Source organism: Buchnera aphidicola (Macrosiphum euphorbiae), from assembly GCF_005237295.1.
Lineage (GTDB): Bacteria > Pseudomonadota > Gammaproteobacteria > Enterobacterales > Enterobacteriaceae > Buchnera > Buchnera aphidicola_AP.
In genome coordinates, this window is record NZ_CP033006.1 from 57672 (window position 1) to 115342 (window position 57671).

Here is a 57671-nt window from a genome sequence, read left to right on the forward strand (position 1 = left end):
CCTAATATTAAATTTAATTTAAATACTAGTGCTAAAAAAATAGAAAAAGATATTTTTGAAATTATTTTGAAAGTAAGAGTTACAGTAAAAATTAAAGAAGATTTAGTTTTTTTATGTGATATAGATCAAGCTGGTATTTTTTTTATTGCAAATTTAAATAAAAAAAGATTGAATCATTGTCTATATTCTTATTGTCCAAATATTTTGTTTCCTTATGCTCGTGCATGTATATCTAATTTGATATCTTATGGTAGTTTCCCTCAGATGAATCTTGCACCTATTAATTTTGATGCTCTGTATCATGAGCATATAAAATTAGAAGAAAAAAAATATAAATAAAAAAATAAATCATGAATATACTTGTTCTTTTTTTGGGATATTAAAAAAAATCTAATTATAAAAATAGTATGAATATTCTATAGGAGAAAATTATGTGTGTTACAGAAACATCAAAAATATGGAGAAAAATACTCGATGAAGTTTCTTTTTTATTAAAAAAAGAACCAATTTTATCAGATTTTTATCAATATAGTATTTTGCAGCATAAAAGTTTAATTAGTTCTTTAAGTTGTATCTTAGCAAATAAATTATCCACATCTACTATTTCTGAAAAACAAATTAAAAGTGTCTTTGATGAGATATATTTAAATAATCCGTCTATATTAGATGTTGTAGTACGAGACATAAAAGCTATATTATACAGAGATCCAGCAGTAAAGGATTATTTAACACCTTTACTTTATTTAAAAGGTTTTCATGCATTAGAAGCATATAGAATAAGTCATTATCTTTGGAATATGAAAAAAAAATCATTGTCTACATATCTACAAAGTAGAATATCTTCTGAATTTTCAGTTGATATTCATCCAGCTGCGCATATTGGATCTGGTGTAATGCTTGATCATGCAACTGGTATTGTTATCGGAGAAAATGTTACTATAGAAGATGATGTTTCAATTTTTCATTCAGTTACTTTAGGTGGTACTGGAAAAAACTTTAGTAAAAATAGACATCCTACTATTCGAAAAGGAGTTATTATAGGGGCTGGAGCAAAAATTTTAGGAAATATTGAAATAGGTTTAGAAGCAAAAATAGGAGCAGGTTCGATAGTTTTAAAAAGTGTTCCTGCATATGTAACAGTTGTTGGGGTACCAGCAAAAATCATAAATCAATTAGATGGTAAAAAATATTTTTCCAGGAAAGAAAAAAATAGTTTGCAATCTACAAATATGTTTCAATACGGAGATGGTATTTAGTGTATTTTTTATATATAAAATAAAAACTTCTGTTTTATTAAAAATAAATTATAGTAGATATACTAATATTAGTACAGAAGCTTTATTTTATATTTAACTCTTCTATTTTAATCGTCTAAAAAACTACGCAATACTTCTGATCTGCTTGGATGACGTAGTTTTCGAAGCGCTTTTGCTTCTATTTGACGTATTCTTTCACGAGTAACATCAAATTGTTTACCAACTTCTTCTAGAGTATGATCAGTATTCATATCTATTCCAAATCGCATACGTAATACTTTTGCTTCACGAGCTGTGAGACCTGATAAGACATCATGAGTAGCTGAACGTAAACTTTCAGATGTAGCAGAATCTAATGGTAATTCTAAAGTAGTATCTTCAATAAAATCACCTAGATGTGAATCATCATCATCTCCAATAGGTGTTTCCATAGAGATAGGTTCTTTAGCTATTTTTAAGACCTTTCTAATTTTATCTTCAGGAATAAGCATTTTTTCAGACAATTCTTCTGGAGTTGGTTCCCGACCTATTTCTTGTAACATTTGTCTAGAAATACGATTAAGTTTATTAATGGTTTCAATCATGTGTACTGGAATACGAATAGTACGGGCTTGATCAGCAATAGATCGTGTAATTGCTTGTCGAATCCACCAAGTTGCATAAGTTGAAAACTTATAACCGCGACGATATTCAAACTTATCTACAGCTTTCATTAGACCAATATTTCCTTCTTGAATTAAATCTAGAAATTGTAGTCCTCTATTTGTATATTTTTTTGCAATAGAAATAACTAATCTTAAATTAGCTTCTACCATTTCTTTTTTTGCTCGTCTAGCTTTTGATTCTCCAATAGACATTCTTTTGTTAATATCTTTTACCTGTTCAATAGTCAAACCAGTTTCTTCTTCTATTTTAATTAATTTTTCTACACTAATAAAAACAGCTTCTTTAACTTTTTTTAAGTTTTCAGACCATGGTTGATTTGTATTTTGTTCTTTTATAAACCAAAGATTGTTAATTTTTTTTACTGGAAAAATTTTAATAAAATTTTTTTTTGGCATTTTACATGTTTCAACACATAATTTTATAATAATTCTTTCTTGTGTTCGTACTCTTTCCATCATATGTCTCATATTATTGACCAAATGATCAAATTGTTTGGGAACTAATCGAAATTGTTTAAAAACTTCTGAAAGATTATAAATTTCTAATAATGCGTCTTTATGTGTTCTATTTTTATTTTTAATTGTGTTATTTGTATTATTATATTGTATACGTAATTCAGAAAATTTTTCATTAGCTAATTCTGGATCAATACTATGATCGTCTTCATGATCGTTTTGATTGTCTTCTTCGTCTTCTTCATTGTTTTGATCTTCATCTAGAAGTTCGGAACCTATATGAATTGCTGCAGGAGAAAAAATTTCGTCTGCATTTGGATCAACAAAACCTGTTATTATATCTGATAATCGTATCTGACCAGTTTTAACTCGATCGTATTGTTCAAGAAGATACGTGATTGCTTCTGGATATTCTGATACTGAGCATTGCACTTGATTAATGCCTTCTTCAATACGTTTAGCTATATCAATTTCTCCTTCTCGTGTAAGTAATTCTACAGTACCCATTTCTCTCATGTACATTCGAACGGGATCAGTAGTTCGTCCTAATTCAGACTCTACACTAGATAGCACTTGTGTTGCTGCTTCAACTGTATCTTCGTCTGTATCTGTATTAATTTCATTTAATATTAAATCATCAGCATCAGGTGCTTCTTCAACTACTGGAATGCCCATATCATTAATCATCTGAATGATATCATCGATTTGTTCAGAATCAATAATATCTTCTGGTAAATGATCATTAACTTCAGAATAGGTTAAATACCCTTGCTCCTTACCATGTGTAACAAGTAGCTTAAGTTGCGACTGTGGGTTTTGATCCATAATACGGTATCCAGATTCTATTAATTTAATGAATATTAATTGACTAATTTGTCAATAATGAATAATAAAATTATCTTAAATTTTTCAATAGGTTAAAAAAGTATTTTCAATTTTTAAAATATTAATATGTTTAATTGCTATTAAATCTTTTAAAGAAATTAATGCTATTTTTTTGATAAGGCTTTATTAATAGACCAGATTTCTTTTTTTTCGTCCATTTTTAATCCATTTGTTCTTTCTTTTGCAATAAGATATTCTTGTCTTTTTTCAAGAATTTTATCATATATGTTCATTAGTAAATCTAAAAACATGTTTTGAATTTCTTCTTGAATTATCATATGATCCCATCTTGCTAAAATTTTTAAAATATTAATTATTTTAGTGTTTCTATATAATTCCAATAGTTGACCTGTATTAATATTAGGATTATCAAGACATGTCTGTAATATTTCCAAAAAAATAGGTAATCCTTTTATTTTTAAATTTTTAAATTTTGTTGTCGAAGGAGCTATTTTTGCTAAACTAGGATTTTGTATAAGTAGTCCTATCAGAGTACGCATTGGAGTACGCTTGATTTGAAATTGTAGTTTTTTAGTGTTTTTTATTTCTTTTTCATATAAAAATTTTTCGAATTGATTATCATCTAAAATTCCTATCATTCTAGCTAATATTTGACGTAAATAAATTCTTATCGTATCACTGGAAATGGTATTTATTAAAGGTAAAGCACGTGTGCTTAGATAAAATTTATCATCATTAGATGATAAATTAATATTTTTCAATATGTTTTTAAAAAAAAATTTTGACATAGTAATTGCATTTTTTATTCGCATTTGAAATTTTTCTCTACCTTCTTTTCGAATAATTGAATCAGGATCTTCATTATCAGGTAATAAGAGAAATTTCAAGGTTTTTTTATCTGATATGTATGGCAACGATTTTTTTAAAGTTTGCCAAGCGGCATTTTTTCCTGCATCATCACCATCATAGCAGTATATGATCATATCTGTATTTTGAAAAAGAAGCTGAATATGTTCACTTGTTGTTGAAGTTCCTAAGGTAGAAACAACATAATTAATATTATATTGTGTTAATGTTATAACATCAATATATCCTTCAACAACCAATAAATATATGGGTTTTAAACATTTTTTTTTAACTTGATACAATCCATAAATTTGTTTTTTTTTATGAAAAATATCTGTTTCAGGTGAATTAAGATATTTTGGTAAAATATTATTTAATGAGCGACCTCCGAAACCAATAATTCTGCCATGATAATCTTGTATAGGAAATATTATACGTCCTTGAAATCGATCGTATGTATATCCCTTTTTACTAACAGAAATTATATTGTGAATTAATAATTCTTGTTCAAGTTCTTTATTTATTTTTAGTTTTTTATAAAAGCTGTTCCAGCTTAAACTAGAAAAGCCAATCAAAAAACAATCAATCATATTTTTATTAATACCTCTTTTAGCTAAATATTGATTAGCTAAATCAGTAAAATTTATATTTTTTTTATATAATTTACATATTTTTTCCATTAATAAATATAGCTTTTGTTTTTTAAAATAAAGATTATTTGACGTTATATTTTCAAATGGTATTGTAATACCATGCATTGTAGCTAGTTCTTCAATCGTTTCTATAAAACTTAAATTTTCATACTGTATTAAAAAGTCAATGGCATTACCATGTGCATTACATCCAAAACAATAGTAAAATTGTTTTTCATAACTAACAGTAAAAGATGGAGTTTTATCGTTATGAAAAGGACAGTTAGTTTGATAATTTTTACCATTTTTTTTTAATGTTAGACGTGTATTAATTAATTCTATAATATTAGTTCGAAATAGTAGTTCAGTGATAAAATATTTAGGTATTTTCCCAGACATGTAATTTTACAATTATATAATTTATTTCCGTTCTTAAAAAAAGAACGGCTTTTTTTATTTATTTTTTTACTAAAATATATTTAGTACATACGAATACGTCTTGCGTTTTCTCGTGTAAGTTTTTTTGCAAGACGTTTAACAGCTGAAGCTTTTGCTCGCTTACGTTCAGTAGTTGGTTTTTCATAAAATTCTCTTCGACGAATTTCAGCTAAAATACCAGCTTTTTCACAAGATCGTTTAAAACGACGGAGTGCTACATCAAATGGTTCATTTTCACGTACTTTTATTATTGGCATTCAAAATTTACCTCAATTATCTACTTTTATAAAATAAAATATTATCAAAATATATTTAAAACAATAGATCCTATATCAATGAGTATCATATTGTAAAGTGTCATTTTTTATGTTTAATATAGTTTCAATAAAATTTTTCGAAATTATGTCATTTAGAATAACATTAATTGAAAATTGATGTGAAATGTATTTCTTCTTATAAAACTTTAACATATAGGCGTAAATTTATGAGAGTATTAGGTATTGAAACTTCTTGCGATGATACAGGTATAGCGATTTATGATAGTAAAAAAGGATTGTTAATCAATGAAGTGTATAATCAAAGAAATTTACATAATATGTATGGAGGTGTTGTTCCAGAATTAGCATCTCGAGAACATATGACGGCAATGATTTTTTTATTAAAAAAAATATTTAAAAATAAAAGTATTGCTGAATGTATTGATATAATTGCTTATACTGCTGGTCCTGGTTTAGTCGGTTCATTATTAGTGGGTGCCACATTTGCATGTTCATTAGGATTATCTTTGAATAAACCAGTCCTTCCGGTTCATCATATGGAAGCACATTTATTATCACCAATGTTAAATTTTAAATCAATTAAGTTTCCATTTATTGCATTACTGGTATCTGGGAAACACACACAAATTATTGGTGCTTATAAATTTGGTAAATATGAAATACTTGGAAATTGTTTAGATGATGCAGCTGGTGAAGCATTTGATAAGACAGCAAAATTATTAGGATTAAAATATCCAGGTGGTGCTGAGTTATCTAAATTAGCATGTAACGGAATTGAAGATTATTGCTATTTTCCTAGACCTATGATACATCATCCTAGTTTAAATTTTAGTTTTTCAGGTTTAAAGACTTTTGCAGCTCAAAAAATTAATAAATGCAATCAAAGTATACAAGAAAAAGCTAATATTGCAAGAGCTTTTGAAAATGCAGTAATTGACGTATTATTAATCAAAACTAAAAAAGCATTAAAAAAACAAAAATGGAAACGTTTAGTTATAGCAGGTGGTGTTAGTGCGAACCATAATTTACGTGAAAAATCTAAAAAAATGGTTAAAAAATATTTTAATGGAACAGTTTTTTATTCTAGTCCAGAATTTTGTACAGATAATGGTGCTATGATTGCATATCTTGGTTTTTTACGTCACAAAGAAGCAAAAAAGCCTCAATTAGAAATATTAGTAAAACCAAAATGGTCTATAAACGATTTGTTTTTTTAATGTAAAAGATTAAATCTTTTATAGTTAATACTTGCATTTTTTTATTTTTAGAAAATTCTATTACTTCAGGTGTACGAGCCATAGTTCCATCTTTGTTTGTTAATTCACAAATGACTCCAGCTGGTTTAAATCCTGCTAGAGAAACGATTTCGATAGCAGCTTCTGTATGTCCTGCTCTTGATAAAATCCCACCTTTATGGGCTCTTAAAGGGAACACGTGTCCTGGTCTGTTTAAATCACTGGGTTTAGCATTATCAGCAATAGCAGTTTTTATAGTAGTCAGTCTATCTCTGGCTGATACACCAGTAGAAATTCCTTTAGAAGCTTCTATTGTCACTGTAAACCCAGTACGATATGCACTAGTATTTTTTTTAACCATCATAGGCAAATTAAGCTGTTTTCGTTTTGATTCAGTTATACAAAGACATACTATTCCGCTACCATATCGAATGGTTAAAGCCATTTGTTCTATTGTCATATTTTCGGATGCGAAAACGAGATCTCCTTCGTTCTCACGTTTTTCATCATCTAATATAATAATTCCTTGACCAGATTGTAATGCAAGTATTGCTTTTTGAATTCGTTCTATAGGTGTTCCAAATTTAGACAAGAGTGTTTGGTTCATTATAAAAATCTTAGTAGAGTTGAATGATTCTTAAAAAAAGTTTTACGCATATTAAATTTAATTAATTTTTTATCTTCATATTTTAAATTTTTTATAATAGAAGTATTAATAATTAATCTATCATATATTGAATTAAATTTAAGAGCAACGTAGATTTATTTTTAAGTGATATTTAAAATTTTTTTATATATTATTACTCAATAGAGTATTTTATTTATATGTGACTAAATATTTCATAAGTTTTCTAAAATAAGTTTTATAAAGAATTATAAAAATAAATAATCAGTATTTTTTATTGGTTATTTAAAACATAATTTAATTCATTAATAGTTAATGTTTCAGTACCAATTTTTTGTATTACTATGCTAGCTGCAATATTAGCATAAAAACATGCTTCCTCTAAAGAATATCCTGTTGCTAAAGATGCTGCAATTGTAGCAATTACAGTATCTCCTGCTCCGGTTACATCAGAAGCTATTTTAGATATAGCAGGAAAATGTATTGGTTTTTTTTGTGTTTGAAATAAAGTCATCCCTTGCTTAGAACGAGTAACTAACAGTGCTGATAAATTTAGTTCAGATAATAATTTTATCCCTTTTTGAAAAATTTCATTTTCTCTATGACATTTTCCAACTATTTTTTCAAATTCAGAAAGATTTGGTGTTAATAAACTAGCACCAGAGTATTTTTTAAAATCGACTCCTTTAGGATCTATTAATATAGGGATAGACATTTTTTTTGCAAAACTAATAATTTTTTTTATATTTACTAGAGTGCCTTTTGCATAATCTGATAGTACTAAAATTTTAAATTGTGATATTGAATCAATAATTTTTTGATCTAGCATGCTATTTTTTTTAGAAATATATTTTTCTTGAAAATCTACTCGAATTAATTGTTTTTTTTCTGATACAACTCTAATTTTAGTAATAGTTTTATTTTTTTTTATAGAAATTAAATCACAATTAATTCGTACATGGTCCATAAGTTTTCTCAATATTAATCCTTCATTATCCATACCAATAAAACCAATTATTTTAGAATAACCTCCAATCTCTGCAATATTTTTAGCTACATTTGCAGCACCTCCAGGTTGTTCTTTGACTTTATGGATTGGTACGATTGGTGTTGATTGTTCGGATAGCATATGATGGTTTTTACTGTACCAATAACAATCTAGTATGAGATCTCCCACGACTAGAACAAATGAATTATTGAAATTAATTAATTTTTTTTTCATAATATCATCGCTATAAGTTTAAATAATCTAATAAATATTAAACATTTAACATTTTTTAAAATAAATATAAAAAACTATAAAGTTGATAAGATATTTTTTATATATTATATAAAACATTATTACAAGATTTAATTTTTTAAAATAATAAATAATTATATAAAGAATTCTATTTTTCTATTATAGAATAGAATTTTGTTTTTTAATATGAGAAAATTATTATGAAAATATATTTAGTAGGAGGAGCTGTGCGCGACTCTTTGCTCAATTTACCTGTCAAAGATAAGGACTGGGTGGTAGTAGGTGGAACAGAAAAAATATTATTAGAAAGAAATTTTCAACAAGTTGGTAAAGACTTTCCAGTTTTTTTGCATCCAGAAACACATGAAGAATATGCTTTAGCAAGAAAAGAAAGAAAATCTGGAAAAGGATATACTGGTTTTGATACTGATTGCAATTCTAATGTAACTTTAGAAGAAGATTTAGTAAGACGAGATTTAACAATTAACGCTATTGCTCAAGATCAATATGGTAATTATATTGATCCTTTTCATGGTAAAAGAGATATTAAATATCGTTTAATAAGACATGTTTCAGAATCTTTTACAGAAGATCCATTACGTGTTTTACGTGTAGCAAGATTTGCTGCTGCTTTAATGCATTTAGGATTCAAAATTGCAAAAGAAACTATGTTGTTAATGTGTATTATAGTAAAAAAAAAGGAGTTGTCATATTTAACTTCAAATAGAATATGGAATGAAACCGAAAAAGCTTTTAAAACTTCTAATCCTCATGTATATTTCCAAGTTTTATATGCTTGTAATGCACTTAATTTTTTTTTTCCAGAAATGTACTTTTTATATGAAAAGAAATTTTTTTTGAACTGTGCTCTTTTCAATAAATTATACAATAAAAATATAATATTAATGGGGTTAGCTAAAATATCACTTTATAATAAAGATGTCGATATTCGTTTTTCTTATTTGTGTCAATTTTTATCAGTCAACCAAACAGATAAAAATTATTCAAAGATATTTTTTGATTCGTATTCGGCTTCTATTGTTAATAATTTATGTAAGCGATTTAATATTCCATCTCATATTAGGGATATAGCAGTTTTGAATACTGGTTTTTATTTTTTTTTGAGTACTATTCATCATCAATCATCTAAAAATATTGTAAATCTATTTTCAAAAGTTGATGCTTGGAGAAAACCAGAACGTGTTAAAAAAATAGCATTTTTGAGTAATTTTAATTTTTTAAGTCCATATAAATCTGAACTTTTTTATATAAAATCTGGTTGTTTTTTAAAAGAGTGTTTTAATGTTGTTAGAAGTGTTTCTATTAAATTAATTTTAAAAAAAGGTTTTAAGGGTTATGCAATAAAGGATGAATTAACGCGTTTAAGAATTAAAAAATTAGAATTATGGCGTTTAAAGAAATTGAATATTGTCCCTATCTATAAAAATATGTTCTTTTAATCAAAAAATTCAAATTAATTAATGAAATAAATTAATCCAGCTATTATAAAACGATATATTCCAAAAAATATCAGCGATGTTTTATTGATTATTTTTAATAATTTTTTAATACATATTAGAGAAACGATAAAAGATATTATAAATCCAGTAAAAAATACTGGAATATCTGAAATTTTAATATTACTAATATTATTAATAACATCCAAAAAAGATGCTCCCATTATTAATGGGATTGATATTATAAAAGAGAATTCTATCGAAACTGATCTTTTAATGCCTAACAGTATTCCGGTTGCTATAGTTGCTCCAGATCTTGAAAAACCAGGATATAAACAAAAAATTTGAAAAAGACCGATTATTGTAGATTGAAATAAAGTAATTTCATTAATACTATATGTTGTATATTTTTTTGGTTTAAATATTTCAGAGATTAATAAAAAGAAACCACCTAATATTAATGAATACATGATATTATGTGTATTAAATAATGATTTAATTTCTTTATAAAATATAAGTCCAAAAAATATTGTAGGTAAAATAGAAATAAGGACATGTATAGTTTTTGTCTTTTTATTTTTAACACTTATATTAAATCTTATTATCTTTAAGATCTTTTTATGAAAAAAAAATAATATTGATAATGCAGAACCAAATGCAATAAACGTTTCTAATATTTTTGTATTATTATTTTCTATATTTAACCAATGAGAAGCTATAATCATATGTCCTGTAGAAGAAATAGGAAGAAATTCTGTTATCCCTTCTATTACTCCAATAATAATAGAAGCGATAATTTGATGTAAATCAAGCATTATTTTTCCGTTAAAGTTATTTGATATTAATAGTATATAATTAAAACGGTACTAAATAACAGCACCGTTTTTATATTATGAATCAATGATATAAAGTGATAATAACTGTCTTTCCAGCAATAATAGTCCCAGATGATTTTTTTATTTTTTTGAAATTTTCCATATTAGATATTACGACAGGTGTTAAAATAGACTGCGCTTTTTCTGTGAGAAAATCTAAATCAAATGTGATAATTTCGTCTCCTATTTTTACTTTTTGATTGTCTTTTGCTTTTTTTTTAAAACCTTCTCCTTTTAACTTTACTGTATCAATTCCAAAATGTACGAATAATTCAACATTATCTTCCGAAATAATTGAAAAAGCATGCATAGTTTCAAATATTTTTCCAATTTTTCCGTTTACTGGTGCAAGAATTTGATTTCCTGATGGTTTAATGGCTATTCCATCTCCTACAATTTTTTTAGAAAAAACATCATCTGGTACATCTTCAATTTTTATTATATCACCTGATAAAGGTGCAATAATTTCTATTTTTTTGGAAAAATTAGTTTTTTTACTGTTGAAAAAATCAGAAAAGAAACTCATTTTTTTCTCCTAAGTACTTTTATTTTATCTTTTAATATATTCTTGCATCTTAATTATTTATAAAATTTTCTACTAAATGAAGTACTTCTTTAGTAGTAGGCAATTTCAATGCTTTTTGCGCTAATTTTTGAGCATCAGAAAAAGACGTTTTACGAATAATTTCTTTAACTTTAGGAATGCTTGTTGAACTCATGCTGAACTCATCTAATCCCATGCCTAATAAAAGAACAGTGGCACGTTCATCTCCTGCCAGCTCTCCGCACATGCCAGTCCATTTTCCGTTTGAATGTGAAACATCGATAACTTGTTTAATTAATTTTAAAACAGATGGGTTCATAGGATTATAAAGGTGTGAAATTAAATCATTTCCTCTATCAACAGCTAAAGTGTATTGTGTTAAATCATTAGTTCCAATACTAAAAAAATCTACTTCTTTTATTAAATGTTCAGCTATTATCGCTGATGCTGGGGTTTCGATCATGATACCAATTTTAATATTTTCGTCAAACGCTATGCTATTATTGTTTAATTGAATTTGAAGTTTTTTAATTTCGGATTTTAAAAATCTAATTTCTTCTACAGATATTATCATAGGAAATAAAATGCATATTTTACCAAATGCAGAAGCTCTAAGAATAGCGTTTAATTGTGTGTGCAATATTTCTTTGCGATCCATCGAAATACGTATAGCACGCCATCCGAGAAATGGATTCTCTTCTTTTGGTAAATTCATATAAGGAAGATCTTTATCTCCACCGATATCCATTGTTCTAATGATGACAGATTTATTTTGCATTAATTCTGCAATTTGTTTATATGCTTGAAATTGTTCATTTTCAGTAGGCAAAGAATTTCTACTCATAAATAAAAATTCAGTTCTATATAGACCAATACATTCAGCACCATTTTTTTTTGCAGAATCAATATCTTTAAGACTTCCAATATTAGAACCAATTTTAATATTATGTCCATCAATAGTTGTAGCATGTAAACTTTTTAAAACTATTAATTTATTTTTTTGTGAAATATACTTCTTTTTTATTTCTTTTTTTTGATGGATTAATTGATTAGATGGATTTATAAAAATTTGATTATTAATAGAATCTAAAACAATATAATCATTATTTTTTGCTACTGTTGTAATGTTTCCAGTTCCTACGATTGCAGGAATTTCTAATGACCTTGCCATAATTGAGGTGTGTGATGTTTTGCCTCCTAAATCAGTAATAAATCCTAAAATATATTTTAGATTTATTTGTGCTGTTTCCGAAGGAGTTAAGTCTTTTGCAATTAAAATCACTTCGCTATTTATATTATTCAAATCAACAATATTAAGGTTTAGTATATTTTTTAATAAGCGGTTTCCAATATCTCTTACATCTATCGCTCTATTTTTTAAATATTCATCTTTCAGTTCTTCTAGAGCTTTTGCTTGTCCTTCAATGATTAATTCAGTAGCTGCTGCAGCAGATATATTTTTTTCTTTTATCAAAGTAGTTACTTCTTTTTCTAATTCTTCATCTTCAAGGAGCATGATATGACCTTCAAAGATACTTTCTTTTTTTTCTCCAAATTTTTCTCTTGTTTTTATTTTTATTTCTGTTAGTTGTTGTATTGATTTTTTTCTGCCTTCAAAAAATCTTTTTATTTCTTTTTTAATATTTTTAATAGTAATTATTTTCCGGTTAATAACAATTTCTTCTTCTTTTAATAAAAGAGCTGTTCCAAAAGCTATACCCGGTGATGCTAAAATGCCTGAAATCATAACATTACCTTTAATAATAAAGTTTATCTATTTAGAGATGGAAATATGACGTGTCAGGCGAATATATTTTTTATAAAATAATCAGAAGTTATTTTATTTATGTCACTTCCAGTATTCAGTATTTTTAGGAAAATTAAAAATTGCTTCGTTAATAGTAATTTATTCTAATTCTGTCATTATTACAGATAAATGCTCAATTGCTTGTTGTTCATCTTCTCCTTCAGCGGATAGTGTAATCACACTTCCTCGTATTAAACCTAGTGTTTGAATTTTAAATAAACTTTTTGCATTGACTGATTTGCCATTATAAATAATAGAAATTTCAGAAGTAAATTTTTTTGCCTCTTTTACAAATTGAGCTGCAGGACGAGTGTGTAAACCATGCGGAGCAGTTATTTCGACTTGATTTTGAAACATTTTTTTTTCCTTAATGAAAGTGTATTAATATAATATTTTAATAAATTTTTGAAAGATTATTTTATTATTTGTTTTGAATTATTAGAATACAAGCTCTGTAATAAAAACAAGATTTTTTAGAGTTTTTTTATTGCGGAAATTGTATTTTAATGGGTTTCTCTATAGATTAGAAAATAATTCTGTACTTAAATAACGTTCCCCCGAAGAAGGTAAAATAACAACTATTGTCTTATCTAAAAATTTTTTTTGTTTTTGTATTTTGATTGCTGCATATAGTGCGGCACCAGAAGAAATTCCTGCTAGTATCCCTTCCCTTTTCATTAGTTTTTGAGCCATAAGTATTGCTTTTTCGCTAGAAACAGTAATTACTTGATCAATTAACGTTAAGTCTAAATTTTTAGGAATAAATCCAGGCCCAATGCCTTGAATTTTATGTGGTCCAGGTTTTATTTCTTTTCCTGCTAAAAATTGTGTAATTACAGCTGATTCAGAAGGTTCAACAGCTATACTAATAAAATTTTTTTTTCTTTTTGTGTTTTTTATGTATTTCGTAATGCCAGTAATAGTTCCTCCTGTTCCTACAGCAGAAATTAATACATCTAAATTACCATTAGTATCATTCCAAATTTCTGGACCAGTAGTTGTTTCATGAATTTCGGGATTAGCTGGATTTTCAAACTGTTTCAATAAAAAATATTTACTTGAATTGCATGATACAATATCATTAGCTTTAGAAATAGCTCCCTTCATTCCATATTTTCCATCTGTTAATATTAATTTTGCGCCTAAAGCTTGCAATAGTTTTCTTCTTTCAATAGACATTGTATCAGGCATAGTTAAAGTTAATCGATAATTTCTGGAAGCAGCAACATAAGCTAATGCTATTCCTGTATTACCACTAGTTGCTTCTATTAATTCTATATTTTTATTTATTTTTTTATTTTTTTCTGCACTCCATATCATATTAGCACCAATCCTGCATTTAACACTAAAACTTGGATTTCTAGATTCTATTTTTACCAAAATATTTCCATATCCAATTTTTTTTAAACGAACTAGGGGTGTATTACCAATAGTTAAAGAATTATCTTCATATGTTTTACTCATTTTTCCTCTTTTTTTAAAAGTTTTTCCTGTATTATAAAATTTGAATAATATTCAATAGAATATTATTTAAGTATTTTTATATTATACTTATTTTTAACAATTATTAAAAAATTCTATTGTTAATATTATAAATAAAAATTATATAATAAAAAATGTTTTAAAATATTAATATTATTCATTTATAAAATTTGATTAAGTTTAAAATTTATCTTTTTTATAATAATTATATATGTAATAAATTTATGACATCAATTAAAAATAAAATCGACAAATTACGAAAAAACATCTTAAAATATCAATACTTTTATCATACATTAGATCAATCAATTGTTTCTGATGCAGAATATGATTATTTGTTACATCAATTGTATAATTTAGAATCAAAAAATAAAGAACTTATTACTTTAGATTCACCGACGCAAAAAGTAGGAGCAAATTTATCAAATAAATTTAAAAAAATAAAACATTTTTCTCCTATGTTATCGTTAGAAAATACATTTGATATTAATGGATATTTAACTTTTGAAAAAAGAATTAAAAAATTAATTAATATTGAGAGAACAATGTCTCTTTGTTGCGAATTGAAAATAGATGGAATAGCTATTAGCATAATTTATGAAGAAGGGATTCTTGTTCGGGCAGCAACTCGAGGTGATGGTTTTAAAGGAGAGAATGTTACTGCTAATGTTCGAATGATAGAATCAATTCCATTAAAATTAGAAGGAACTGATATACCTAAGAGGTTAGAAATTCGAGGTGAAGTATTTATGTTAAAATCTGATTTTATAAAATTAAATCAAAAATATAACATGAATCAAAATAAAAGTTTTTCTAATCCTCGAAATGCAGCAGCAGGTTCATTGCGTCATATTAATCCTAAAATAACAGCTAAAAGAAAATTAAGATTTTCATGTTATGGATGTTATTTTTTTGCAGAAGATAATCAAGAGTTGACGACTCATTATAAACGATTGATGAAATGTTTGTCTTGGGGACTACCTGTCAATAAAGAGATTGTACTTTCTTCAAGTTACATAGAAGTCATAGAATTTTATAAAAAATTTGAAAAAAAGAGAAAATCTCTTGAATTTGATATAGATGGAATTGTGATTAAAGTAAATTCAATAGAATTACAAAATAAATTAGGTTTTAATACAAAATCACCAAGATGGGCTATAGCATTTAAATTTTTTTCTGCGGAAAGAATTACGACATTAAATGATGTTAAATTTCAAGTTGGTAGAACAGGATCGATTACACCTGTAGCTTATTTTGATCCTGTTTATATATCTGGAGTTATGATCAGCAAGGCTTCATTACATAATAAGAGTGAAATAGAAAGACTAAATTTACATGTTAATGATTCTGTAATAATTTGTCGTTCTGGCGATGTTATCCCAAAATTATTAAGTGTTATACAAATTACACGTTGTAATAATGCAAAAAAAATTATTTTCCCTAAATTTTGTCCAGTATGTAATACAAAATTACTAGAAAATGCTGAAGAAAAAATAATTCGCTGTCATGCTGGACTAACATGTGATGCTCAGAAAAAAAAATCATTGTATCATTTTTTTTCAAAAAAATCTTTATATGTAATTGGTTTAGGTCCAAAAATTATTAACGAATTGATACAAAAAGGATTGGTTAAAAATCCAATAGATTTTTTTTATCTTAAAAATTTTGATTTAACTAAATTGCAGAATGTAGGAAATAAGAAAAGTATAAATATTATTAATTCTATTCATGAATGTAAAAAAACTACTTTTAAACGTTTTATTTATGCTTTAGGAATACCTGGTGTAGGAGAGACTGTTTCTGAAAAAATAGCGAATTATTTTACAAAATTAGATGAATTAATGAATGCTGATATTTTAAAATTAAATTATATAGAGGGAGTGGGAAAAATTATTTCGAATAATATATTTAACTATTTTTCTATAATTTCAAATCGTGATATGGTTAATGAATTAATCATAAAAGTAGGAATTTTTTGGAAAGATCAAGATCAATATGAATTTGATATGAAAAAAACATATTTTTTTCATAAAAAAATTGTTTTAACAGGAGTTTTTAATTCTTTTTCAAGAATGGAACTAAAAAGAATTTTAATAAATTTAGGTGCAAAAATTCTAAATAATATTTCTCAAAAAACAGATTGTTTAATTTATGGTAAAAATTTCGGGTCTAAATTTTTTAAAGCTAAAAATTTAAATATTAAAATGATTAATGAAGAAGAGTTAAAATCTTTGATTCTATTAAATAGTACTAAATAGTACTAATTTTTTGGGTCGTGCAGGATTTGAACCTGCGACCAATTGATTAAAAGTCAACTGCTCTACCAACTGAGCTAACGACCCTTTAAAAATTCTTTAATAATTTTTGGTGGGTGATGACGGACTTGAACCGCCGACTTCCTCCGTGTAAAGGAGGAGCTCTACCAACTGAGCTAATCACCCTTTTATAAATCTATATATATATTGTAAAGCCAGAAGAAATAGAGTCAATCTTTTTTTAAAAAATAACATTTGTTTGTTGAAAATTTAATCATATTGATTAAATTATAATCTTTTTTTAAAAAAACTCAGTAATACTAATATTAAAATAATATTTATATAATTTATTAATAATTTCTAAATTAATATTTTCTTAAGGAATGCATGAAAGTAAAAACTCGTTTTGCACCCAGTCCTACTGGAAATTTACATATTGGTAGTATTCGTACTGCTTTATATTCTTGGTTATTTGCAAGACATCATGGTGGAAAATTTGTACTTCGTATAGAAGATACTGATCTTTCACGTTCTAAAGCAATTTCTATTAACTCTATTATCAATGGATTAAAATGGTTGGGATTAAATTGGGACGAAGGTCCTTATTTTCAAACTAAACGATTAAATAGATATAAAGAAGTTATTAACGTTCTTCTAGAAAAAAGAGATGCATATATTTGTATTTGTTCGTCTCAAGAATTAGAAGAAATACGAATAAATCAAATTAAAAAAGGTGATAAACCACGTTATCCTGGCACTTGTAGAAATTTACAAATTGAAAATAGATTAAATCAAAATTATGTAATACGTTTTAAAAACCCTCTTTTTGGTAGGGTAGCATTTCAAGATAAAATTAGAGGGGAAATTATTTTCGATAATGCAGAATTAGATGATCTAATTATTCAACGTAGTAATGGAATGCCTACTTATAATTTTTGTGTTGTTATAGATGATTTAGATATGAAAATCACTCATGTTATTCGTGGAGAAGATCATATTAATAATACACCTCGTCAAATTAATATCTTAAATTCTTTAGGAGGTAAAATACCTATTTATGCACATTTATCAATGATTTTAGATGAAGAAGGCCATAAAATTTCTAAAAGAAAAAATGCTATAAATATCATCGACTATCATAAAAATGGTTTTTTACCAGAAGCACTATTAAATTACATAATACGATTAGGTTGGTCTTGTGGTGATAAAGAAATATTTAATATATCAGAAATGAAAGAATTATTTAATTTAAAATTTATCAGTAAGTCGCCTAGTACGATTAACATGAAGAAACTTTTATGGTTAAATAAACATTATATTAACAATTTATCATTAAATCATATCTCTAATCTTCTTAAAGATTACATGAAAAACCAAAATATTAATATAAAAAATGGTCCTGATTTAGAATCTGTAGTAAAAATATTAAGAAGTCGTTTTAATACTTTAAAAGAAATAACAGAATCTTGTCGATATTTTTATGAAGAATTTGATGTTTTTAATAAAATAGCAGTAGAGAAACATTTCACAATAAAAAGTGTTCATATTTTAGAAGAATTTTATGAAAGAATGAAAAAATTATCTGTTTGGGATAATTATAATATATTAACAATGATTAACGATATATCTAAAGATGTTAAAGTAACAAAAAAAGACGTTAATATGGTATTACGTATTTCTATGACAGGAAATATGTATTCACCTAGCATAAGCTCTATAATTGATTTAATCGGCCGAGAAAGAGTTTTATCAAGGATTAAAAAAGCAATTAATTATATTAAGAATTTATAGATAATAGTGTTTTTTAGAACTATTTTTATTTTAGTAAATATAAGAATTATTTATAAAAAATTTGACACATATAATTTTTAGTCAGATCATGTTTAGGTTTTATAAAAAATATGTTTTTGAATATTTATTTTAATATAATTTATAAAAAATAAATTGACAGGATTCATGTGTTTTTATATTGTAATATTTTGGGGCTATAGCTCATTTGGTAGAGCGCTTGCATGGCATGCAAGATGTGAGCGGTTCGATTCCGCTTAGCTCCATTAAAATTAATGTTATAAATCTAAATTTTTATAAAAATATAAAATTTTTATAAAAATTATAGAAGAATTCTTTTATTTTTTAAAAATTACTTCAAGATTTTTTTGATACTGTGCTAAATTTTTTTCAGCACAGCAAACTTTATAAGTTTTATAAGTTAGATTTGTTGACTCATTATTTCTTGATAAGCTGAAACAATTTTATTTCTTATTTGGATTGCCATTTGTATAGAAATAGAAGATTTTTCTAGATTTATCATTACGTCGTTTAGAGATATTCCTGGTTGATTTAATATAAATTTTTCAGAATCAATTTTTGCGCGATTTTGAGTTTGGCTTATTTCTTCTAATGCTACTTTTATATAGTCTATAAACTTGTCATTTCCTTTTTTTTGCGTTTTTGTATTTGTATCTAACAAATTGATTTTTGTATTAATATTCTGATGATTGATATTATCAATAAACATAATCTTCCTCATTATAAATGGTTTTTATATTTTTTTTTAGATTTTTAAAATACTATCATATCTTTATAAAGATAAAAATAATATCATGTTATAAAAGATAAAAATATTAATAAAAATATTAATATTATATTTTAATTAAACAATAAATTTAATAGGAAATTTTTTTATTTCATACTAATTAGTGAGATTTTTAAATTCTCACTGAATTATAGCTAGGACTAATTTAGATAGGAAGATTTCATGAATTTCAGCACTATAGAAGATTCAGTTTTAAAAGAGAAAAAAAAATTTAATAATTTTTTACCTCATTTTTTAAAAAATTCTCGTGTTTTAATTATTTTACTAACAGCTGCAGTTATTACTGCCGTTTCTGTTTCAATATGGATTAAATCTCCTGAGTATCAAGTTTTATATAATCATTTGTCTAATGAAGATGGTGGAGCTATTATTAATGAATTAAATCAAATGAAAATTCCCTATCAATTTTCTGATTCATCAAGTCAAATATCAGTTCCAAAAGATAAAGTCTATGAAATTCGTTTACGTTTGGCAGAAAATAATCTTCCTAGAGGTGGTGGTGTTGGGTTTGAACTATTAGATAAAGAAAAATTTGGAGTAAGTCAATTTAATGAGCAAATAAATTATCAGCGTGCTTTAGAAGGAGAATTAGCTCGAACTATACAAAGGATTCATTCTGTAAAAAGTGCTCGAATACATATAGCATTTCCTAAATCATCATTATTTCTACAACAAGATAAAAATAAATCATCAGCTTCTGTAGTGTTAGAACTTCAGCCAGGACGAACATTAGATACAGGACAAATTAATGCAATATTACATTTAGTATCAAGTAGTATATCTAATCTTTTAGTAGAAAATATTACTATTGTAGATCAATTTGGAAAATTATTAAATCAGAACTCTTTAGAATATGATCAAGTTAATGATTTACAATTTAAGTATTCTGAAGATATTGAAACTCGTTATAAAAATAGAATAAAAGATATTTTAGAACCATTAGTAGGAATTGGTAATATTTATGCGGAAGTGACTGCACAGATAGATTTTAATGCACAAGAAAAAACACAGGAAAAATATTCACCGAATACTAACCGTAAAAACCAATCAATAAGATCTCATCAAATAAGTATTCATGATGAAATAGAGAAGAAATCTATCAAATCAGATATACCGAATGCTTTATCTAATAATGATATTTATTTTAATAAGAAAAATCGTAATGAAGATATCAAACAATCAAATTCTATAAAAAATACTCAAAATTTAAAAAATAATGATACGCCTATTAACAGTAACATTAATCGTGATAATACTATAAATTATGAATTAAATCATAGTGTATCACACACTAAAATGAATATAGGAGAAGTTAAAAGATTATCAGCAGCAGTGATAGTTAATTTTACTAAAGACAAGAATGGAAAATTAGTTCCTTTAACTGTAGAAAAAACAAGAAATATTGAAAAATTAATACGAGAAGCTATAGGATACTCTAAATCTCGAGGAGATACTATTCATCTTGTAAACGCATCATTTGCTAAATATAATGAAAAAAAGCCAGTTCAAATACATCATTTAAACACATTTGAATTATCTGATTTTTTGTTTGCCATTGCACCATGGTTTTTTTGTTCTTTATTTCTTTTCTTTTTATTAAAAAAATATATTTGTCCTTTTTCAAAAAACAATACTTTTGAAAATACATTAGTTATGCAAGATAAAAAACATGTAGAAACACATAATATTTTAGAGAAAAATGTTACGCAAGTAGATATTAAAAAAAACGTAAATATAGATAAATTAATCCATCAAATTTCTAATATATCTAATCAGAATCCACGTACTATAGCGTTGATTATTCGTCAATGGATGAGTGATAAAATATGATCTTAAATGGTACTGAAAAAAGTGCATTGTTATTAATAGCAATAGGGTCTGATCAAGCAGGAGAAATATTAAAACATTTAACTCCTTTTGAAGTGCAAGAACTAATTAATGCTATGGTGAATATTAAAAGAGTGTCTACTAAAAAATTAAATGAAATACTCTTAGAGTGTTATGATCTCGCAATAAAAAACAATGCTTTTAATTGTAATAACAGTGATGAATATCTTATTGACATGTTAACTAAAGCATTAGGAGAAAAACAAGGAAATTCTTTAGTAAAAGAAGCATTAGAAATTCGTAATGCTAAAATATGTATTAAAGCACTGAATTATATGAAAGCTGAACAAGTAGCCTTTTTATTAGATAATGAACATCCGCAAATTGTTACGACAATACTTGTATATTTAAATAAAAATCAATCAGCCCAAGTTCTTTCCTTTCTTAGTAATAAAAAACGAGCTGAAATTATATTAAGAATTATAGATTTTCGTGGTATCGAAGAATCTTGTTTAGTTGAATTAACTAAAGTTATTAATAATTTATTGCTAAATAAAAAATTAATTTTATCAGAGAAAGGAGGCATGAAAACTGCTGCTCAAATTTTAAATTCGATGAAAATGAAAGATGAAAAAGAAACAATAAAAAAAATTAGTATAGTTAATGAAAAATTAGCAAGTAGAATTGTTGAAGAAATGTTTTTGTTTGAAAATTTAGTGGATATAGATGATGAATATATTAAGTTATTAATTAAAAATATAGAAGAAGAAAAGTTGTATATTGCACTTCAAAAAACCAATTCTACTATTAGGGAAAAGTTTTTTAAAAATATGTCTGATATAGAATCTAATAAACTGTCTTTAAGTCTAGAAAAAAAATCTTATATTTCTGATGTTTCTATAAAAAATGAACAAAAATTAATTTTAATAATGATTAAAAGTATTATTGAAAATGGAAAAGTTTCATTGAAAAATTTAAGAGAGTATTATGCCTAATTCGATCTTAGAAAAAAAATGGACACGATGGTATCCAAAAAAAATATTTTTAAAAAATATAAAAAAAAATAAAAAAATTTTATTACACTCTGATGAATTTAAAAAAGAAGATTTTTTGATAGAGTCAAACAATCAAAAAAATTTTATTGCAGATAAGAAAGAAGTTGAAATAAATTTAAAAAAAACTAAAGCATATGAAATAGGTTTTAAAAAAGGATTTCTACAAGCTCAAGAAGAAAATATTTTATTAAAAAATAAATTAAATAGTTTATTTTTAGATTTTGAAAATGCTCTTTCCATTTTTGAAAATGCATTATGTTCTCAATTACTAAAAACAGTTTTAAAAATTGCATCTTATGTAATTGGTAAAAATATCGACATTGATAAATCAGTTTTAATAAATAGCATAAAAAAAATTATCAATAAAGACGGTATTTTTTTAAAAAAACCACAACTTATAATTCATCCTAACAACAAAAAATTAATAGAAAACACTTTTAAAGATTTTTTAAATACTTATAAATGGATATTAATTTGCGATGATAGTCTGGACTTAAATGGTTGTAAAATTAAATCAGAAAGTGTTGATATAGATGCTACAATAGATGCCAGATGGCAGGAATTATGTCGTCTTATTTATTCAGAGGAATATTAATGAATTTAAGATTTGCTCAATTTTTAAAAACGTTTTCTTCTTTTGAAGATAGAATTGAGAAGCTTTCTGATGCTATTAATTATGGTCGTCTTGTTAGTATTAATGGATTAGTTTTAGAAGTTGTAGGATTAAAAATGCCTATTGGTTCAGAATGTTTTATTGAAAGAAAAATAGACGGTAAAAATACAAATATTAGTGCTGAAGTAATAGGTTTTTCAGGAGAAAAAACTCTTCTATTATCTTGCGAAGAAGTTAATGGAGCCTTTCCTGGTGCTCGTGTTTTTGCACAATTAGGAAATGATGCAGACTGTATTATAAAAAAAATGCCATTAAGTGCAGAATTATTAGGAAGGGTATTAGATGGTCGAGGTCAACCATTAGATCGACTACCTAAAATCGATCGTAAATATTATACTACGATTAAAAATTATACTATTAATCCATTAAATAGAACTCCAATTACTCAAGTGTTAGATACCGGAATACGTGCTATCAATGGACTATTAACTATTGGAAGAGGTCAAAAAATAGGTATTTTTTCTAGTTCTGGTTTAGGTAAAAGTATTTTACTTGGTATGATGGCACGATATACACAAGCTGATGTTATTATTATTGCTTTAATTGGAGAACGAGGTCGAGAAGTAAAAGATTTTATAGAAAACATATTAGGAGTTGAAGGATTATCGCGATCCGTAGTTATTGCTGCGCCTGCAGACGTATCTCCTTTATTAAAAATACAAGCAGCATCTTATGCTACTAATATTGCAGAATATTTTTATAGAAGCAATAAACACGTATTGTTAATCATGGATTCTTTAACTCGTTATGCTATGGCACAACGAGAAATTGCATTATCTTTAGGAGAATTACCTATTTCTAAAGGTTATCCATCTTCTATATTTTCAATAATTCCAAATTTATTAGAGCGTACAGGAAGAGTCAATAAAAATAAAGCTTCAATTACTTCATTTTATACCGTTTTAACTGAAGGTGAAGATGAACAAGATCCAGTCTCACATCTTGCTCGTTCTATCTTAGATGGACATATTATATTATCTCGTTATTATGCTGATTTAGGTCATTATCCTGCAATTGATATTGAATCTTCTATCAGTCGTGTTATGCCTAGTATTGTTAATTCCAAACAGCATTATCAAGCTTTTTATTTCAAAAAATTAGTTTCTTCTTATCAAAGAAATAGAGATTTAATAAATATAGGTGCTTATATTTCTGGCACTGATTTAATCTTAGATCATGCTATTAAAATTTGGCCACAATTAGAAAAATTTTTACAACAAAAAATATCAGAAAAAAGTGATTATGTTTTTTCTTGTCAAGAATTAAATAAAATATTTCTTTGATCTCTAAATATACTGGATGTCTTGTACTAATGAAATATAAAAAGTTTTTATTTTCTTTGTTAGAAGAAATAGAAAAAAAGAAAATTGAAAAAGAAACAATTAATATTAAAAATCTTAATTTAAAAAACAAACAGAATAACGAACAATTAAAACTTTTGATTAATTATCAAAAAGAATATTTAAATAAAATGCATAAAAAAATGATATCGGGAATTGGTATATATGAGTGGCAGAACTACAATGATTTCATTTCTATATTACAAAAAATTATCAAAGAAAATATGAATAGCATTAAAAAAAATGAAAAAATAGTTGAAGAAAGTTTAAAATCATGGTCCAAAAATCAAATTAAACTGAAAGTTTGGAAGCATTTAAATACAATAAATAAAAAAAAAATATTAAAGATAAAAAAACTACGAGAAGAAATGATTAATGAAACTTTTTTTCAATTAAATTTTTTTAAAAAAGGATGTTTATTATAATGTTAGAAATTATTTGCAATATAGCATCACAGAAAAATACTCCTTTTAAAAAAAGTGATAATTTTTTTGATATTATTTATGAATCAGATTTATCAAAATCGATTTTCAATCAATTAAATAAATTTTTGCTAACTAAAGAAATGGAATTTGACAATGTTTTGACAGAAGAAAAAAAAGATGATGATAATAAAAGTATTATATGTGCTAATTTTATAATTAATAATTTATTAAATATTTTAATTAAAAAAGATATAGTTATTGATTCTAAAAATTTTAATAATATTAAAGATGATGAAATACAAAAAAAAAAAATAGACAAAGATGAAAATAGTTTATTGAATACTATTCATTTTTTAAAAAATATAAAAAACTTTAAAACAAAAAAAAACAAAGAAATATTTAAAATATTAAAAAAAGAAACATTATTAAATAAACTTATAAAGAATGAAAATGAATTTAAGCAAACTAATGAATTAAATAATATAAGCATAACAAATAATTTTTATTTAAAGAAAATAAACAATCAAATTTCTAATATTGATAAAACTAAAGTAAAACTCAGAAAAGATGAAAAAAAAATAATTTTTCCATTGAATATAAAAAAAAATAAAGATATCTCATCTTTATACAAAAACTTTAATACAATTGATAATATGATTGATAAAAGAAATTTATTCAAAATTTTTCACAAACAAGAACCTATGAAATTACATATTGAACCATTGATTTTGAATGATACAAAAAATTCTATTGAATGGAAAAAATTAATTAGTCAAAAAATACTTTTATCAATTTTTAATAAATATAATCAAGCAGAAATACATTTAAAGCCAGAATATTTAGGATCTATACATATTATAATTAGCATGAAAAATAATGCTGTCATATTAAAATTTATCTCTAAATATAATGAAGTAAGAAAATTTTTAGATAGTTATATGCCTTTTTTACGTAATTCATTAACGAAAAATGGAATTAAATTAGAAGAATTTAATATTTATAGTTCTTTAAAAAATAAAAAACTAAAAATTTATAAAAATATAGATTATATCAATAATTTTAAAAAAATATTTAATATACATGAAAAAAATTTAAATTCAACAAAATATACACCAATTGATGTATTAGTTTGACAAAAAATATGGAATATTTATTTTAAAAAAAATAATCATGCTGTTCGATATAAAAAATCGAATGTTTCACTTATATTTTAATAACTTTTACCTGTGAGGTATGCAAATGGGGAAAAGTAATAATTCACATAATAAACTTAAAAAAATTTATGAAAGAGAAAATCATTTACATAATCCTTTAAAAGGATATGAAATTAAAATATTAGAAGACATTAATAATTGTTTTACGGAAAAATTCATAAAATTTTTTTCTAGCTTTACTCAAAATAGTATGAAATTAACTTTCTGTAATATGAAGATAGGATCTTATGATCCTAATAAAAAAATTATAAAAAATTTGCGATGTCTTAACTTGGTAGAAATATTGCCTTATAAATATCAATCTTTTATAATTTTTTCTGATGATTTTTTGTCTATTATCATAGATATTTTATTCGGAGGTGGAGGTAGCTTTACAGATAAAATTAAAAAAATAACAGATATTACATCTACTGAAACTTTTATTAATAAAAAAATTATTGAATTTATAACAACTTCTTTTTCTAAAATTTATAAAAAATATTTTTTAACAGAAATGAATTTTATTAATAAAAAAACATTTTTTGATTTTAAACAATCTAATTTTAATCCTAATACAGTATTTTTAATTAATTATTTTAATTTTAATGTTAATAATTTAGAAGTTTTTTTCAACATTTTAATTCCAATATCAATACTTAAACATATAAACAAGAAAATAGTTATTTCAAAAAATAATAGTCATAAAAATATATGCATAGAAAAAAATATTGAGAATAAACTTTCTTTGAATGATATATATAATGTTGAATTAAATATTATATCTAAAATAATTGGTATTTCTGTTTCATATAATAAAATTTATAATTTATTGGTAGGAGATGTGTTATTAATCGAAAAACCTGATAAAATTACAGGATTTGTAGAAGATCAAGCTATATTTTTTGGAAGTTATAAAAGATTTAATGAACAATCTATTGTTTTTATAGAAGAGTTTATTAATAATAATTTAGAGTCCAATCAAGATAAGGAACAATCTAGTGAGTAATATAGAGAAAAACTCTAATAATAAAAAATTAATCGATTCTGAAAAAAAAATACTTGAAAGCCAAGAGATTAATAAAAATTTATCATCTGAAAAAAATTTAAATAAAAGTATAACAAATGATTCTCAAAATGAAATAGATAGCAAACACGTTATACTTAATACATTAGTTAGCATTACTATTGAATTAGGAAAATCGAAAATAAAAATTAAAGATTTTCTTGGATTTTCAAAGGGAAGCATGTTAATTTTGGATCAATCAATAAACAAACCATTAAATATTTTTATTAATGGGCATTTATTTGCATCTGGTGAAATTGTAATTTTAGAAAAAAACTATGGTCTTCGAATCACGAAAATAAAAAATTCTTTAAAAACTATCAATGTTTTATCTTAAATCTAAATTTTATGAAAAATAATGTGTTTTTTCAATCAATATCAAATACTTTTCAGCCGATATTTAATAGTGAAAAATTTTTTCAAATAATCAGTTCGTTATCTGAAATAATATTACTAATATTATTTTTAAGTTGGATCTTAAAGAAAATTTCTTTTTTTAAAATTAATAACATAAAATCTTGTATGAGAATTATAGATAGATTATCTATTGGATCACAAGAATCTATTGTCTTAGTAGAAGTTAAAAAAGTAAGATTGTTATTAGGTGTAACAACAAAAAATATTACTCATTTGTATACATTTTCATCTGTTTTAAAAGATGAAAAAATAAAAAAAATAGATGATACTTTGTTTCAAAAAAAATCTTTTAATCGTTCTTTAAAAAATTTTTCTAAAATATTCTGGAAAAAAACAATGTTTTATCGAATTATTCCATTTTTATTTTTATTATTACTTTGTCCAACAGTTCGTGCAGAAATACCCGGATTAACAAGTCATGTTTTAGATGATGGTGGGCAAACTTGGTCTGTACCAGTACAAACGTTAGTTTTTTTAACATCTTTGACTTTTCTACCAGCATTTCTTTTAATGATGACTAGTTTTACAAGAATTATCATTGTTTTTGGTCTATTACGAAATGCGTTAGGCACTCCATACGCGCCACCAAATCAAATATTAATTGGTTTAGCACTTTTTTTAACCTTTTTTATAATGTCGCCTACATTTGATAAAATATATCAAGATGCTTATGTGCCATTTAGCGAAGAAAAGATAAATATGGAAGATGCTATTTCAAAAGGTTCGATTCCGTTAAAAAAATTCATGTTAAATCAAATACGTATGCCTGATTTAGAGTTATTTTCAAAATTAGCAAATATTTCCTATTATGAAAATAAAAACGATATACCAATGCGAATTTTATTGCCATCATTTATTACAAGTGAATTAAAAACTGCTTTTCAAATTGGATTTACTATTTTTATACCTTTTTTAATTATTGATTTAGTTGTAGCTAGTGTATTAATGGCTCTTGGTATGATGATGGTACCACCTTCAACAATTTCCTTGCCTTTTAAATTAATGTTGTTTGTTCTAGTAGATGGATGGCAACTATTAATTACTTCATTAGCACAAAGTTTTAATACATAAAATCTTTATAAAATATTTTTATGTATTATAAATAATTTTAAATTAACTTTGAAAATGGGGATGTTTATTTATGACATCTGAATATGTAATGGAATTATTTCATAATTCTATGAAAGTTGCATTAATTATTGCTTTGCCATTATTATTAGCAGCTTTAATTAGCGGTTTAATTATTAGTGTATTACAGGCAGCAACACAAGTTAATGAACAAACTTTATCCTTTATTCCTAAAATTATTTCTGTTTTAGGCGTAATAGTAATACTTGGACCTTGGATGTTAGGTGTTATGCTTGATTATATGCATAATTTATTTAATAATATACCATTGACTATCAAATAATGTTAACATTTAATAGTTTGCAATTGACAATCTTAATCAGTAATTTTTTTTGGCCCATGGTACGAATTTTATCTTTTTTTTCTGCTGCACCTATTTTTAATGATACACTTATCAATAAAAAAAATAAAATCGTTTTATCTGCTATGATTAGTTGGTTAGTCTTTCCTTTTTTGCCTGAAATTCATGCAGAGTTATTTTCATGTTTTGGATTTTTATTGTTTTTACAACAAATATTAATTGGTATTTTTTTAGGTTTTACTGCGCAATTATTATTTGTTACAGTAAATTTATCTGGCGAAATAATAGGATTGCAAATGGGTTTATCATTTGCAACCTTTTTTAATAGTAGTAGTCATATTGGTACTTCTGTAATATCTCGTTTATTAAATATCCTGTCCTTGTTGTTTTTTCTAGTGCTTAATACTCATCTTTATTTAATTTCTATATTAATTGATAGCTTTTATAGTATGCCAATTGATAGTTATTTTTTAAATGCAAATGTTTTTTTTATTTTATTAAAATTTTCTAGTTATATTTTTTTAAATAGTATTTTGTTTGTTTTGCCAATTATGATTATTTTATTATCACTTAGTTTTATAATGAGTTTATTAAATCGTTTATCTCCTCAAATATCTATTTTTTCTATTGGTTTCCCATTAAATTTAATAGTAGGGATATTAGTTTTATATTTCTTAATACCAGTTACATTGCCTTTTTTTGAAAAAATATTAAATGATTTGATTATTTTTATAAATAATACTTTTTTACATGTATAATTTTTATATATTGATTTAAATATTATCAACGTAAATTTTTTTAAATTCTTATAAATAAAGTATAATTTTCAAAAAATTATACTTTAGTTTTACTTTAAAAATTAAAAAATTTTTTAATAAAAATTGATTATTTTTTATTTAATCTTTCCCTCGTTATATAAGACATGTTTTCTAATGACAGGATCATATTTTTTAAATTTTAATTTATCTGGTGTATTTCTTTTATTTTTAGTTGTAGTGTAATAATGTCCAGTTCCTGCAGATGATATCATTTTTATTTTTTCACGATTTTTTTTAGCCATTAAGTCACCTTTATTTTTTACAGTTTATTTTTTTTATAATTTTTTCAATACCTTGTTTATCAATACAACGCATCCCATTAGCTGAAATACGTAATTTAATAAATCTTTTTTCATCAGAAATCCAAAATCGATGATATTGAATATTTATTAAAAACTTTCTTTTAGTTGCATTCATAGCATGAGAACGATTATTACCAATCATTCTTTTTTTGCCAGTGACTTGACATATACGTGACATAATTTTTTCTCTTAAATTAAAATTTAATGTGTTTTAAATTAATTAATTTTATGAACGTTATTTTATTTATAAAACGGAAAAATATTTTAACATATTATAAAAAACTATAACAGTTGTTTAATTTTTGATATTTTTTATTAGATAGAATCTAATATGTTTTATAATTGAAATTAATTTTTAATATAGCATAAATTTTTTATAAAATAATTTAAAAAAACAATACTCAGAGAATAGAAAAATATCGTTTTTTTATTATTTTTAATATAAAATATGTTATTTTAACTATTAGTTGATTTATTATAAATTCATTTTTACATTTATAATTTAATATTTAATCAGGACAATTTTTATGAGTATATATCAGAGATGCTTATCTAAATCTTTGATTTTTTTTTCTATTTTATTTGTAATTTTTTTGTTGTTTATAGAAAGTAATACAGGTTTTAAAACGTTTTTTAATTTTACTAGTCGTTTTTTTATAGGATTAAAAGCGGAAGAAATATCAGGAAATTGGCGTGATTTTACATTAAAAAATATTAAATATAGTGTTTTTGGAATGTCAATGACAGCTAATAGTGTACATGTAATTCTAGATACTAGATCTTTATTTAAAATTTCAACAATTTTTAAGGAGATTAAAACAAAAAATTTGATTGTTTCATTAAAAAATAATGATGCTATTAATTTTTCAAAAAATAATGTATCCTCTAGCATTTTAAAAAATAATATTTTTATAAAATATCCTATAATTTTTGAAAAAATACATGCAGATAAAATTTCTTTTAAATCACCCGAAGTACATATATTTTTTTTAAATGTTTTAAGCAAGATAGAATTGATTAATAATAATATTATTTTTTCGCCCACTTATGTAGATTCCATTCATTTATCATCTTTAAAATCTCATCTAAAAAAAAAATATTTTAAAAAAATTAACTTTTGTAAAGCAGTTTAATAATACTAAAAAAATATATAATATATTGCAATTTTTTTCAAACAAAACAAAAAAAAATATCCCGTTAAACATTAATTTAAAATTTTTAAAATGTAATAGAATAAAATTCATAGATTATAAAAATAATAATGTATTTCAAATAGAGTTGAAAGCTCAAATAAACAATAGCATTTTAAAAATAAAAAATTTAAAAATAGATTCGTCTTTTTTCAAAATAAACTCTTATGGAAAAGTATTTTTTCATAACGATCAATCGATTTCATGTTTTATAAAAAATAAAGTAGTAATACCAAGATTGTACAATAGAATGATAAATTTTTCATTTAAATCTGATTTAAATGCACACAATAAACTTACGTTTAAATTAAAATCTAAAGATTTATATAAGATTAAAATTAATGGAACAGTACTTTTGAATAATCTAGATTATCCATTTTTTATAAAATTAAAGAGCAAAAATTTATTTTGGCCAATTAAAAAAGATTGTACATTAAAATTAGATAATCTTTATGGTGTTTTAAAAGGAAAAATAAATAATTATTTTTTATCTTTAAAAAATATTTTGACTCTAGAAGGTTTGCCGTCAATTTTTATTGATTTTAAGGCGCAAGGTAATTTTAAGAATATATTTTTAAAAAAAATTAAATTTTTCCCGATAAAAAAAACGAAATTCTATAAAAAAATAATTAATCTAGAGGATAATATTAAATATAATCAATACATATTAAAATTGATAGGAAAAATTAATATAGCAGGAAAATCTGATGATGATAATGTTTATAATTTAGACATTCCTAAAATAAATTTAAATGGTAATATAATGAAAAAGAAATTTTCTATATTAGGTGCTCTATATTATAAAAACTCTAACTTTATAGAAATTCCTAGAATAAATTTATTTTTAGGAGGTAATAAATTACAATTAAAAGGTTTATTAGGAAAAAATTACAATATTTATTCATCTTTTTATGCTGATAATTTAAATTATTTTTTTCCTGATTTAAATGGTAAAATTAAAGCAAAAGTAAATTTTTATGGTCATGATTTATTTCCTATCATAACAAGTAAAGTTTTAGCCAAGAATTTAGAATGGAATGACATATATTTAAAAAATGTTAAAATACTTACAAAAATGAATATTAATAATACATTTTTAGGGAAAATATTAATAGATGCACAAAAAATTAATTTTAATAATTTTTGTATTAATGCTTTACACGTTCAAACAGATTCTAATAATTATAAACAGAATTTTTCTTTTTTATTAAAAAGTCATAAATTGTACATAAATTTCATAATAAATGGAATTTTTAATAAAAAAACAGGAAATTGGTATGGTTTTTTTAAAAAAATGAATATTCGAACTTTTTGGGGGCAAATAAATGCAAATAAAGATAGTTTAATTAATTACTATGATTCTAATCATAATATAAGTAATTTTTATAAAAAAAATATTAAAAAAAGCCATATCATCTCATCTTTTTTATATAATACAAAGATGTCTCTTTTTAATATATTCAATGTATCTCCCTTGAGTTTTAAAAGTGAATTATCTATTAATTCAAAATTAAAGTGGACATTAGGAAAAAAAATATCTGATGGAAAAATAATTTTAATAGGTAAGAATATAAAATTAGAAAAAAAAATAAATAAAAAAACTTTAATTGAAAATATAGAGTATTCTAAAATACTTATTAATTTAATAGATAATAATTTTAAAAGTCAATGGATGGTAAAAAAGATAAGAAATTCATCACAAAAAAAAAGTATTGTTGGATATTTAAACATTATGGATTTTTACAATAAAAAAAATATGAAAGGTAAATTTACTATATATGATTTTCCTTTTTCTTTTTTGAATTTTTTTACTACAAACTTTAAAGAAGTAAATGGTATTTTTCAAAGCCAAATAAAAATTTTTGGAACTTTATATCAGCCTAAAGTTTCGGCTGATGTTAGTTTTCAAAATATTTTTATTAGAAGTAACAATATATTAAAGTATATAACTTTATTTTTCCCTTATTTTTCAGGAAAAATAGATTCTATTAAAATTAAGCAAGAAATTATAATGGAAAAAGGAAAGATATTGTTTGCATTAAATCCATTTTTAAAGAATCCTATTAATACAGAATGGAATCTTACATTTAATAGCAAAAAAATATCAGTGTTAATTTTTCCTAAAATAAAGGTAAAATTTTCTTCACAATTGAATTTACACTATTTACTTGAAAAATATGATTTAATTGGATATATAAAATTTGCTTTATTTTATTTTAAAATTAATGAAAAAAACTTTGTTTTTTAGTTTTATTAAAAAATATTTTTTATTTTAAAATGTGTTGTGTTTATTTTTTAGCACGATTATATGCATTTTTAATTTCTAATTTCGCATCTTGACAGTCTCCCCATCCAATAATTTCTACCCATTTTTCTTTTTCTAGATTTTTATAGTGTTGAAAAAAATGAGAAATCTGTTGTTTTAATAATTCTGATATATCTGATATGTCATTTATATTTTTATATTCTTGACAAATTTTACTTTTTGGTACTGCTATGATTTTAGCATCATTTCCTGATTCATCTTGCATTTTTAATATACCAATAGGTTTACAATGAATAACACAATTAGGTTGTATTGGATAATGTGAAGGTACTAAAACATCTAAAGGATCACCATCGAGAGACAAAGTTTGATTAATATAGCCATAGTTACAGGGGTAAAACATTGGAGTAGGTATAAAACGATCTACAAAAAGCATACCTGATTTTTTATCTACCTCATATTTGATAGGAGATGAATTTGATGAGATTTCTATGATTACGTATATATCATTTGGTATATCATCACCAGCAATAATTTTATTAAAATTCATATTTTTCCTTAAAAGAAATATTTAATGACTCTGGTATATTAATAAAACGTGAAAACAAGTGTTCAATATTAAATAAATTTTAACATTGAAGAGTAATTATATCTATATTTTGTATAAAGTAATTTATTTTAATTTTAAGTGTTTTTTAATATAATATTTACATCTAAAAAAACATGTTTAAAAGGGTTTATATATATGGAATTAATTAAAGAAATAGAAAAAGAAGAATTATTTCTTTTGAAAAGAGTAAAAGAAACTCTACAATTATCTAAAAGAAAAAATACTTCTGTTGAAGTATTTATAAAAAAAACAATAGGTATTAGTGTTAATGTAAGAAATAGTATTATCGAAAATGTAGAGTTTAATAGTGATGGTGCGTTATTTATAACAGTTTATAATAAATTTTCTAAAGGTAGTGTTTCATCAAAAGATTTTAGTATTGATAGTATTCAGAAAATGTTAGAAAGGGCGATTAATATTTCAAAGTATTCTTCTTCTGATTTTTTTTCAGGTTTACCGGATATAAAATCTTTATGTTTCCATTGTATGGAACTTGATTTATTTCATCCATGGGAATTTAATATAGAAAATGCAATCAATCTTTCTCTTTTATCAGAGAAAGCAGCTTTTGAATTTGATAAAAGAATTATTAATAGCGAAGGTAGTTTTTTTAATAGTCATATAACTATAAATATCTTTGGAAATAGTCTAGGTATGTTAGAAAAATATAAATCCACTCGTTATTCAACTTATAACTGCATGATTGCTCAAGATAAAAATTCTATGCAGAGAGATTTTGATTATTCTATTTCGAGAAAAATAGATGATTTAGTAAAACCGGAAATATTAGGTTATAACAGTGCTAAACGAGCTATATCCAGATTAGGTTCTCGAAAGATACATACTATGAAATCTCCTGTTATTTTTTCCTCTGAAATATCACATATTTTTTTTTCACATCTTATTCATGCTATTAGTGGTGATAATGTTTATCAAAAATCTACATTTTTAATTAATGATTTAAAAATGAGAATTTTTCCTGATTGGCTTAATATCGAAGAAAATCCTCACTTAAAACAAGGTTTAGCAAGTAAACCCTTTGATAATGAAGGTGTAATAACAAAAAGTAAATATATTATTCAAAATGGTATATTGCAAACTTGGTTGTTAAATAGTTATAACGCCCGTAAACTTAAATTAAATAGCACAGGAAATTGTGGTGGAATTTATAACTGGTTAGTTTCAAATAGAAATATATCTTTTGAAGAACTTTTGAAAAATATGAATCAAGGAATATTGGTAACAGAGTTAATGGGACAAGGTGTAGATATAATCAGTGGTAATTATTCGCGTGGAGCAGTAGGATTTTGGATTGAAAAAGGAAAGATTTCTTATCCTGTCAATGAAATTACTATATCTGGAAATTTAAGAAATATGTGGAATAATATTATCAGTATTAGTAATGATGTTGATAGACGTAATAATATTCAATGTGGTTCAGTGTTATTATCAGAAATGCAGATTTCTGGAAATTAAATTGGATTTTTTAATATTTTAAAAATTAACTAAAGGTAATAAATTTATTACCTTTATAAATTTTTTTAGATTAGTGAAGTTGACCTGTAAGCCGGGTTCTGTTTTAACAGTCATTCATCTAGATTAGTAATCACTTACTAATTCAAGCAGCCTACCCAGGTTTATAAAGTACGAGCAATACGAAATAAAAATTTTTACCCTATATTTGGCTTTGCTCCAGGTGGAGTTTACCATGCCATGAATTGTTACCAATTATGCGGTGTGCTCTTACCACACCTTTTCACCCTGGCCATATTTTATTAATAAAAAATAGGTGGTTTATTTTCTGTTGCACTAGTCATAAGCTTGCGCTTTCCAGATGTTATCTGGCACCTTGCTCTATGGAGCCCGGACTTTCCTCTTTTTAATCTTTAAAAATTAAACAGCGACTGTTTGGTCAACTTCAAAAATAAATCATACATTATTTAAATAATCTTGTCACTTTCTTTCTTTATAACGTATTGATATAAATTATTTTTATTAATCTCGTGTATTTGAGAAGTAATTAAAACTGATGTTTTTAATGAAAAAAATTTTCTTAATATTAAAAATGTATTGAAGATTTTTTCTGATATGTCATGTTTTTTTAATTTTTTAAAACCATCAAGAATAATTACCATTTCTCCTTTGTAACGATATTTATCTATTTTAAGCCACTGAAGCATTAAATTTGCTTTAGCTCCATAAATAGATTCCCATTTTTTTGTAATTTCTCTTGCTATTACTATGTGTCTATTTTCATCTATTTGTTCTATTATATCTTCTATACTTTCAAGTATTCTATGTTTTGATTCATAAAAAATGATTGTTCGGGTTTCTTTTCTTAAAGAATAAAGTAAATCACATCTTGTTTTTTTTTTAGAAGGAAGAAATCCTTCATAACAAAAACGATTATTTGTTATTCCAGAAGCACTTAATGCTGTAATAGCAGCACACGGTCCTGGAAGAGGAATAACTTTTATATTAAAAAAATGACATTTTTTTATTAATATACTACCAGGGTCATTAATAATTGGAGTGCCTGCATTAGAAACTAAAGCAATTTTTTTTCCTGTTTTTAGTTTTTGAATCAAATTATCACTTTGTTTGTTTTCATTATCTTTATTCATTAATATTAAATAGTTTTTAATATTAAAATGTTGAAGTAAGATATTAGTGTGTCTAATATTTTCAGCAGCAATTATATCAACTATTTTTAGTATCTCTAATGCTCTATGCGTAATATCGGTGAGATTACCAATAGGAGTTGGTACAATATAAAGAATACCAATATAAAATTCATTCATTTTTTTATCCGTAAAATATTGTTGGATGTGTAATAATAATTGCAAATTAATTTAAATGTTTCATTTTAATACAAAATCTTATTTAATTTCTTATTATTGATTACAATGTAATATATAACTCTTTATATACAAGGATTAAATGTGCGACGAGTAGTTATAACAGGTTTTGGCATTGTTTCTAGTATCGGTAATAACAAAGAAGAAGTGCTTAATTCTTTGTATAATGGTACTTCTGGAATTGTTTTTTCAGAAGAAATGAAAAAATTAGGCATGCGTAGTAACATTTGGGGTAATATTAAATTAGAAAATATAAACATACTAACACAGAAATTATCTCGATTTATGAATAATGCTTGTAGATATTCTTATTTAGCTATGATAGAAGCTATTGAAGATGCCAAGATAAAAATTGAAAAATATCAAAAAAATCCTCGTGCTGGATTAATTACTGGATCAGGATGCAGTTTTTTAAAAAATGTTGAAAAATCTGATATAAAAACTATGAATAACAAACGTATTTCAAATTATGTTAGTCCTTATCTTGCAGTTAAAACCATGCCTTCTGTAATATCAGCATGTTTATCAACTTTATTTGAAATTTACGGAACAACTTATTCTATAAGTTCAGCTTGTGCTACTTCTGCTCATTGTATTGGACATGCATTTGAATTAATTCAGCTTGGTAAACAAGATCTTATTTTTGCAGGTGGCGGTGAGGAAATGAGCTTAGAGTTAGCGGGTCAATTTGATGCTATGAAAGTTCTTTCTGCTAATTTTAATAATAATCCCACTAAATCATCACGTGTATATGATATACATCGTGATGGATTCGTTATTTCAGGTGGTGCAGGAATACTAGTTATTGAGGAATTAAGTTCTGCTTTATCTCGTTCTGCTAATATTTATGCAGAAATTATCGGATATGCTGCAACATCTGATGGATTTAACATAGTTTCACCATCAGGAGAAGGAGCACTTCGTTGTATGAATTTAGCAAGAAAAGATAAAAATATTCATATTGATTATCTTAATGTACATGGAACTTCCACAAGAAGTGGTGATTTAATAGAGTTGAAAGCAATTGAAAAAGCATTTTTAAACGAAAAAAAACCAATGATTTCAGCAACAAAATCAATGACCGGTCATTCGCTAGGAGCTTCAGGAGTACATGAAATTATTTATACTCTATTAATGTTAAAATATAATTTCATCGCTCCTTCAATTAATATTGAAATATTAGAACCTTGTGCAAAAGATATGAATATTATTCAAAAAACTAAAAATATAAAAATTAGTACAGCTATGTCTAATAGTTTTGGTTTTGGTGGTACTAATGCTTCATTAATAATAAAAAAATATTAAAACATTATATTACTAATAATTTATATTTTATTTGATGATATCAATTTTCATATTAAAAATGTTTACATGTTTTAAAACTATTTTATATATCAGAAAAATATATATTTTTTTGTATATGTTTAAATAGTACTAGTTAAGAAAAATCATTTTAATATTTTAATATTAAAATGATTTTTTATTGTTAATATGTATTGTTCAATTAGTATTAAGTAAAAAATATATTTATTATTTCCAATTTATATGTTTTTTTAAAAAAAAGAGAATAAATATGAATCAATTAACCGCTTTAAAACAATTTTCAACTATTGTTGCAGATACTAGTGATATAGAATCTATCAGTAAGTATAAACCAGAAGATGCAACTACAAATCCATCTTTGATACTTCAAGCAGTGAGTTCAAGTGTTAATCAGAGTTTTGTTGATCAAGCTATAAAATATGCAAAAAAGAAAGGAGGTTTATATAAAGATCAAATAGTTAATGCAAGTGATAAAATACTAGTTGATCTTGGAATAGAAATTTTAAAAAAAATACCAGGTTATGTTTCTAGTGAAGTTGATGCACGTTTATCTTTTAGCACAGAAAAATGTATTTTAAAAGCAAATAAATTAATTAATTTATATGAAGAACAGGGAGTTTCAAGGAGTAGAGTTTTAATTAAATTAGCCGCTACATGGGAATGTATAAAAGCTGCAGAAGAACTTAAAAAAGATAATATTCTTTGTAATTTAACTCTTCTATTTTCCTTTGCTCAAGCACGTGCTTGTGCGGAATCAAATGTTTTTTTGATATCCCCTTTTGTTGGACGTATTTATGATTGGTACATTTCTCAAAATTTGTTATCTAAGTCTTTTGCAGGAAAAGATCCTGGTGTGACATCTGTCTGTAAAATATATGAATATTATAAAAAGCATAATTATAAAACTATTATTATGGGAGCAAGTTTTCGTAATATTCAACAAATATTATATTTATCTGGATGTGATCGATTAACTATTTCACCTATTTTATTAAAAGAATTAGAATCTAATACTGGAAAAATTAAAAGAAAACTTAATCCTCCTAATTTTGTTTCAGCACCTCCAATAGCACTTTCTGAAGAAGAATTTCGATGGGAACATAATCAAGACGCTATGGCAGTTCAAAAATTATCTGAAGGTGTACGTAATTTTGGGAAAGATCAGTTACATCTAGAAAAAATATTTTCTAAAAAAATATAAATTATTTTAAAAATAAAAACTGACTTGTAATGTTTCAATTTAAAGGAAAATATATGTGTTCACGAAAAGATTTGGCTAATGCAATTCGTATTTTAAGTATAGATGCTGTACAAAACGCACAATCAGGACATCCTGGCATGCCTATGGGAATGGCAGATATTGCTGAAGTTTTATGGAGAGATTTTTTAAAACATAGTCCAAGAAATCCTAATTGGAATAATCGTGATCGTTTTGTATTGTCTAATGGACATGGTTCTATGTTATTGTATAGTTTATTACATTTAACAGGATACAATCTATCAATAGAAGAACTAAAAAATTTTAGACAACTTAATTCAAAAACTCCAGGACATCCTGAAACAGGTGAAACGCCTGGTGTAGAAACAACTACCGGTCCATTAGGACAAGGATTAGCGAATGCTGTGGGCATGGCTATTGCAGAAAGAACTTTAAGCTCTTATTTTAATCGAATAGACTACGATATAGTCAACCATTATACTTGGGTTTTTGTAGGTGATGGTTGTTTGATGGAAGGTATATCTCATGAAGTATGTTCTTTAGCAGGAACTTTAAATCTTGGTAAATTAATTGTTTTTTATGATAAAAACGGCATTTCAATAGATGGAAAAACATCTAATTGGTTTACTGATAATACAGCAAAACGTTTTAAATCTTATAATTGGCACGTAGTAGATTCTATAAATGGTCACGATTCAGAATCTATAAAAAGAAGTATAGAAGAAGCAAAATCAATAACAAACAAGCCTTCTATTATTATTTGTGATACTATTATTGGTTTTGGTTCTCCTAATAAATCAGGAACAGCAGAATCGCATGGAGCCCCGCTCGGTGAAACAGAAATTTCTTTAACTCGAAAAGAATTGAATTGGAAGCATCTTCCTTTTGAAATACCTAAAAAAATTTATAAAAAATGGAATTGTATAGAAAAAGGTTTTGAACTTGAAAAAAAATGGAATAAAAAATTTTCTTTATATAAATCTAAATATCCTGATTTGTCGATTGAATACTTACGACGAATGAATAAAGAATTGCCTTTAAATTGGAATACAATAACACAGAATTATATTTGTTCTTTACAAAAAAATAGACAAAATATTGCTAGTCGAAAAGCTTCACAAAATACATTAGAAAAATACACTAAAATTGTGCCTGAGTTAATAGGTGGTTCAGCAGATTTATCACCTAGCAACTTAACTATGTCGTCTTATTCTAATTCTATTACAGACAACTTATCTGGAAATTATATTCATTATGGAGTTCGTGAATTTGGAATGACAGCTATTGCAAATGGTATATTTCAGCATGGAGGTTTTATTCCTTATACTGCTACATTTTTAATTTTTGTTGAATATGCACGTAATGCAGTTCGCATGGCTGCTTTAATGAATACTAAACATATTTTTGTATATACTCATGATTCTATTGGATTAGGTGAAGATGGTCCTACACATCAGCCAATCGAACAATTAGCTAGTTTGCGAATGACTCCTAATGTAGATGTATGGAGACCTAGTGATCAAGTAGAAACAGCAGTAGCTTGGACAAAAGCTATTGAAAAAAAATCAGGACCTACAGCATTAATTTTATCACGTCAAAATCTCGAACAATTTGATAGAAATTCTAAACAGTTAAACAGTATTTCTTATGGTGCATATATATTATATGATTCCGAAAAACCACTTGATGTTATTTTTATATCAACTGGTTCAGAGTTAAATATTACGTTAATTGCCGCAAAAAAACTTGTTTCCTTAGGGTATTCTGTACGTGTCGTATCGATGCCTTCTACTAATGTTTTTGATAGACAAGATGCTACTTATAAAGAATTTATATTACCATCTTATGTTACTAAAAGAATTGCAATTGAAGCAAGTATAGAAGATTTTTGGTATAAATACGTAGGAATAAATGGTTTAATTATTGGCATGAAAACATTTGGGGATTCTGCTCCTGCAGAAGATTTGTTTAAAAAATTTGGTTTTACTGTCGAAAATATAGTGCATAAATCAATAATGCTATTAAAATCTTAAATTTATTTCAAAATTTTTTGAATTTTTATGGGGCTTAATCATAGCCCCATCTCTTTTTAAGAATATTAATAATATTTTTTAAAATTAATATAAGACCAGGAAAAAATATGATTTGCTCAATTACTCAATTGGCACAAAAGCTAATTTCTATTCCATCTATTAGTCCAAAAGATTTAGGTTGTCAAACTATTATTATAAAACGTTTACATGCAATGGGATTCACAGTTAAAGAAATTAACATTGATGATACAAAAAACTTTTGGGCTTTTAGAGGTACTGGAAAAACATTAACGTTTGCAGGACATACAGATGTAGTATCACCAGGTCAAAATAAAGATTGGGATACACATCCCTTTAAACCAGAAATCAGAAATGGATTTTTATTTGGTCGAGGTTCTTCAGATATGAAGGGTGCTTTAGCAGCCATGGTTATTGCATGTGAAAGATTTATAGATCAATTCCCTAATCATAAAGGACGTTTATCTTTCCTTGTTACTTCAGATGAAGAATCTAGTGCAGTTAATGGTACAATTAAAGTAATAGAATATTTAATGTCTAAAAATGATTTTATTGATTACTGTTTAGTGGGAGAACCTTCTAGTACTTCTGTAGTTGGTGACGTTATAAAAAATGGTCGACGTGGTTCGATTACAGCTAATTTAACTATTTATGGAATACAAGGACATATTGCTTACCCTGATTTAGCGGATAATCCAATACACAAAGGATTACCTATTATTTTAAAAATATTATCTATAAAATTAGATAATGGAAATGTTTTTTTTTCACCTACTAGTATAAATATTGCAAATATTCATGCAGGAGATGGAACTAGTAACATTATTCCAGGATCTTTATTTGTTCAGTTTAATGTTCGATTCAGTACGGAAATATCTGAGAAAGAAATTCAAACTAAAATAGTTAATGTTCTTAATAAAAATAATATTGATTATTCAATTAAATGGTTATTTTCAGGAAAACCATTTCTTACTAAAGAAGGTTTATTAATAGAAACTGTAATACAATCTATTTTTAATTTTAATAAAAAAAAACCTATTTTATCTACTTCTGGTGGTACATCTGATGGTCGATTTATTGCTTTAATGGGTTCCGAAGTAGTAGAACTAGGTTTAGTGAACAATACTATTCATAAAATTAATGAATGCGTAAAAATATCTGATTTACAATTATTAAGTTCTATGTATGAAGATGTTATGAAAAAATTATTAACGTAATTTTTTTATAAGTGATGCAGAATATCATAAAGATAATCTGCACCAATTTCTATAGATGCGCATTTAATTCAAAAAATATTTTTTTAAATCCTACTATTATTTTTAAAAGATTATATATTTTATATAGGAGGAAATATATTATAATTTTCTTTTTCTAGATCTTTATCTGTATAAGGAATACTATATTCTTCTTTTTTTTTGGGGATACTGATCCCTTCTGGAATAATTAATTTTTTAAATTGATTTTTTTTTAATTCCTTGAATGTGCAAGATGTTATTAAAAATACATTCAATATTTGAAATATTATTATTCGTTTTAAAAATTTTCTATAATATTTTAAGATTAGCATGTTGAATTGCTTTTTCAAGTTGCAAACGTGTAGAATCTAAAATGGGAGTCATAGGTAAACGAAGTGTATCACTTTTTATTAATCCTAATTTTTTAGCTAACCATTTTATAGGGATAGGATTAGGTTCTATAAATAATGCTTCATGTAATAAAATTAAACGTTTATTTATAGATCTAGCCTTAATAAAATCTCCTTTTAATGCATATGAACAAATTTGCATCATGTCTTTTGCAGCAATGTTTGCTGTAACTGATATTACACCTTGTCCACCTAATTGCATGAAATCTAAAGCTGTCGCATCATCTCCGCTAATTAATAAAAAATCACTTTTAACCAGTTCTTTTATTTTGTTAATTCTTGATAAATCTCCAGTTGCTTCTTTAATTCCTATTATATTTTTAAATTGAGCCAATTTAGCAACTGTTTCTGGAAGTAAATCACATCCTGTACGACTAGGAACGTTATATAAAATTTGTGGTAATTCAGTATTTTCTGAGATAGCTTTAAAATGTTGATACAATCCTTCTTGAGTAGGTCGATTATAATATGGCGTAACAGTTAAACAACCTGCAATACCAGATTTTTCAAATCGTTTAGTCAAAGATATAGCTTCTGTTGTAGCATTTGCTCCAGTCCCTGCAATAATAGGAATGCGTTTATCTGCTAATTCTAAAGTCAACATAACAACATGTACATGTTCTTCTTGACTAAGTGTTGCAGATTCTCCGGTGGTTCCAATAGAAACAATCGCTTTAGTTTTATTAAGAATATGATAATTAATTAATCGTTCTAAACTAGAACGACAAATCTGACCTTTTTCATCCATGGGTGTAATTAGTGCAACAATACTTCCTTTAAACATTAGTGCGGTCCTCCTCCATAAAAAATATTTTATGGGATGTTTGACACATTTAAAAATAAAGTATGTAGAAATTATAAGTATAATTTTTTAAAAAATATATTTTTTAAAAATATAAAAATATTGCAAAATATAATTGGTATTATAAAGTATTAATTGTTTAAGATAATAAAAAATATTTTTTTTATATTAATTTATATTTAATATTTTTACTTATCAAATATATATTTTTTAGTTTGTTAAAATTAAACATATTAATTTTAATAATATAGTTTTTTTATGTAAAAAAAGTAGATATTGTGATTATTTTTAAAATTATTATATAGAATATATTTCATCTACTTAGAGTAAAAAAATAGTAAATTTAAAAAATTTTTTAACATGGAAACTATTTTTTTTTATTATAAATTTACGACTTTGGGTTGCATAATACAAGATTTTAATATACTAGACAATATCGAATTTTTTAAATGTAAAAATATAAAAGTCTCAGTGTTAATTCCTATATTAATAAAAAATATTAATTTCTAGAAAAGAGATTCGACTTTAATTTTTTTAGTAAAAAATTTCTTTTTATAGAGAAAAACATCATGATTTCATCATTCTATTTTTAATCAGTTTTTAATCAATTATATTATGTAATTAAATTTCTTTATAAGTTTAAATATAATAATTTTTATAAAAAAATTTTGTTATAAAAGAATTTTGTTCTATTTAAAATGGAAAATATAACGATATTAATTTGCAAAAATATTAATAATATTTGAGATAAGCATGCTACTAAATAAATTTTCATTTAGCAGCATTAAAATATACTAAAAAAATTATTCTTAACCACATTGTGCACGAAATCTTAATAAATGATCCATTAGTATAATTGCTACCATTGCTTCAGTTATTGGGACAGCACGTAATCCTACACATGGATCATGTCGACCTTTAGTAATGATTTTAACTTTCTCTCTTTTTTGATTAATTGTATTTCCTATTTTTCGAATACTTGATGTAGGTTTAAATGCTACTTTTAATACAATTTTCTCTCCATTACTGATACCGCCTAAAATGCCACCAGAATGATTTGTTAAAAATCCTTTTGGCGTTATTTCATCACGATGTTCGCTTCCTTTTTGGTTTACTACTGAAAATCCATCTCCAATTTCTATACCTTTAACTGCATTAATACTCATTAAGGCATGCGCTAAATCAGCATCAAGACGATCAAAAACTGGTTCTCCAAGTCCTATAGGGATGTTTTCAGCAATAATTGTTATTTCAGCTCCAATAGAATCGCCTGTTTTTTTTAAATGCTTAATTAAGGTTTCAAGCTCTAAAATTTTTTCATTATTAGAACAGAAAAAAGGATTTTTTTCTACTTCATTCCAAGATTCAAAAGGACATTTAATATTTCCCATGGCTGATAAATAAGCTCTTACAGTTACCCCGCATTTATTTTTAAGATATTTTTTTGCAATAGCACCTGCTGCAACACGCATAGTGGTTTCACGAGCAGAAGATCTGCCTCCACCACGATAATCTCTTATTCCATATTTTTTTTCATAAGTATAGTCAGCATGTCCCGGTCGGAATAGATTTTTTATATCACTATAATCTTTAGACCGTTGATCACTGTTATAAATAATTAAACCAATACTAGTGCCAGTTGTAAAACCATTAAATATACCAGAAAGTATATGAATTTTATCTGGTTCAGATCGCGGAGTAGTATAACGAGATGTACCTGGTCGTCTTCGATTTAAATCGTGTTGTAAATCTTCGCAAGATAATTCAAGACCTGGTGGTGTACCATCAACTATACATCCCAATGCTTCTCCATGTGATTCACCAAAAGTAGTAACACAAAATATTTTACCAATTGTATTTCCAGACATTTTTATTCTTCTATAATTATTAAAATGAAATAATATAACTATACAGAATAAATAAAAAAAAATGATTTTTTATTTTTCAAAAAATTAAAATTATATATGTAATAAAAAATATCATTCATTAAGACAGTTTATTTTTTTATATAGTTTTTAATAATATTTTTTTATTTGTTGTTTTTATAAAAACTAAATTATATAATTAGTAAAAAATATCTAAACAATTATAAAGATTGCAAGAAAATTGTATATATTTAAAATTTTTAATTGATTAATATTATTGGTAATAAATAATTATGAATAAAAATAGCCGACATACTATTAATTCAAATATTTTATTTCGTAAATGGTTAAATGGTACTCGTGAGATAGTACAAGATACTATCTTTCATTCGCGAGTCCATAAAAAAAATAATACTAATATAGTATCTCAGCGCATTTTTTTTGAACAAAATGCTCATAGTCATTATTTTTCCTATAGAAATAAAAAAGATTTGTTTAAAGATAATCCCGTTTCTTATATACGTCATCAGAGTTTATATAGCATATTAAAAAACATAAAAAACGGAAAATATGATCCAGATATTTTTCTTGATTTACATGGTTTAACACAATATCAAGCACAACAAGCATTAGGTGAATTAATTACAACATGTCAAAAAGAAAAAATATTTTGTGCTCACATTATGCACGGACATGGTAAACATATTCTAAAAAAACAAACACCTTTTTGGCTATCTCAACATCCAGATATCATAGCTTTCCATGAAGCTCCTAAATTTTTTGGAAGCGATGCTGCAATCATAGTTATAATTGAAGTGAATTCTTAAAGAAAAAATATAAATATTTTTAACTACTAAATTAAATAATTTTATGTTAAAAATACGAAATAGAATTTTTTTAATAAAATTAAAATTTTCTGATTTTAAATCAATTATTTTATATTTCATAAAATACATTTTTTAACATAAATAAAAAAGTTTTTTTAAAATTCAATCAAAATAGTATTATTACCTTTTTACATCTAAAAAATATTTTAATAAAATTTTTTGAGACTAAATTATTATCAATAATTTCGATTTATTATACTTGATTTTTACGATAACATCATGCATGTTTCCAAAATTATTTAATTATTAAGTTTTCTTAGTATTATAGAAAATATTCTTTTTAAAACCCTTATTTTTTTGGGTTTTTTTATTTTTTACACATGTTAAATTATCTAAATTTTTTTATTTAATATAAAATAATTTTAAGGAATTTTAAATATGTTTGACAATAATCGTGTACGTATAGCGATGCAAAAAACCGGTCGTTTAAGCAATGATTCTATAAGGTTATTAACGTGCTGTGGTATTAAAATTAATTTAAAGCAACAGAAATTGATAGCTTTTGCTGAAAATATGCCTATTGATGTTATGTTAGTTCGTGATGATGATATTCCTGGATTAGTAATGGATGGTGTTGTCGATTTAGGTATAGTAGGAGAAAATGTACTTCAAGAAGAGTTATTAAAACGAACATCGCAAAAATTAGAGTGTTCTTATATTACTTTGAGACGACTCGATTTTGGAATATGTAGATTATCTTTAGCAGTGCCAGTAAACACCATATATTCTAATATAACATGTTTAAAAAATATTAGAATAGCCACTTCATATCCTCATTTATTAAAAAAGTATTTAGATAAAAAAAACATCTCATTCAAATCATGCATGTTAAATGGATCAGTAGAAGTTGCACCTAGAGCTGGTTTAGCAGATGCTATTTGCGATTTAGTTTCTACAGGAGCTACATTAGAAGCTAATGGTCTACGTGAAGTACAAGTAGTTTATTACTCCCACGCATGTCTTATTTGTAAGACTGGAGAAATTAATTCTACAAAAAAAGAAGTTATTAATAAATTAATGACTCGTATTAAAGGTGTAATTAAAGCTCGTGAATCTAAATATATTATGTTACATGCACCTATAAATAAATTAGAAGAAGTAGTATCTTTACTACATGGAGCAGAAAAACCAACGATTTTAAAATTGGCAGGGGATGATGAACGAGTAGCAATGCACATGGTAAGTAGTGAAACATTATTTTGGGAAACAATGGAAAAATTAAAATCATTGGGAGCCAGTTCGATTTTAGTTTTGCCAATTGAAAAAATGATGGAGTAAAAACTACAATGAAATCTTTTGAAAATATAATTTATTGGAATAAGTTAAATCTTGATGAACAAGAAAAGATATTATTAAGGCCTTTTTTAAAAGAAAGTAATACTATTAAAAAAACTGTTAAAGAAATTATAGAAAGTGTTAAAGTTTTAGGGGATGAAGCATTAAAAAAATATACTTTTTTATTTGATAAACATGACATAAATACATTTCAAATTCCACATAAAAAAATTTTTTCAGCTTCATTTTACTTAAATGAAATTTTAAAAAAATCTATTATAGTTGCAAAAAAAAACATCACTCTTTTTCATAAAGCTCAAATTTCATCAAAAGTAGATATTGAAACAGAAATTGGAGTTCGTTGTCAGCAAATTAATTTGCCTTTAAATTCTATAGGAATTTATGTTCCAGGTGGAACAGCACCTTTATTTTCTACTGTATTAATGTTGGCAATACCTGCTAAAATTGCTGGTTGCAAAGAAGTTATTCTTTGTTCTCCCCCTCCAATTAGTAATGAAGTTCTTTATACAGCTCATATGTGTGGAATTAAAAATATTTTTCAGGTTGGTGGAGCTCAAGCTATAGCTGCTCTTGCACTAGGGACTGAGACTATTCCTAAAGTAGATAAGATTTTTGGTCCAGGCAACGCTTATGTTACAGAAGCAAAATTACAAGTTAGTTCTGTTTTTAACGGAACTGCAATAGATATGTTAGCAGGACCTTCAGAATTATTAATTATTGCTGATTATAGTGCTAATGCAGATTTTATTGCTGCGGATTTATTATCTCAAGCTGAACATGGCATGTCTTCTCAAGTTATTTTGCTGACACCATGTATTGAATTAGCACAAAATGTAATTATTTCTCTAAATAAACAATTAAAACAGTTATCTAGATTATCAGAAATTTTAATGGCACTAAAAAATAGCACGGTTATTGTTACTAAGAATTTATCAGAATGTATTAAAATATCCAATATGTATGCACCTGAACATTTAATTATCCAAACAAAATCCCCTAGAGAAGTACTTAATTATATCTCTAATGCTAGTTCTATTTTTTTAGGTTTATGGTCACCCGAATCTGCAGGTGATTATGCATCTGGAACGAATCATGTTTTACCAACATATGGACGATCTGTTGCTAATTCTTCTTTAGGATTATCTGATTTTCAAAAACGTGTATTAGTTCAAGAATTAACATCTCAAGGATTGATGAAATTATCTAGTACTCTTGAAATTCTATCTTCTGCAGAAAATTTAGAAGCACATAAAAACGCTGTGAAAATTCGAGTAGATTTTTTAAAGGGAAAAATATGACAGACAATATTTTAAAATTAGCTAGAAATAATATACAAAAATTAATACCTTATCAATCTGCTAGACGTATTGGAGGAGAACATGCAAATATATTATTAAATGCTAATGAATCACCTACATCTATTTTTTTTCAATCTAAAAAAAAATCATTTAATCGTTATCCAGAATGTCAACCGAATAATTTAATACTTTCTTATGCTAATTATGTTGATTTATCTTGTAATCAAATTTTAGTTACAAGAGGGGCTGATGAAGGAATTGAGTTATTAATTAAAGCTTTTTGTGAACCAGGGAAAGATGCAATAATTTATTGTCCTCCTACTTATGATATGTATCGAGTGAACGCAAAAATAGCTGGTGTAGAAATAAAAGAAATTCCTACTATTAAAAATACTTGGCAATTAGATTTATTAAATATTAAATTGAATTTAAGTAGAGTAAAATTAGTTTATATTTGCAATCCTAATAATCCCACTGGTAATATTATTTTAAAAAAAGACCTCATTTCTTTACTAAATATCACTTTAGGTCGATCTTTAGTTGTTATAGATGAGGCTTATATTGAATTTTCACCACAAGAAAGCATGACGAGTTATTTGAAAGAATATCCTAATTTAGTTATTCTACGAACATTATCTAAAGCTTTTGCTTTAGCTGGAATAAGATGTGGTTTTACTTTAGCAAAACAAGAAGTCATACAAATTTTAAATAAAGTTATTAGTCCTTATCCAATATCTGTACCTGTTTCTGATATAGCAATTCAATCTTTAGAAGTAAATTGTATTAAATTAATGCGAAATAGAGTGCTAGATTTAAATAATAATCGTATTTGGTTGATTAATCAATTACAAAATTGTTCTTGTGTAGAAAAAGTATTTGAAAGTCATGCAAACTATTTATTAGTAAAGTTTTTCATGTTTGAAAAAGTTTTTTTAACTTTATGGAATAAAGGTATAATTTTAAGAAATCAAAATGAAAAAATTAATTTAAAAAAATGTATAAGAATTTCAATAGGAACATATTTAGAATCTTTACAATTAATTCAAGAGCTTAAAATTTTTTCTGAACAGAATATATTTCAAGGTGATATCAGTGAAAAATAAAATATTATTTATTGATCGAGATGGCACGTTGATTAACGAACCAATTAATACTTATCAGGTTGATTCAATAGATAAATTAGTTTTTAAAAAAAATGTAATTTCTTCATTACGCAAATTAACAGGATTTGGTTATAAATTAATTATGGTTACTAACCAAGATGGTCTTGGTACTAAAAATTTTCCTTTAAAAAATTTTAATACACCTCATTTTTTTATGTTGAACATTTTTCGTTCAGAAGGAGTAATATTTGATGATGTATTAATTTGCCCTCATTTTTTACATGATAATTGTGCATGTCGCAAACCCAAAATAGCAATGATAGAACCATGGTTAAATAAAATAGATCGAAAAAGAAGCTATGTTATTGGCGATCGAAACACAGATATGGAATTATCAAAAAATCTTCAAATAAAAGGAATACATTATAAAGAAAACATATTTAATTGGGTAGATATCGAAAAATATATTATAAAATATAATAGATATTCTGAAATTTTTAGAAAAACAAAAGAAACTACAGTATGTGTTAAAGTTTGGTTGGATTTAGAAGAAGCAAGTAAAATAAATACTGGTATAAAATTTTTTGATCATATGTTGGAACAATTAGCAATCCACAGTGGAATTTGCATGAATATTTCTACACAAGGCGATCTTTATGTTGATGATCATCACACAATAGAAGATACAGGCATTGTATTAGGAGAAGCATTGTTAGAATCTTTAGGGAAAAAAAATGGTTTATGTAGATTTGGTTTTTACTTGCCTATGGATGAAAGTAAATCTAATTGCATTATCGATATATCAAATCGCCCATATTTAAATTTTAAAGCGAATTTTAATTATAAAATGGTTGGTGATCTTAGCACTAATATGGTTGAACATTTTTTTTATTCTCTTTGCTATTCTATGAAGATTACGTTGCATTTATATGCTGAAGGAAAAAATGATCATCATTGTATTGAAAGTTTATTTAAAGTTTTTGGACGCGCATTACGTCAAGCTATTAAGATTGAAGGAAATATGTTACCAACTTCAAAAGGGATTTTATAATGAATATAGTAATAGTGGATACAGGTTGTGCTAATTTAAAATCAATAAAAGTTGCTATTAAAAAATTAGGTTATGACTCTATAATAACTTCTAATGCGTCTATAATTTTAGAATCTAAAAAAATTTTTTTACCGGGAGTAGGAACGGCTTCTGCAGTAATGAAAATTTTATCTGAAAAAAATATAATTAATATTATTCAAGAATTTACACGGCCAATATTAGGCATATGTCTTGGAATGCAACTTTTGTGTAATTTTAGTGAAGAATGTAATGGTGTAAAAACAATTGGTATTATTAAATCTTCTGTATTACGTTTAAGAACTAATAATTTGCCCTTACCTCATATTGGCTGGAATCAAATTACATTTCAAAAAGAACATGTTTTGTTTAAAAAAATACCTAATAATTCAAGATTTTATTTTGTTCATAGTTATATGGTTCCTATTAATAAATACACATTATCTACAACTAGTTATGGGGTTAATTTTAGTTCAGTCATACAAAAAAACAACTTTTTTGGTGTGCAATTTCATCCAGAAAAATCTGGGAATATAGGTTCCCAATTATTAAAAAATTTTTTGGAGATGTAATTTAATGATTATTCCTGCATTTGACTTGATCGATGGTAGAGCAGTACGTTTATATCAAGGTGATTATTTAAATAAAAAAAATTACGATATAAATTTGCCTTGTTGTCTAGAAGAATATAAATCAAAAGGAATTAAAATTATTCACTTAGTAGATTTAGATGGGGCAAAAAATAGCGAAAATAGGCAAATAGAATTATTTGAGAAGATATTATCTAATACTACTGTTTCTATACAAATAGGTGGTGGAATAAGAACTACAAAAGATATTAGTACGCTTCTTGATTTAGGAGTTAAAAGAGTAGTAATTGGTTCTTCTGTAATACATAATAAAAATAAAGTAAAAAAATGGTTAAAAATGTATGGTTCAGAATCAATTGTTTTAGCACTAGACATAAAAATTAATAATAATAAAAAAGAAATATACATCGATGGCTGGCAAAAAAGAACTAATTTTATTCTTGAGGAAATTATTGAATACTTTTTACCAAGTGGATTAAAACATATATTATGTACAGATATATCTAAAGATGGAACACTATTAGGACCAAATTTTAATTTATATAAAGAAATCACTAATTCTTTTAAAAGTATACATTTTCAGGCATCTGGAGGAATTGCAACATTAAAAGATATTATTTCTTTGAAGAAAACTGGGATTAAAAGCGTGATTATTGGTCGCAGTTTATTGGAAAAAAAATTTACGATAGAAGAGGCTTTTAAATGCTGGCAAAGCGAATCATAGCATGTCTTGATGTTAATAACGGAGTAGTGGTAAAAGGAATTAAATTTCAAAATCATAAAATTGTAGGCAATATTGTACCATTAGCTAAACGTTATGCTGAAGAAGGTATAGATGAATTAGTATTTTATGATATCACCGCTTCAACAAAAAATAAATTAGTCGATAAGAGTTGGATAGAAAAGATTGCTGAAGTAATAAATATTCCATTTTGTGTTGCCGGAGGCATTAAAAGTGTAGAAGATGCAAAAAGTATTTTATCCAGTGGTGCAGATAAAATATCAATTAATTCTTCAGCATTAATAGACCCTAATTTAATTACTAAAATTTCAGAACGTTTTGGTGTACAGTGTATGGTTGTTGGAATTGATTCTTTTTTTGATAAAGTCCAAAATTCTTATATGGTACAACAATATACAGGGGATTTTAGTAAAACTTATCAAACTTGTTGGAAAACATCTGACTGGGTAAAAAAAGTTCAAGAAAAAGGTGCTGGTGAAATCGTTTTAAATATGATGAATCAAGATGGATTACAACAAGGATATAATCTTTTACATCTAAGTGAAATAAGAGAAATATGTAAAGTTCCTCTAATTGCATCAGGTGGGGCAGGGAACATGAATCATTTCTATGAAGCATTGCATTATTCTAATGTAGATGGAGTATTAGCAGCATCTGTTTTTCATACAAATAAAGTAGATATAAGAACTTTAAAAAATTTTTTAGCAACAAAAGGAATGGAGATTAGAGTATGTTAAAAAAAGATGATTTCTTAAATCTCAATTGGGAAAAAACTAATGGTATGATTCCTACAATCATACAAGATTATTCTTCGAATAAGGTTTTAATGCATGGATATATGAATAAAGAAGCTTTATTAAAAACTCAAAAAGATGGTTTAGTAACATTTTATTCTCGTACTAAGAATTGTTTATGGACTAAAGGAGAAACATCAGGAAATTATTTAAAAGTAATTGAAATTAGCACGGATTGTGATCATGATACATTATTGATTTTAGTTAGATCTCAAGGAAAAACATGTCATTTAGGCAATACAAGTTGTTTTTTTTTAAAAAAATACAATATAAATTTTTTATTAGAATTAGAAAAAATTGTAGAAAATAGAAAAAATAAATTTTCATGTAATTCGTATACATCTAGTTTGTATAAATTAGGGACAAGTCGTATAGCACAAAAAGTAGGCGAAGAAGCTATAGAAACAATAATAGCAGCTATGAAGAAAGATTCAAAGGAACTGATCAATGAATCTTCAGATCTTATTTATCATTTAATTGTATTATTACATGATCAGGGTTTAAATTTAAGTTTAGTTTTCGACAATTTAAAAAAAAGAAGAAAAAAAGAGTTGACTACTAATTCCTAGAGAATTAATTATGTTATCTTAAAAAAAAATAATATAATATATTTATAATTTTTCAATCTCAAAATAAATTCCAATAATATAAAACATATATATGTTTATATGATTATATGTAAAAATCTCCATTTTTAAAAAAAATTATTAATTACTAATACAAGTAAATCTTTTTTTGTTTAACAATCAAAAGTCAATAGAATTTTTTTCTATATTTTAAATCAATAGAAATGCTTTTTTAATATTTTATTTTAGATCAATGAAAAATTGAAAATTTTTGTAATATCATTTATTGTGTAAGAATTGAAATAAAATTTAATAATCTTCAAAATAATTATTAAGTGTTTTTCAGCATATTTTAATTGGAGAAAAAAATGTCACAACAACAAATTGGGGTTGTAGGAATGGCGGTAATGGGGCGAAATTTAGCGTTAAATATTGAGAGTAAAAATTATAGTGTATCTATATTTAATAGAACAAGTTCAATAACAGAAGAAGTAATTAAGAAAAACAAAAAGAAAAATCTTTTTCCATATTTTTCTATTAAAGATTTTATTAATTCACTTATAAAACCTAGATGTATTTTATTAATGGTTCAATCCGGAAAAGCTACTGATGAAACTATTAATCTGATTACGCCTTATTTAGAAAAAGAAGATATATTAATTGATGCTGGTAATACTTTTTATAAAGACACGATTCGAAGAAGTAAAGAACTATCTAAATACGGCATTAATTTCATTGGTATGGGAGTATCTGGAGGTGAATTAGGAGCATTAAATGGTCCATCTATTATGCCAGGAGGACAAAAAGAAGCATATGAACTCGTACTGCCTATGTTAAAAAAAATATCTGCAAAATTCAAAGATGAGTCATGTGTGAGCTATATTGGTCCAAATGGTGCAGGTCATTATGTAAAAATGGTGCATAATGGTATTGAATATGGTGATATGCAATTAATATCAGAATCATATTTTTTATTAAAAAATTTATTGAATATGAGTAATAAAGAATTATCATCTACATTTTCTGAATGGAATAAAGGTGAATTAAATAGTTATTTAATTGAAATAACAAAAAATATTTTTATTGAAAAAGATAAAGATGGTAAATATTTAATAGATTGTATTTTAGATGTAGCAGAAGATAAAGGCACAGGTAAATGGATTAGTAAAAATGCCTTAGAGCTTCGAGAACCTCTCTCATTAATTACTGAATCTGTTTTTTCACGTTATTTGTCTTCTTTAAAAAAACAACGTATGATTGCATCAAAAATATTAAAAGGACCTAATATAAAAATATCTATTAAAAATAAAAGTGGTTTTATTGAAGAAGTTAGACAAGCCTTGTATTTAGGAAAAATAATTTCTTATGCTCAAGGTTTTTCTCAACTAAAAAGAGCTTCAGAAAAATATCATTGGAATTTAAAATACGGAGAAATTGCTAAAATTTTTAGATCTGGATGTATTATACGAGCAAATTTTTTAGAAAAAATAACAGAAGAATATTCCGAAAATGGAAATATAATTAATTTGTTATTAACACCTTACTTTTCAAAAATAGCTAATGAATACGAAAGATCATTACGAAGTATTGTTACTTATGCGATAAAATATGGTATTTCTGTACCAACTTTTTCTGCAGCAATATCTTATTATGATAGTTATAGAACATTACATTCGCCAGCTAATCTTATTCAGGCTCAAAGAGATTATTTTGGTTCACATACTTATCAAAGAACAGATAAGACTGGTTACTTTCATACACATTGGTCTCAATAAAAAACAATGTTAGAATATGCAATATTTATATATAAAAATCATATTTCTTAATATGATCACTATCTCTTATGATGAAAAATTACAATAGCAGAAGATGTTAAATAGTATCTCTGCTATAAAAATCTATCTGTTTCTTAATAATATATTTTGTATTTATTTCATCACATACGATATTAAGATATTTCAATTATATTATAGGAATAAAAATGCGTTTATGTGATAAAGATATTGAAGAATGGTTAGAAAGAAAAGAATTGATTATAGAACCTTATCCTGAAAAAAAATTAATTAATGGAATTACTGTTGATATACATCTTAGTAATAAATTTCGTTTTTTTTACGAGCATACTAGCTCTTGTATTGATTTAAGTAGTTCTAAAATAAATAGAACATCAAAATTATCAGGAATTATAAGTAATGAAATAATTTTTTCTAAAGAAAAACCATGCTTTTTACAACCGGGTTGTTTAATTTTATCGTCTACTTTTGAAAATATTACAATTCCAAATAATTTAGTTGGTTGGTTAGATGGACGTTCTTCTTTAGCTCGTCTAGGATTAATGATTCATGCTACTGCACATCGTATTGATCCAGGCTGGAAGGGTAATATTGTTTTAGAAATGTTTAATGCAGGAAAATTAACTTTGGCATTACATCCTAAAATGAAGATTGCAGCTCTTAGTTTTGAAGTTTTATCTCAATCAGTTTTACGTCCTTATAATTTAAGACAAGAAGCTAAATATAAAATTCAAAATGGAGTAGTACCTAGCCGTATTAATGAGGAATAGATTTCTAAAGAAGATATTTTTTATATTCTAATTTTTCAAATGTCTTATAAATTTATTATTAATAAAAACTATTTCAATAAATAATGGTTTATGATTAATTCTATTTTCCATATCATTTTTTTTATTTTAAAAAATATAATATTATGTCAAATGTACTTAGAAAAATTTTAGTTACCTGTGCTTTACCTTATGCAAATGGTTCTATTCATATTGGTCATATGTTAGAACACATTCAAGCAGATATATGGGTGCGTTATCATAGAATGCGTGGTCATGAAGTATGGTTTGTTTCTGCTGATGATGCTCATGGTACTGCTATAATGTTAAAATCTGAAGATTTAGGGATATCTTCAAATCAATTAATTAAAAATATTAGAAAAGAACATCAAATAGATTTTTTGAACTTTAAGATTTCACATGATAATTATTATTCAACTCATAGTTTAGAAAATTTATATTTATTAAGAAAGATTTTCAGATGTTTAAATGAAAAAGGTTTAATTAAAGAAAAAAATATTTCTCAATTATATGATGATGTAAAAAAAATTTTTCTTCCAGATCGTTTTATAAAAGGTATATGTCCAATTTGCAAATCAAAAAACCAATATGGTGATAATTGTGAAATATGTAGTTCGACTTATGAAGCTACTGATTTAATTGATCCAATATCTGTTCTTTCAGGTAAAAAACCTATTTTAAAAAATACAAAACATTTATATTTTGATTTGCCTTTTTTTAGTAAAATGCTAGAAAATTGGATACATTCAGGTGTTTTAGAAAATTCAGTTATTAAGAAGACAGAAGAATGGTTCAAAGTAGGTTTAAAATCATGGGGTATTTCTCGAGATGCACCTTATTT

Annotated in this window: 54 protein-coding genes, 3 tRNA genes, 1 other RNA gene and 1 pseudogene (2 of these 59 cut by a window edge); 38 read left to right on the plus strand and 21 right to left on the minus strand. The window is 25.1% G+C overall.

All coding sequences use genetic code 11. The annotated features are described in order from the left end of the window. Together secB and cysE are read left to right on the plus strand one after the other, a co-directional pair. Nucleotides 1-339, plus strand: partial view of a protein-export chaperone SecB gene (secB, locus tag D9V71_RS00265; protein ID WP_158340402.1) — the 3' portion only. Its footprint begins 111 nt before the window's first position; only the last 339 of its 450 coding nucleotides appear in the window; the start codon falls outside the window, past its left edge; it ends in the stop codon at nucleotides 337-339. Between the two features lie 92 nt (nucleotides 340-431). Then, complete coding sequence (cysE, locus tag D9V71_RS00270) at nucleotides 432-1256, plus strand: serine O-acetyltransferase (protein WP_158340403.1); 825 nt, start codon at nucleotides 432-434, stop codon at nucleotides 1254-1256. Nucleotides 1257-1363: 107 nt separating this feature from the next. Here cysE and rpoD read toward each other — a convergent pair whose 3' ends face one another. From rpoD to rpsU, 3 genes are all read right to left on the minus strand, one after another. Beyond that, complete coding sequence (gene rpoD / locus D9V71_RS00275) at nucleotides 1364-3202, minus strand: RNA polymerase sigma factor RpoD (RefSeq protein WP_158340404.1); 1839 nt, start codon at nucleotides 3200-3202, stop codon at nucleotides 1364-1366. Between the two features lie 164 nt (nucleotides 3203-3366). Beyond that, entirely contained in the window at nucleotides 3367-5100 is a 1734-nt protein-coding gene (gene dnaG / locus D9V71_RS00280) for a DNA primase (RefSeq protein WP_158340405.1), read from the minus strand. 80 nt (nucleotides 5101-5180) lie between these two features. Then, entirely contained in the window at nucleotides 5181-5396 is a 216-nt protein-coding gene (gene rpsU / locus D9V71_RS00285; RefSeq protein WP_009874014.1) for a 30S ribosomal protein S21, read from the minus strand. A 227-nt stretch (nucleotides 5397-5623) separates the two neighbouring features. On the opposite strand from rpsU, the gene tsaD reads away from it, so the two are divergent. After that, nucleotides 5624-6634 carry a tRNA (adenosine(37)-N6)-threonylcarbamoyltransferase complex transferase subunit TsaD gene (tsaD, locus tag D9V71_RS00290; RefSeq protein WP_158340406.1) on the plus strand — a complete coding sequence of 337 codons (1011 nt, stop codon included), beginning with the start codon at nucleotides 5624-5626 and terminating at the stop codon, nucleotides 6632-6634. On the opposite strand, the gene ribB is transcribed toward tsaD, so the two are convergent. Further along, nucleotides 6612-7259, minus strand: coding sequence for a 3,4-dihydroxy-2-butanone-4-phosphate synthase (ribB, locus tag D9V71_RS00295; protein ID WP_158340407.1), 648 nt, complete (start codon nucleotides 7257-7259; stop codon nucleotides 6612-6614). The two genes, tsaD and ribB, sit on opposite strands and share 23 nt — an antisense overlap. 292 nt (nucleotides 7260-7551) lie before the next feature. Continuing rightward, complete coding sequence (rfaE1, locus tag D9V71_RS00300) at nucleotides 7552-8499, minus strand: D-glycero-beta-D-manno-heptose-7-phosphate kinase (RefSeq protein ID WP_158340408.1); 948 nt, start codon at nucleotides 8497-8499, stop codon at nucleotides 7552-7554. A gap of 218 nt (nucleotides 8500-8717) precedes the next feature. On the opposite strand from rfaE1, the gene D9V71_RS00305 reads away from it, so the two are divergent. Beyond that, entirely contained in the window at nucleotides 8718-9977 is a 1260-nt protein-coding gene (locus tag D9V71_RS00305; RefSeq protein WP_158340409.1) for a tRNA CCA-pyrophosphorylase, read from the plus strand. A 14-nt stretch (nucleotides 9978-9991) separates the two neighbouring features. Here D9V71_RS00305 and D9V71_RS00310 read toward each other — a convergent pair whose 3' ends face one another. From D9V71_RS00310 to cysK, 5 genes are all read right to left on the minus strand, one after another. Further along, nucleotides 9992-10789, minus strand: coding sequence for an undecaprenyl-diphosphate phosphatase (locus tag D9V71_RS00310; RefSeq protein ID WP_158340410.1), 798 nt, complete (start codon nucleotides 10787-10789; stop codon nucleotides 9992-9994). A gap of 82 nt (nucleotides 10790-10871) precedes the next feature. After that, nucleotides 10872-11375: a PTS glucose transporter subunit IIA gene (gene crr / locus D9V71_RS00315; RefSeq protein WP_158340411.1), complete on the minus strand. Its 504-nt coding sequence runs from the start codon at nucleotides 11373-11375 to the stop codon at nucleotides 10872-10874. A gap of 49 nt (nucleotides 11376-11424) precedes the next feature. Then, entirely contained in the window at nucleotides 11425-13140 is a 1716-nt protein-coding gene (gene ptsI / locus D9V71_RS00320; protein ID WP_158340412.1) for a phosphoenolpyruvate-protein phosphotransferase PtsI, read from the minus strand. Nucleotides 13141-13299: 159 nt separating this feature from the next. Then, nucleotides 13300-13557, minus strand: coding sequence for an HPr family phosphocarrier protein (locus tag D9V71_RS00325; protein WP_158340413.1), 258 nt, complete (start codon nucleotides 13555-13557; stop codon nucleotides 13300-13302). A gap of 159 nt (nucleotides 13558-13716) precedes the next feature. Next, on the minus strand, nucleotides 13717-14664 hold the full coding sequence (gene cysK / locus D9V71_RS00330) for a cysteine synthase A (protein WP_158340414.1): 948 nt from the start codon (nucleotides 14662-14664) through the stop codon (nucleotides 13717-13719). Nucleotides 14665-14906: 242 nt separating this feature from the next. On the opposite strand from cysK, the gene ligA reads away from it, so the two are divergent. Beyond that, complete coding sequence (gene ligA, locus D9V71_RS00335) at nucleotides 14907-16940, plus strand: NAD-dependent DNA ligase LigA (RefSeq protein ID WP_158340415.1); 2034 nt, start codon at nucleotides 14907-14909, stop codon at nucleotides 16938-16940. Nucleotides 16941-16951: 11 nt separating this feature from the next. Here ligA and D9V71_RS00340 read toward each other — a convergent pair. Then, a tRNA-Lys gene (locus tag D9V71_RS00340) sits at nucleotides 16952-17024 on the minus strand. A 23-nt stretch (nucleotides 17025-17047) separates the two neighbouring features. Continuing rightward, nucleotides 17048-17123, minus strand: a tRNA-Val gene (locus tag D9V71_RS00345). Nucleotides 17124-17324: 201 nt separating this feature from the next. Here D9V71_RS00345 and gltX point away from each other — a divergent pair. Continuing rightward, nucleotides 17325-18728 (plus strand): glutamate--tRNA ligase, encoded by a 1404-nt coding sequence (gene gltX / locus D9V71_RS00350; protein WP_158340416.1) that lies wholly within the window; start codon nucleotides 17325-17327, stop codon nucleotides 18726-18728. A 190-nt stretch (nucleotides 18729-18918) separates the two neighbouring features. After that, nucleotides 18919-18991, plus strand: a tRNA-Ala gene (locus tag D9V71_RS00355). 155 nt (nucleotides 18992-19146) lie between these two features. Here the strand turns inward: D9V71_RS00355 and fliE are convergent. Then, the gene (gene fliE / locus D9V71_RS00360; protein ID WP_158340417.1) at nucleotides 19147-19455 is read right to left on the minus strand and encodes a flagellar hook-basal body complex protein FliE; all 309 of its coding nucleotides are present in this window, start codon (nucleotides 19453-19455) and stop codon (nucleotides 19147-19149) included. Between the two features lie 240 nt (nucleotides 19456-19695). Between fliE and fliF the strand changes: the two genes are divergently transcribed. The 12 genes and pseudogenes from fliF to fliR all read left to right on the plus strand — a co-directional run bounded on the left by fliF (nucleotide 19696) and on the right by fliR (nucleotide 29713). Further along, nucleotides 19696-21363 carry a flagellar basal-body MS-ring/collar protein FliF gene (fliF, locus tag D9V71_RS00365; protein WP_158340418.1) on the plus strand — a complete coding sequence of 556 codons (1668 nt, stop codon included), beginning with the start codon at nucleotides 19696-19698 and terminating at the stop codon, nucleotides 21361-21363. Further along, nucleotides 21360-22355 carry a flagellar motor switch protein FliG gene (gene fliG, locus D9V71_RS00370; protein WP_158340419.1) on the plus strand — a complete coding sequence of 332 codons (996 nt, stop codon included), beginning with the start codon at nucleotides 21360-21362 and terminating at the stop codon, nucleotides 22353-22355. The genes fliF and fliG overlap by 4 nt, the downstream gene beginning before the upstream one ends. Next, a complete protein-coding gene (locus tag D9V71_RS00375; protein ID WP_158340420.1) occupies nucleotides 22348-23010 on the plus strand; it encodes a flagellar assembly protein FliH in 663 nt (220 codons plus the stop codon). The genes fliG and D9V71_RS00375 overlap by 8 nt, the downstream gene beginning before the upstream one ends. Continuing rightward, nucleotides 22968-24371, plus strand: coding sequence for a FliI/YscN family ATPase (locus D9V71_RS00380; RefSeq protein ID WP_158340421.1), 1404 nt, complete (start codon nucleotides 22968-22970; stop codon nucleotides 24369-24371). The genes D9V71_RS00375 and D9V71_RS00380 overlap by 43 nt, the downstream gene beginning before the upstream one ends. Nucleotides 24372-24400: 29 nt before the next feature. After that, the gene (locus D9V71_RS00385) at nucleotides 24401-24853 is read left to right on the plus strand and encodes a flagellar export protein FliJ (protein WP_158340422.1); all 453 of its coding nucleotides are present in this window, start codon (nucleotides 24401-24403) and stop codon (nucleotides 24851-24853) included. Beyond that, nucleotides 24853-25986: a flagellar hook-length control protein FliK gene (locus D9V71_RS00390; RefSeq protein ID WP_158340423.1), complete on the plus strand. Its 1134-nt coding sequence runs from the start codon at nucleotides 24853-24855 to the stop codon at nucleotides 25984-25986. Before D9V71_RS00385 ends, D9V71_RS00390 begins: the two co-directional genes overlap by 1 nt. A gap of 100 nt (nucleotides 25987-26086) precedes the next feature. After that, entirely contained in the window at nucleotides 26087-27052 is a 966-nt protein-coding gene (locus tag D9V71_RS00395; RefSeq protein ID WP_244278913.1) for a FliM/FliN family flagellar motor switch protein, read from the plus strand. After that, nucleotides 27045-27446: a FliM/FliN family flagellar motor switch protein gene (locus D9V71_RS00400; protein ID WP_158340424.1), complete on the plus strand. Its 402-nt coding sequence runs from the start codon at nucleotides 27045-27047 to the stop codon at nucleotides 27444-27446. The genes D9V71_RS00395 and D9V71_RS00400 overlap by 8 nt, the downstream gene beginning before the upstream one ends. Before the next feature lie 11 nt (nucleotides 27447-27457). Further along, nucleotides 27458-27826, plus strand: a pseudogene (gene fliO / locus D9V71_RS03125) (flagellar biosynthetic protein FliO); the annotation flags it as partial. Between the two features lie 36 nt (nucleotides 27827-27862). Beyond that, a complete protein-coding gene (gene fliP, locus D9V71_RS03130; RefSeq protein ID WP_244278931.1) occupies nucleotides 27863-28597 on the plus strand; it encodes a flagellar type III secretion system pore protein FliP in 735 nt (244 codons plus the stop codon). A gap of 70 nt (nucleotides 28598-28667) precedes the next feature. Continuing rightward, a complete protein-coding gene (fliQ, locus tag D9V71_RS00410; RefSeq protein WP_158340426.1) occupies nucleotides 28668-28937 on the plus strand; it encodes a flagellar biosynthesis protein FliQ in 270 nt (89 codons plus the stop codon). Beyond that, nucleotides 28937-29713, plus strand: coding sequence for a flagellar biosynthetic protein FliR (fliR, locus tag D9V71_RS00415; RefSeq protein WP_158340427.1), 777 nt, complete (start codon nucleotides 28937-28939; stop codon nucleotides 29711-29713). Before fliQ ends, fliR begins: the two co-directional genes overlap by 1 nt. 134 nt (nucleotides 29714-29847) lie before the next feature. Here the strand turns inward: fliR and rpmG are convergent, their stop codons facing one another. Both rpmG and rpmB read right to left on the minus strand, forming a co-directional pair. Next, nucleotides 29848-30015 carry a 50S ribosomal protein L33 gene (rpmG, locus tag D9V71_RS00420; RefSeq protein ID WP_158339286.1) on the minus strand — a complete coding sequence of 56 codons (168 nt, stop codon included), beginning with the start codon at nucleotides 30013-30015 and terminating at the stop codon, nucleotides 29848-29850. A gap of 10 nt (nucleotides 30016-30025) precedes the next feature. Further along, nucleotides 30026-30253, minus strand: a complete 228-nt coding sequence (gene rpmB, locus D9V71_RS00425) for a 50S ribosomal protein L28 (RefSeq protein WP_158340428.1) — start codon at nucleotides 30251-30253, stop codon at nucleotides 30026-30028. Between the two features lie 349 nt (nucleotides 30254-30602). Between rpmB and D9V71_RS03135 the strand changes: the two genes are divergently transcribed. Both D9V71_RS03135 and D9V71_RS00430 read left to right on the plus strand, forming a co-directional pair. Further along, a complete protein-coding gene (locus D9V71_RS03135) occupies nucleotides 30603-31208 on the plus strand; it encodes a hypothetical protein (RefSeq protein ID WP_244278914.1) in 606 nt (201 codons plus the stop codon). Nucleotides 31209-31353: 145 nt separating this feature from the next. Beyond that, nucleotides 31354-33513, plus strand: a complete 2160-nt coding sequence (locus tag D9V71_RS00430) for a translocation/assembly module TamB (protein ID WP_244278915.1) — start codon at nucleotides 31354-31356, stop codon at nucleotides 33511-33513. A 40-nt stretch (nucleotides 33514-33553) separates the two neighbouring features. Here D9V71_RS00430 and ppa read toward each other — a convergent pair whose 3' ends face one another. After that, on the minus strand, nucleotides 33554-34081 hold the full coding sequence (gene ppa / locus D9V71_RS00435) for an inorganic diphosphatase (RefSeq protein ID WP_158340429.1): 528 nt from the start codon (nucleotides 34079-34081) through the stop codon (nucleotides 33554-33556). A 195-nt stretch (nucleotides 34082-34276) separates the two neighbouring features. Between ppa and pmbA the strand changes: the two genes are divergently transcribed. Then, nucleotides 34277-35617, plus strand: coding sequence for a metalloprotease PmbA (gene pmbA / locus D9V71_RS00440; protein WP_158340430.1), 1341 nt, complete (start codon nucleotides 34277-34279; stop codon nucleotides 35615-35617). 71 nt (nucleotides 35618-35688) lie between these two features. On the opposite strand, the gene rnpB is transcribed toward pmbA, so the two are convergent. Beyond that, nucleotides 35689-36061: RNase P RNA component class A (gene rnpB, locus D9V71_RS00445), an RNA gene on the minus strand. Between the two features lie 20 nt (nucleotides 36062-36081). Then, nucleotides 36082-36942, minus strand: coding sequence for a 16S rRNA (cytidine(1402)-2'-O)-methyltransferase (rsmI, locus tag D9V71_RS00450; protein ID WP_158340431.1), 861 nt, complete (start codon nucleotides 36940-36942; stop codon nucleotides 36082-36084). 141 nt (nucleotides 36943-37083) lie between these two features. Here rsmI and D9V71_RS00455 point away from each other — a divergent pair, with 141 nt between their 5' ends. From D9V71_RS00455 to dapE, 4 genes are all read left to right on the plus strand, one after another. Further along, on the plus strand, nucleotides 37084-38304 hold the full coding sequence (locus tag D9V71_RS00455) for a beta-ketoacyl synthase N-terminal-like domain-containing protein (protein ID WP_158340432.1): 1221 nt from the start codon (nucleotides 37084-37086) through the stop codon (nucleotides 38302-38304). 268 nt (nucleotides 38305-38572) lie between these two features. Next, on the plus strand, nucleotides 38573-39523 hold the full coding sequence (tal, locus tag D9V71_RS00460; RefSeq protein WP_158340433.1) for a transaldolase: 951 nt from the start codon (nucleotides 38573-38575) through the stop codon (nucleotides 39521-39523). 53 nt (nucleotides 39524-39576) lie between these two features. Continuing rightward, nucleotides 39577-41574, plus strand: a complete 1998-nt coding sequence (tkt, locus tag D9V71_RS00465) for a transketolase (RefSeq protein ID WP_158340434.1) — start codon at nucleotides 39577-39579, stop codon at nucleotides 41572-41574. Between the two features lie 107 nt (nucleotides 41575-41681). Further along, nucleotides 41682-42809: a succinyl-diaminopimelate desuccinylase gene (gene dapE / locus D9V71_RS00470; RefSeq protein WP_158340435.1), complete on the plus strand. Its 1128-nt coding sequence runs from the start codon at nucleotides 41682-41684 to the stop codon at nucleotides 42807-42809. Nucleotides 42810-42928: 119 nt separating this feature from the next. On the opposite strand, the gene D9V71_RS00475 is transcribed toward dapE, so the two are convergent. The 3 genes from D9V71_RS00475 to aroC form a co-directional block, all read right to left on the minus strand. Next, nucleotides 42929-43159 (minus strand): hypothetical protein, encoded by a 231-nt coding sequence (locus D9V71_RS00475; protein WP_158340436.1) that lies wholly within the window; start codon nucleotides 43157-43159, stop codon nucleotides 42929-42931. After that, nucleotides 43137-44021, minus strand: coding sequence for a 4-hydroxy-tetrahydrodipicolinate synthase (gene dapA / locus D9V71_RS00480; protein WP_158340437.1), 885 nt, complete (start codon nucleotides 44019-44021; stop codon nucleotides 43137-43139). The genes D9V71_RS00475 and dapA overlap by 23 nt, the downstream gene beginning before the upstream one ends. Before the next feature lie 827 nt (nucleotides 44022-44848). Continuing rightward, nucleotides 44849-45907 carry a chorismate synthase gene (gene aroC / locus D9V71_RS00485; RefSeq protein WP_158340438.1) on the minus strand — a complete coding sequence of 353 codons (1059 nt, stop codon included), beginning with the start codon at nucleotides 45905-45907 and terminating at the stop codon, nucleotides 44849-44851. Nucleotides 45908-46197: 290 nt separating this feature from the next. On the opposite strand from aroC, the gene smrB reads away from it, so the two are divergent. From smrB to metG, 12 genes are all read left to right on the plus strand, one after another. Continuing rightward, nucleotides 46198-46731 carry an endonuclease SmrB gene (smrB, locus tag D9V71_RS00490; protein ID WP_158340439.1) on the plus strand — a complete coding sequence of 178 codons (534 nt, stop codon included), beginning with the start codon at nucleotides 46198-46200 and terminating at the stop codon, nucleotides 46729-46731. Nucleotides 46732-47169: 438 nt separating this feature from the next. Next, nucleotides 47170-48069 carry an ATP phosphoribosyltransferase gene (hisG, locus tag D9V71_RS00495; RefSeq protein WP_158340440.1) on the plus strand — a complete coding sequence of 300 codons (900 nt, stop codon included), beginning with the start codon at nucleotides 47170-47172 and terminating at the stop codon, nucleotides 48067-48069. 8 nt (nucleotides 48070-48077) lie between these two features. Further along, the gene (gene hisD / locus D9V71_RS00500) at nucleotides 48078-49385 is read left to right on the plus strand and encodes a histidinol dehydrogenase (protein ID WP_158340441.1); all 1308 of its coding nucleotides are present in this window, start codon (nucleotides 48078-48080) and stop codon (nucleotides 49383-49385) included. After that, entirely contained in the window at nucleotides 49382-50488 is a 1107-nt protein-coding gene (gene hisC / locus D9V71_RS00505; RefSeq protein ID WP_158340442.1) for a histidinol-phosphate transaminase, read from the plus strand. Before hisD ends, hisC begins: the two co-directional genes overlap by 4 nt. Continuing rightward, complete coding sequence (gene hisB, locus D9V71_RS00510; RefSeq protein ID WP_158340443.1) at nucleotides 50478-51539, plus strand: bifunctional histidinol-phosphatase/imidazoleglycerol-phosphate dehydratase HisB; 1062 nt, start codon at nucleotides 50478-50480, stop codon at nucleotides 51537-51539. The genes hisC and hisB overlap by 11 nt, the downstream gene beginning before the upstream one ends. Next, a complete protein-coding gene (gene hisH, locus D9V71_RS00515) occupies nucleotides 51539-52129 on the plus strand; it encodes an imidazole glycerol phosphate synthase subunit HisH (RefSeq protein WP_158340444.1) in 591 nt (196 codons plus the stop codon). Before hisB ends, hisH begins: the two co-directional genes overlap by 1 nt. A gap of 4 nt (nucleotides 52130-52133) precedes the next feature. Then, on the plus strand, nucleotides 52134-52871 hold the full coding sequence (gene hisA / locus D9V71_RS00520; protein WP_158340445.1) for a 1-(5-phosphoribosyl)-5-[(5-phosphoribosylamino)methylideneamino]imidazole-4-carboxamide isomerase: 738 nt from the start codon (nucleotides 52134-52136) through the stop codon (nucleotides 52869-52871). Continuing rightward, nucleotides 52850-53626, plus strand: a complete 777-nt coding sequence (gene hisF / locus D9V71_RS00525) for an imidazole glycerol phosphate synthase subunit HisF (RefSeq protein WP_158340446.1) — start codon at nucleotides 52850-52852, stop codon at nucleotides 53624-53626. The genes hisA and hisF overlap by 22 nt, the downstream gene beginning before the upstream one ends. Then, the gene (hisIE, locus tag D9V71_RS00530; RefSeq protein ID WP_158340447.1) at nucleotides 53620-54252 is read left to right on the plus strand and encodes a bifunctional phosphoribosyl-AMP cyclohydrolase/phosphoribosyl-ATP diphosphatase HisIE; all 633 of its coding nucleotides are present in this window, start codon (nucleotides 53620-53622) and stop codon (nucleotides 54250-54252) included. The genes hisF and hisIE overlap by 7 nt, the downstream gene beginning before the upstream one ends. A gap of 365 nt (nucleotides 54253-54617) precedes the next feature. Beyond that, nucleotides 54618-56024: an NADP-dependent phosphogluconate dehydrogenase gene (gene gndA, locus D9V71_RS00535; protein ID WP_158340448.1), complete on the plus strand. Its 1407-nt coding sequence runs from the start codon at nucleotides 54618-54620 to the stop codon at nucleotides 56022-56024. 206 nt (nucleotides 56025-56230) lie between these two features. After that, nucleotides 56231-56812, plus strand: coding sequence for a dCTP deaminase (dcd, locus tag D9V71_RS00540; protein WP_158340449.1), 582 nt, complete (start codon nucleotides 56231-56233; stop codon nucleotides 56810-56812). 143 nt (nucleotides 56813-56955) lie between these two features. Further along, on the plus strand, nucleotides 56956-57671 hold the 5' end (the start) of the coding sequence (gene metG, locus D9V71_RS00545) for a methionine--tRNA ligase (protein WP_158340450.1). It continues 928 nt past the right edge of the window; the window shows 716 of its 1644 coding nt (coding positions 1-716); it begins with the start codon at nucleotides 56956-56958; its stop codon lies beyond the right edge, outside the window.

Bases quoted from the DNA above. Each gene is read 5' to 3' on its own strand.
- cysE (WP_158340403.1), top strand. From the start codon at position 432: ATGTGTGTTACAGAAACATCAAAAATATGGAGAAAAATACTCGATGAA.
- rpoD (WP_158340404.1), bottom strand. From the start codon at position 3,202: ATGGATCAAAACCCACAGTCGCAACTTAAGCTACTTGTTACACATGGT.
- dnaG (WP_158340405.1), bottom strand. From the start codon at position 5,100: ATGTCTGGGAAAATACCTAAATATTTTATCACTGAACTACTATTTCGA.
- rpsU (WP_009874014.1), bottom strand. From the start codon at position 5,396: ATGCCAATAATAAAAGTACGTGAAAATGAACCATTTGATGTAGCACTC.
- tsaD (WP_158340406.1), top strand. From the start codon at position 5,624: ATGAGAGTATTAGGTATTGAAACTTCTTGCGATGATACAGGTATAGCG.
- ribB (WP_158340407.1), bottom strand. From the start codon at position 7,259: ATGAACCAAACACTCTTGTCTAAATTTGGAACACCTATAGAACGAATT.
- rfaE1 (WP_158340408.1), bottom strand. From the start codon at position 8,499: ATGAAAAAAAAATTAATTAATTTCAATAATTCATTTGTTCTAGTCGTG.
- D9V71_RS00305 (WP_158340409.1), top strand. From the start codon at position 8,718: ATGAAAATATATTTAGTAGGAGGAGCTGTGCGCGACTCTTTGCTCAAT.
- D9V71_RS00310 (WP_158340410.1), bottom strand. From the start codon at position 10,789: ATGCTTGATTTACATCAAATTATCGCTTCTATTATTATTGGAGTAATA.
- crr (WP_158340411.1), bottom strand. From the start codon at position 11,375: ATGAGTTTCTTTTCTGATTTTTTCAACAGTAAAAAAACTAATTTTTCC.
- ptsI (WP_158340412.1), bottom strand. From the start codon at position 13,140: ATGATTTCAGGCATTTTAGCATCACCGGGTATAGCTTTTGGAACAGCT.
- D9V71_RS00325 (WP_158340413.1), bottom strand. From the start codon at position 13,557: ATGTTTCAAAATCAAGTCGAAATAACTGCTCCGCATGGTTTACACACT.
- cysK (WP_158340414.1), bottom strand. From the start codon at position 14,664: ATGAGTAAAACATATGAAGATAATTCTTTAACTATTGGTAATACACCC.
- ligA (WP_158340415.1), top strand. From the start codon at position 14,907: ATGACATCAATTAAAAATAAAATCGACAAATTACGAAAAAACATCTTA.
- gltX (WP_158340416.1), top strand. From the start codon at position 17,325: ATGAAAGTAAAAACTCGTTTTGCACCCAGTCCTACTGGAAATTTACAT.
- fliE (WP_158340417.1), bottom strand. From the start codon at position 19,455: ATGTTTATTGATAATATCAATCATCAGAATATTAATACAAAAATCAAT.
- fliF (WP_158340418.1), top strand. From the start codon at position 19,696: ATGAATTTCAGCACTATAGAAGATTCAGTTTTAAAAGAGAAAAAAAAA.
- fliG (WP_158340419.1), top strand. From the start codon at position 21,360: ATGATCTTAAATGGTACTGAAAAAAGTGCATTGTTATTAATAGCAATA.
- D9V71_RS00375 (WP_158340420.1), top strand. From the start codon at position 22,348: ATGCCTAATTCGATCTTAGAAAAAAAATGGACACGATGGTATCCAAAA.
- D9V71_RS00380 (WP_158340421.1), top strand. From the start codon at position 22,968: ATGGCAGGAATTATGTCGTCTTATTTATTCAGAGGAATATTAATGAAT.
- D9V71_RS00385 (WP_158340422.1), top strand. From the start codon at position 24,401: ATGAAATATAAAAAGTTTTTATTTTCTTTGTTAGAAGAAATAGAAAAA.
- D9V71_RS00390 (WP_158340423.1), top strand. From the start codon at position 24,853: ATGTTAGAAATTATTTGCAATATAGCATCACAGAAAAATACTCCTTTT.
- D9V71_RS00395 (WP_244278913.1), top strand. From the start codon at position 26,087: ATGCAAATGGGGAAAAGTAATAATTCACATAATAAACTTAAAAAAATT.
- fliP (WP_244278931.1), top strand. From the start codon at position 27,863: ATGTTTTATCGAATTATTCCATTTTTATTTTTATTATTACTTTGTCCA.
- fliQ (WP_158340426.1), top strand. From the start codon at position 28,668: ATGACATCTGAATATGTAATGGAATTATTTCATAATTCTATGAAAGTT.
- fliR (WP_158340427.1), top strand. From the start codon at position 28,937: ATGTTAACATTTAATAGTTTGCAATTGACAATCTTAATCAGTAATTTT.
- rpmG (WP_158339286.1), bottom strand. From the start codon at position 30,015: ATGGCTAAAAAAAATCGTGAAAAAATAAAAATGATATCATCTGCAGGA.
- rpmB (WP_158340428.1), bottom strand. From the start codon at position 30,253: ATGTCACGTATATGTCAAGTCACTGGCAAAAAAAGAATGATTGGTAAT.
- D9V71_RS03135 (WP_244278914.1), top strand. From the start codon at position 30,603: ATGAGTATATATCAGAGATGCTTATCTAAATCTTTGATTTTTTTTTCT.
- ppa (WP_158340429.1), bottom strand. From the start codon at position 34,081: ATGAATTTTAATAAAATTATTGCTGGTGATGATATACCAAATGATATA.
- pmbA (WP_158340430.1), top strand. From the start codon at position 34,277: ATGGAATTAATTAAAGAAATAGAAAAAGAAGAATTATTTCTTTTGAAA.
- rsmI (WP_158340431.1), bottom strand. From the start codon at position 36,942: ATGAATGAATTTTATATTGGTATTCTTTATATTGTACCAACTCCTATT.
- tal (WP_158340433.1), top strand. From the start codon at position 38,573: ATGAATCAATTAACCGCTTTAAAACAATTTTCAACTATTGTTGCAGAT.
- tkt (WP_158340434.1), top strand. From the start codon at position 39,577: ATGTGTTCACGAAAAGATTTGGCTAATGCAATTCGTATTTTAAGTATA.
- dapE (WP_158340435.1), top strand. From the start codon at position 41,682: ATGATTTGCTCAATTACTCAATTGGCACAAAAGCTAATTTCTATTCCA.
- D9V71_RS00475 (WP_158340436.1), bottom strand. From the start codon at position 43,159: ATGCTAATCTTAAAATATTATAGAAAATTTTTAAAACGAATAATAATA.
- dapA (WP_158340437.1), bottom strand. From the start codon at position 44,021: ATGTTTAAAGGAAGTATTGTTGCACTAATTACACCCATGGATGAAAAA.
- aroC (WP_158340438.1), bottom strand. From the start codon at position 45,907: ATGTCTGGAAATACAATTGGTAAAATATTTTGTGTTACTACTTTTGGT.
- smrB (WP_158340439.1), top strand. From the start codon at position 46,198: ATGAATAAAAATAGCCGACATACTATTAATTCAAATATTTTATTTCGT.
- hisG (WP_158340440.1), top strand. From the start codon at position 47,170: ATGTTTGACAATAATCGTGTACGTATAGCGATGCAAAAAACCGGTCGT.
- hisD (WP_158340441.1), top strand. From the start codon at position 48,078: ATGAAATCTTTTGAAAATATAATTTATTGGAATAAGTTAAATCTTGAT.
- hisC (WP_158340442.1), top strand. From the start codon at position 49,382: ATGACAGACAATATTTTAAAATTAGCTAGAAATAATATACAAAAATTA.
- hisH (WP_158340444.1), top strand. From the start codon at position 51,539: ATGAATATAGTAATAGTGGATACAGGTTGTGCTAATTTAAAATCAATA.
- hisA (WP_158340445.1), top strand. From the start codon at position 52,134: ATGATTATTCCTGCATTTGACTTGATCGATGGTAGAGCAGTACGTTTA.
- hisF (WP_158340446.1), top strand. From the start codon at position 52,850: ATGCTGGCAAAGCGAATCATAGCATGTCTTGATGTTAATAACGGAGTA.
- hisIE (WP_158340447.1), top strand. From the start codon at position 53,620: ATGTTAAAAAAAGATGATTTCTTAAATCTCAATTGGGAAAAAACTAAT.
- gndA (WP_158340448.1), top strand. From the start codon at position 54,618: ATGTCACAACAACAAATTGGGGTTGTAGGAATGGCGGTAATGGGGCGA.
- dcd (WP_158340449.1), top strand. From the start codon at position 56,231: ATGCGTTTATGTGATAAAGATATTGAAGAATGGTTAGAAAGAAAAGAA.